Origin of the sequence: Variovorax sp. IB41 (assembly GCF_016405905.1) — a bacterium.
In the GTDB taxonomy this organism is placed as follows: Bacteria; Pseudomonadota; Gammaproteobacteria; order Burkholderiales; family Burkholderiaceae_C; genus Variovorax.
On sequence record NZ_JAEFCB010000011.1, the window covers coordinates 1 to 56,232 of the forward strand.

49 protein-coding genes and 1 riboswitch (1 of these 50 only partly in view) are annotated in these 56,232 nt (G+C 68.1%); of the genes, 17 read left to right on the forward strand and 32 right to left on the reverse strand.

The window, feature by feature from the left end; all coding sequences use genetic code 11:
• From JC881_RS19630 to JC881_RS19640, 3 genes are all read right to left on the reverse strand, one after another.
• Positions 1 to 595 (reverse strand): bile acid:sodium symporter family protein (locus JC881_RS19630; protein WP_198787387.1); only part of this gene is annotated, 595 nt, incomplete at its 3' end.
• A 95-nt stretch (positions 596 to 690) separates the two neighbouring features.
• On the reverse strand, positions 691 to 1,458 hold the full coding sequence (locus tag JC881_RS19635) for a class II aldolase/adducin family protein (RefSeq protein ID WP_093433400.1): 768 nt from the start codon (positions 1,456 to 1,458) through the stop codon (positions 691 to 693).
• Between the two features lie 28 nt (positions 1,459 to 1,486).
• Complete coding sequence (locus tag JC881_RS19640) at positions 1,487 to 2,077, reverse strand: HD domain-containing protein (RefSeq protein WP_198787388.1); 591 nt, start codon at positions 2,075 to 2,077, stop codon at positions 1,487 to 1,489.
• Positions 2,078 to 2,224: 147 nt separating this feature from the next.
• On the opposite strand from JC881_RS19640, the gene JC881_RS19645 reads away from it, so the two are divergent.
• Positions 2,225 to 2,947 (forward strand): Crp/Fnr family transcriptional regulator, encoded by a 723-nt coding sequence (locus tag JC881_RS19645; protein WP_198787389.1) that lies wholly within the window; start codon positions 2,225 to 2,227, stop codon positions 2,945 to 2,947.
• Between the two features lie 123 nt (positions 2,948 to 3,070).
• Here the strand turns inward: JC881_RS19645 and JC881_RS19650 are convergent, their stop codons facing one another.
• Positions 3,071 to 4,240 (reverse strand): ABC transporter substrate-binding protein, encoded by a 1,170-nt coding sequence (locus tag JC881_RS19650; protein WP_198787390.1) that lies wholly within the window; start codon positions 4,238 to 4,240, stop codon positions 3,071 to 3,073.
• An 83-nt stretch (positions 4,241 to 4,323) separates the two neighbouring features.
• On the opposite strand from JC881_RS19650, the gene JC881_RS19655 reads away from it, so the two are divergent.
• On the forward strand, positions 4,324 to 4,785 hold the full coding sequence (locus JC881_RS19655; RefSeq protein WP_198787391.1) for an energy transducer TonB: 462 nt from the start codon (positions 4,324 to 4,326) through the stop codon (positions 4,783 to 4,785).
• Positions 4,786 to 4,807: 22 nt separating this feature from the next.
• Here the strand turns inward: JC881_RS19655 and trmB are convergent, their stop codons facing one another.
• From trmB to JC881_RS19675, 4 genes are all read right to left on the reverse strand, one after another.
• On the reverse strand, positions 4,808 to 5,566 hold the full coding sequence (gene trmB / locus JC881_RS19660) for a tRNA (guanosine(46)-N7)-methyltransferase TrmB (RefSeq protein ID WP_198787392.1): 759 nt from the start codon (positions 5,564 to 5,566) through the stop codon (positions 4,808 to 4,810).
• The gene (gluQRS, locus tag JC881_RS19665) at positions 5,563 to 6,477 is read right to left on the reverse strand and encodes a tRNA glutamyl-Q(34) synthetase GluQRS (protein ID WP_198787393.1); all 915 of its coding nucleotides are present in this window, start codon (positions 6,475 to 6,477) and stop codon (positions 5,563 to 5,565) included. Before gluQRS ends, trmB begins: the two co-directional genes overlap by 4 nt.
• Positions 6,478 to 6,489: 12 nt before the next feature.
• Complete coding sequence (locus JC881_RS19670) at positions 6,490 to 7,584, reverse strand: NAD(P)/FAD-dependent oxidoreductase (protein ID WP_198787394.1); 1,095 nt, start codon at positions 7,582 to 7,584, stop codon at positions 6,490 to 6,492.
• A 96-nt stretch (positions 7,585 to 7,680) separates the two neighbouring features.
• Positions 7,681 to 8,634, reverse strand: a complete 954-nt coding sequence (locus JC881_RS19675) for a LysR family transcriptional regulator (RefSeq protein ID WP_198787395.1) — start codon at positions 8,632 to 8,634, stop codon at positions 7,681 to 7,683.
• 160 nt (positions 8,635 to 8,794) lie between these two features.
• Here JC881_RS19675 and JC881_RS19680 point away from each other — a divergent pair, with 160 nt between their 5' ends.
• The 5 genes from JC881_RS19680 (at position 8,795) to JC881_RS19700 (ending at position 12,054) form a co-directional block, all read left to right on the forward strand.
• Entirely contained in the window at positions 8,795 to 9,496 is a 702-nt protein-coding gene (locus JC881_RS19680) for a pirin family protein (protein ID WP_198787396.1), read from the forward strand.
• 41 nt (positions 9,497 to 9,537) lie between these two features.
• The gene (locus JC881_RS19685; RefSeq protein WP_269823196.1) at positions 9,538 to 9,978 is read left to right on the forward strand and encodes a DoxX family protein; all 441 of its coding nucleotides are present in this window, start codon (positions 9,538 to 9,540) and stop codon (positions 9,976 to 9,978) included.
• Between the two features lie 30 nt (positions 9,979 to 10,008).
• Complete coding sequence (locus JC881_RS19690) at positions 10,009 to 10,560, forward strand: flavodoxin family protein (protein ID WP_198787398.1); 552 nt, start codon at positions 10,009 to 10,011, stop codon at positions 10,558 to 10,560.
• A gap of 24 nt (positions 10,561 to 10,584) precedes the next feature.
• Complete coding sequence (locus tag JC881_RS19695) at positions 10,585 to 11,508, forward strand: pirin family protein (RefSeq protein ID WP_198787399.1); 924 nt, start codon at positions 10,585 to 10,587, stop codon at positions 11,506 to 11,508.
• Between the two features lie 129 nt (positions 11,509 to 11,637).
• Positions 11,638 to 12,054, forward strand: coding sequence for a hypothetical protein (locus JC881_RS19700; protein ID WP_198787400.1), 417 nt, complete (start codon positions 11,638 to 11,640; stop codon positions 12,052 to 12,054).
• A gap of 64 nt (positions 12,055 to 12,118) precedes the next feature.
• Here the strand turns inward: JC881_RS19700 and JC881_RS19705 are convergent, their stop codons facing one another.
• The 5 genes from JC881_RS19705 to JC881_RS19725 all read right to left on the reverse strand — a co-directional run bounded on the left by JC881_RS19705 (position 12,119) and on the right by JC881_RS19725 (position 17,381).
• Positions 12,119 to 13,687 carry a tripartite tricarboxylate transporter permease gene (locus JC881_RS19705; RefSeq protein ID WP_198787401.1) on the reverse strand — a complete coding sequence of 523 codons (1,569 nt, stop codon included), beginning with the start codon at positions 13,685 to 13,687 and terminating at the stop codon, positions 12,119 to 12,121.
• Positions 13,688 to 13,691: 4 nt separating this feature from the next.
• Positions 13,692 to 14,210 (reverse strand): tripartite tricarboxylate transporter TctB family protein, encoded by a 519-nt coding sequence (locus JC881_RS19710; RefSeq protein WP_198787402.1) that lies wholly within the window; start codon positions 14,208 to 14,210, stop codon positions 13,692 to 13,694.
• A gap of 115 nt (positions 14,211 to 14,325) precedes the next feature.
• Entirely contained in the window at positions 14,326 to 15,909 is a 1,584-nt protein-coding gene (locus JC881_RS19715; protein ID WP_198787403.1) for a sensor histidine kinase, read from the reverse strand.
• Complete coding sequence (locus tag JC881_RS19720; protein WP_198787404.1) at positions 15,875 to 16,576, reverse strand: response regulator; 702 nt, start codon at positions 16,574 to 16,576, stop codon at positions 15,875 to 15,877. The genes JC881_RS19715 and JC881_RS19720 overlap by 35 nt, the downstream gene beginning before the upstream one ends.
• Before the next feature lie 13 nt (positions 16,577 to 16,589).
• On the reverse strand, positions 16,590 to 17,381 hold the full coding sequence (locus tag JC881_RS19725) for a sulfurtransferase (RefSeq protein WP_198787405.1): 792 nt from the start codon (positions 17,379 to 17,381) through the stop codon (positions 16,590 to 16,592).
• Between the two features lie 61 nt (positions 17,382 to 17,442).
• Between JC881_RS19725 and dnaE the strand changes: the two genes are divergently transcribed.
• The gene (gene dnaE, locus JC881_RS19730) at positions 17,443 to 20,961 is read left to right on the forward strand and encodes a DNA polymerase III subunit alpha (RefSeq protein ID WP_198787406.1); all 3,519 of its coding nucleotides are present in this window, start codon (positions 17,443 to 17,445) and stop codon (positions 20,959 to 20,961) included.
• Positions 20,962 to 21,056: 95 nt separating this feature from the next.
• Complete coding sequence (locus tag JC881_RS19735) at positions 21,057 to 21,428, forward strand: YgiW/YdeI family stress tolerance OB fold protein (protein ID WP_198787407.1); 372 nt, start codon at positions 21,057 to 21,059, stop codon at positions 21,426 to 21,428.
• Here JC881_RS19735 and JC881_RS19740 read toward each other — a convergent pair.
• The 13 genes from JC881_RS19740 to ribD all read right to left on the reverse strand — a co-directional run bounded on the left by JC881_RS19740 (position 21,403) and on the right by ribD (position 37,550).
• Complete coding sequence (locus JC881_RS19740) at positions 21,403 to 26,637, reverse strand: AAA domain-containing protein (RefSeq protein ID WP_233101916.1); 5,235 nt, start codon at positions 26,635 to 26,637, stop codon at positions 21,403 to 21,405. The two genes, JC881_RS19735 and JC881_RS19740, sit on opposite strands and share 26 nt — an antisense overlap.
• The gene (locus JC881_RS19745) at positions 26,634 to 27,863 is read right to left on the reverse strand and encodes a SprT-like domain-containing protein (protein WP_198787408.1); all 1,230 of its coding nucleotides are present in this window, start codon (positions 27,861 to 27,863) and stop codon (positions 26,634 to 26,636) included. The genes JC881_RS19740 and JC881_RS19745 overlap by 4 nt, the downstream gene beginning before the upstream one ends.
• Before the next feature lie 75 nt (positions 27,864 to 27,938).
• Complete coding sequence (locus tag JC881_RS19750; protein ID WP_198787409.1) at positions 27,939 to 29,669, reverse strand: peptidoglycan D,D-transpeptidase FtsI family protein; 1,731 nt, start codon at positions 29,667 to 29,669, stop codon at positions 27,939 to 27,941.
• Between the two features lie 91 nt (positions 29,670 to 29,760).
• The gene (tolA, locus tag JC881_RS19755) at positions 29,761 to 30,672 is read right to left on the reverse strand and encodes a cell envelope integrity protein TolA (RefSeq protein ID WP_198787410.1); all 912 of its coding nucleotides are present in this window, start codon (positions 30,670 to 30,672) and stop codon (positions 29,761 to 29,763) included.
• A gap of 3 nt (positions 30,673 to 30,675) precedes the next feature.
• Complete coding sequence (locus JC881_RS19760) at positions 30,676 to 31,113, reverse strand: ExbD/TolR family protein (RefSeq protein WP_093433361.1); 438 nt, start codon at positions 31,111 to 31,113, stop codon at positions 30,676 to 30,678.
• A gap of 14 nt (positions 31,114 to 31,127) precedes the next feature.
• Complete coding sequence (gene tolQ / locus JC881_RS19765) at positions 31,128 to 31,850, reverse strand: protein TolQ (protein ID WP_093433360.1); 723 nt, start codon at positions 31,848 to 31,850, stop codon at positions 31,128 to 31,130.
• Positions 31,847 to 32,305: a YbgC/FadM family acyl-CoA thioesterase gene (locus tag JC881_RS19770; protein ID WP_198787411.1), complete on the reverse strand. Its 459-nt coding sequence runs from the start codon at positions 32,303 to 32,305 to the stop codon at positions 31,847 to 31,849. Before JC881_RS19770 ends, tolQ begins: the two co-directional genes overlap by 4 nt.
• Before the next feature lie 61 nt (positions 32,306 to 32,366).
• Complete coding sequence (locus tag JC881_RS19775) at positions 32,367 to 33,563, reverse strand: pyridoxal phosphate-dependent aminotransferase (RefSeq protein WP_198787412.1); 1,197 nt, start codon at positions 33,561 to 33,563, stop codon at positions 32,367 to 32,369.
• Positions 33,560 to 34,096, reverse strand: a complete 537-nt coding sequence (gene nusB / locus JC881_RS19780) for a transcription antitermination factor NusB (protein ID WP_042580121.1) — start codon at positions 34,094 to 34,096, stop codon at positions 33,560 to 33,562. The genes JC881_RS19775 and nusB overlap by 4 nt, the downstream gene beginning before the upstream one ends.
• Positions 34,093 to 34,554, reverse strand: coding sequence for a 6,7-dimethyl-8-ribityllumazine synthase (ribH, locus tag JC881_RS19785; protein WP_198787413.1), 462 nt, complete (start codon positions 34,552 to 34,554; stop codon positions 34,093 to 34,095). The genes nusB and ribH overlap by 4 nt, the downstream gene beginning before the upstream one ends.
• A 5-nt stretch (positions 34,555 to 34,559) precedes the next feature.
• Positions 34,560 to 35,717, reverse strand: coding sequence for a bifunctional 3,4-dihydroxy-2-butanone-4-phosphate synthase/GTP cyclohydrolase II (gene ribBA / locus JC881_RS19790; RefSeq protein WP_198787414.1), 1,158 nt, complete (start codon positions 35,715 to 35,717; stop codon positions 34,560 to 34,562).
• Positions 35,714 to 36,379, reverse strand: coding sequence for a riboflavin synthase (locus JC881_RS19795; RefSeq protein ID WP_198787415.1), 666 nt, complete (start codon positions 36,377 to 36,379; stop codon positions 35,714 to 35,716). The genes ribBA and JC881_RS19795 overlap by 4 nt, the downstream gene beginning before the upstream one ends.
• A gap of 43 nt (positions 36,380 to 36,422) precedes the next feature.
• Positions 36,423 to 37,550, reverse strand: a complete 1,128-nt coding sequence (gene ribD, locus JC881_RS19800; protein WP_198787416.1) for a bifunctional diaminohydroxyphosphoribosylaminopyrimidine deaminase/5-amino-6-(5-phosphoribosylamino)uracil reductase RibD — start codon at positions 37,548 to 37,550, stop codon at positions 36,423 to 36,425.
• A 170-nt stretch (positions 37,551 to 37,720) separates the two neighbouring features.
• Here ribD and pilV point away from each other — a divergent pair, with 170 nt between their 5' ends.
• The 6 genes from pilV (at position 37,721) to JC881_RS19830 (ending at position 44,762) form a co-directional block, all read left to right on the forward strand.
• Positions 37,721 to 38,323, forward strand: a complete 603-nt coding sequence (gene pilV, locus JC881_RS19805; protein ID WP_198787417.1) for a type IV pilus modification protein PilV — start codon at positions 37,721 to 37,723, stop codon at positions 38,321 to 38,323.
• 4 nt (positions 38,324 to 38,327) lie between these two features.
• Positions 38,328 to 39,284, forward strand: a complete 957-nt coding sequence (locus JC881_RS19810; RefSeq protein WP_198787418.1) for a PilW family protein — start codon at positions 38,328 to 38,330, stop codon at positions 39,282 to 39,284.
• Positions 39,281 to 39,940, forward strand: coding sequence for a pilus assembly PilX family protein (locus JC881_RS19815; protein WP_198787419.1), 660 nt, complete (start codon positions 39,281 to 39,283; stop codon positions 39,938 to 39,940). The genes JC881_RS19810 and JC881_RS19815 overlap by 4 nt, the downstream gene beginning before the upstream one ends.
• 108 nt (positions 39,941 to 40,048) lie before the next feature.
• Positions 40,049 to 43,792 carry a pilus assembly protein gene (locus JC881_RS19820; protein ID WP_198787420.1) on the forward strand — a complete coding sequence of 1,248 codons (3,744 nt, stop codon included), beginning with the start codon at positions 40,049 to 40,051 and terminating at the stop codon, positions 43,790 to 43,792.
• A complete protein-coding gene (locus JC881_RS19825) occupies positions 43,789 to 44,208 on the forward strand; it encodes a type IV pilin protein (RefSeq protein ID WP_198787421.1) in 420 nt (139 codons plus the stop codon). The genes JC881_RS19820 and JC881_RS19825 overlap by 4 nt, the downstream gene beginning before the upstream one ends.
• A complete protein-coding gene (locus tag JC881_RS19830; RefSeq protein WP_198787422.1) occupies positions 44,205 to 44,762 on the forward strand; it encodes a GspH/FimT family pseudopilin in 558 nt (185 codons plus the stop codon). Before JC881_RS19825 ends, JC881_RS19830 begins: the two co-directional genes overlap by 4 nt.
• 28 nt (positions 44,763 to 44,790) lie before the next feature.
• On the opposite strand, the gene nrdR is transcribed toward JC881_RS19830, so the two are convergent.
• From nrdR to JC881_RS19850, 4 genes are all read right to left on the reverse strand, one after another.
• Positions 44,791 to 45,234: a transcriptional regulator NrdR gene (gene nrdR, locus JC881_RS19835; RefSeq protein WP_042580112.1), complete on the reverse strand. Its 444-nt coding sequence runs from the start codon at positions 45,232 to 45,234 to the stop codon at positions 44,791 to 44,793.
• Positions 45,235 to 45,255: 21 nt separating this feature from the next.
• Positions 45,256 to 46,500 (reverse strand): serine hydroxymethyltransferase, encoded by a 1,245-nt coding sequence (gene glyA, locus JC881_RS19840; protein WP_198787423.1) that lies wholly within the window; start codon positions 46,498 to 46,500, stop codon positions 45,256 to 45,258.
• A gap of 41 nt (positions 46,501 to 46,541) precedes the next feature.
• Positions 46,542 to 46,667: riboswitch (ZMP/ZTP riboswitch) on the reverse strand.
• A 30-nt stretch (positions 46,668 to 46,697) separates the two neighbouring features.
• Positions 46,698 to 47,549 (reverse strand): lytic transglycosylase domain-containing protein, encoded by an 852-nt coding sequence (locus JC881_RS19845; protein ID WP_198787424.1) that lies wholly within the window; start codon positions 47,547 to 47,549, stop codon positions 46,698 to 46,700.
• Positions 47,550 to 47,917: 368 nt separating this feature from the next.
• Positions 47,918 to 48,232 carry a hypothetical protein gene (locus JC881_RS19850; protein WP_198787587.1) on the reverse strand — a complete coding sequence of 105 codons (315 nt, stop codon included), beginning with the start codon at positions 48,230 to 48,232 and terminating at the stop codon, positions 47,918 to 47,920.
• Here JC881_RS19850 and JC881_RS19855 point away from each other — a divergent pair.
• Together JC881_RS19855 and JC881_RS19860 are read left to right on the forward strand one after the other, a co-directional pair.
• Positions 48,150 to 51,968, forward strand: a complete 3,819-nt coding sequence (locus tag JC881_RS19855) for a DUF748 domain-containing protein (protein WP_198787425.1) — start codon at positions 48,150 to 48,152, stop codon at positions 51,966 to 51,968. The genes JC881_RS19850 and JC881_RS19855 overlap by 83 nt on opposite strands.
• A gap of 190 nt (positions 51,969 to 52,158) precedes the next feature.
• Positions 52,159 to 55,044: a DUF349 domain-containing protein gene (locus JC881_RS19860; protein WP_198787426.1), complete on the forward strand. Its 2,886-nt coding sequence runs from the start codon at positions 52,159 to 52,161 to the stop codon at positions 55,042 to 55,044.
• A 101-nt stretch (positions 55,045 to 55,145) separates the two neighbouring features.
• On the opposite strand, the gene JC881_RS19865 is transcribed toward JC881_RS19860, so the two are convergent.
• Positions 55,146 to 55,937, reverse strand: a complete 792-nt coding sequence (locus JC881_RS19865) for a zinc-dependent peptidase (protein ID WP_198787427.1) — start codon at positions 55,935 to 55,937, stop codon at positions 55,146 to 55,148.
• 8 nt (positions 55,938 to 55,945) lie between these two features.
• Positions 55,946 to 56,232 carry the 3' end of a UDP-2,3-diacylglucosamine diphosphatase gene (locus tag JC881_RS19870; RefSeq protein ID WP_198787428.1) on the reverse strand. Its footprint extends 490 nt past the window's final position, so only the last 287 of its 777 coding nucleotides appear in the window; the start codon falls outside the window, past its right edge; it ends in the stop codon at positions 55,946 to 55,948.

Consider the following 56,232-nt stretch of genomic DNA (forward strand, 5'->3'; position numbering starts at 1 on the left):
CGAAGGTGGCGGTGAGGGTCTTCCACTCGTTCGCGATTGCGAGCGTCGTGACCACGGCGAGTACCACGCCGCTGAAGATCTTGGTGGGCTTTTCCATGCGCGCGGCGAACGCCGGCTTGCGCGAGGCCACGAACATGCCGATGGCCACCGGCACCATCACGATCGCGATCACTTCCACGAGCTTGCGCGTCTGCAGCGGCACCACCTGGCCGCCGTGCGCAAAATGGTTGATGGCCCAGTTGGCGATGAGCGGCAGCGTGACGATCGACAGCAGCGTGTTCACGGCGGTGAGCGAGATGTTCATCGCCACGTTGCCGCCGAAGAGGTGCGAGAACAGGTTGGCCGAAATGCCGCCCGGCGAAGCCGCCAGCAGCATGAGCCCGATGGCGAACACCGGCGAGAGCCCGAAGCCCACGATGATCGCGTAGCAGGCGAGTGGCAGGCCAATGACCTGCAGCAGGAGCGCGATGGTCACCGCCTTGGGGTGCTTGAAGAGCCGCCGGAAGTCGGCCAGCGAGAGCGACAGCCCCAGCCCGAACATCACCAGCGCGAGCGCGCCGAACAGGAACCGGGTCACGATGAGCGTGGTGTCCATGGATTGTGTCTCCTCTTTGGTTCTTCTAAAAAAATGGCTGCCCGCACCCGTCGCGCGGGCGCTGGCAGCCGTGGAAAACCGGGGATCGACGCGTCTTATTGTTTGTAGCTGTCGTCGATGCGGTCGAGTTTGCGGATCAGCGAAGGCCAGACGAACATGCCGCCCAGGCCGCCGCTTTGCACCTTCATCGCCTGGCCCACGCCATCGATGATCTTCGGGTTCACATGCGTGAGTTCGCTGCCGCCCGATTGCGCCGCGATCTGGATCTGGCAGGTGTTCTCGAAGGTGTACATCGAAAGGAACGCATCGGCAATGGTCTTGCCGCAGGTCAGCAGGCCGTGGTTGCGCAGCATGAGGAAATTCGCATGGCCCATGTCGGCCTGCAGGCGCGGCTTCTCGTCGTCGCGGAAGGCCACGCCTTCGTAGTCGTGGTAGGCGAGCGAGGCCAGCACGAAGGTCGACTGCTGGCTGATGGGCAGCACGCCGTTCTTCTGCGCGCTCACCGCGATGCCGGCCTTGGTGTGGGTGTGCAGCACGCACTGGATGTCTTCGCGCGCGGCATGCACCGCGCTGTGGATCACGAAGCCGGCCGGGTTGACCGGGTAGGGCGACTCGATGATCTTGTTGCACTGCTGGTCGACTTTCACGAGGCTGGACGCGGTGATCTCGTCGAACATCAGCCCGTAGGGGTTGATGAGAAAGTGATGCTCGGGGCCGGGCACGCGCGCGCTGATGTGCGTGAACACGAGGTCGCTCCAGCCGTAGAGCGCGACGAGCCGGTAGCAGGCGGCGAGGTCCACGCGCAGCTGCCACTCTTCGGCGGAGACGAGCTTCTGGATTTCGGATTGGGAGTTGGCGTTCATGGTGTGGGTGTCCTTTGTCTGGGGTCTGTCAGGCCGCGGCCGGCTCTTTGAGCACGGTCTTGTAGATGCTTTGCTTGGGCTGGGCCATCAACCGGCGCAGCATGGGCTCGAATTCGCCGATCGGCAAGGTCTCGGCCTTCGGGTCGAAGGCGGGGTTGTCGTAGAGCGCGCAGAACTCGGCCGTGCGCTCGTAGTGCGGGTGGTCCTTGAAGTTCTCGCGCATGTCGCGGTCCAGGCCAATGTGATGGAAGAAGTAATGGCCCTGGAAGATCCCGTGGTGCTGCACCATCCAGTGGTTGGCCTCGCTCACGAAGGGCTTGAGGATCGCGGCGGCGATGTCGGGGTGGTTGAAGCTGCCGAGCGTGTCGCCGATGTCGTGCAAGAGCGCGCACACCACGTACTCCTCGTCGCGGCCGTCGCGCAGGGCGCGCGTGGCGGTCTGCAGCGAGTGGGTGTAGCGGTCGACCGGAAAGCCGCCGTAGTCGCCCTCCAGGATCTGCAGGTGCTTGATCACGCGCGCGGGCAGGCCGCCCGCGAACTGCATGAACTCGCCGCCGATCAGTTGCCAGTCTTCGCGCGTGCTCTCCTGCATGCTCTTGAAACTTGCCCTTGCGCTCATCGTGTCGTCTCCATTGTTCGTGCGTTGTTCGTCCGTGGGGTGGCGGTCACTGTAGACCTGCACTTGACGCTCAACTGTCAAGAATTTGACAATGTAGGGTGGTGGTAAACCCCTGTCCCCGGGGGGACCCGCCGATCCTTTCTCCCGATGCCCCCTTCCACCAAGCCGCGTCTCTCCGCCCCGCACCGCGCCGCGCTGGAGGGCAACCCGTGGTTCACCAGCATGCCGCGCGCGCAGCGCGAGGCGCTGGTGGGCGCGGCCGAGCTCATCCACGTGCGGCGCGGCACGATGGTGTTCCGCCAGGGCGATCCGATTCATGCGTCGGGCGGCGGTTTCTACGGGCTGGTGGCGGGCACGATCAAGATCTCGTCGCTGCGGCAGGACGGCCGCGAGGCCATCCTCGCGGTGCTGGAGCCGGGCAACTGGTTCGGCGAGATCACGCTGATCGACGGCTCGCCCCGCACGCACGACGCGACCGCGCTCGAGGCGCTCGACCTCCTGGTGGTGTCGCCCGAAGCCTTCACGCGGCAGATGCGCGACGTGGTGTTTTCCAACGCGATTGCCGCGATGCTGGCCGCGCGGGTGCGCATGCTCTACGGCCTCGCGGAAGACGCGACGCTGCGCAGCCTGCGCGCGCGCGTGGCGCACCGGCTGCTGGTGCTCGCGCGCGGCGACGCGACGCAGTCGGTGCACCTGCGGCACCAGCTCATGCTGCCGCAGGAGGCGCTCGCGATGATGCTCGGCGTGACGCGCCAGACGCTCTCGAAAGAACTCAACGCGCTGGCGGGCGAGGGCGTGGTGGCGCTGGGCTACGGGCGCATCGAGCTGCTGTCGCTCGATGCGCTGCAGCGGCTGGTCAGTACGGGATAGCTTCTGCGGTCACTCACGACTCTTTCGTGAAACACCGCGGAACCGGCTTTGCCGGGCCGCAGGTGTTGCCCCCGGTAGGGGGTAGGAGAAGCGACACGAAGTGCGCGCAGCCTGGGGGCGAGCCTATCTGAGCACGCGCCCGTCGGCCGAGATGCTGATCAGGTCGATGCTGCGCACGTTGTCGCGCAGGCCCGGGCGCAGGTTGATGCGAAAGCCCCCCACGTCGTAGTCGGTCATCGCGGTCATCGTGCGCTGCAGCGTCGCCGTGTTGAAGCCGCGGCCCGCGCGGCGCACCGCCTCACCCACTGTCTTGGCGGCGATGAAGCCCTCCAGCCCTTCGTAGGACGCGGTCTGGTCGGAGTTGTCGACCGCCGCGAGGTACTCCTTGACGATCGGAATGGCCGAGGGCCGCGGCGAGGGCACCACCTGCGAGATCACGATGCCGCCGATGTCCTTGCCCAGCTCCGCGTAGAGCGGATCGATCCCCACGATCGAGAAGGCCATGAAGTTGCCCGTGTAGCCGCTCTTGCGGAGCTTGCGGATGGCGCTGGCGGTGGTGCCCGAGAGCGACACCAGCACGATGGCCTGGGGCGACTGCTTCTGCACGTCTTTCAGCGCGGCGTCGAGCTTGTCGCCGCCCGCGGGCACCAGCGCGCTCGCGACCAGCGGGGTGAGCTTGAGTTCGGTGATGGCCTGCTGCACGGCGGCCAGGCCCGCGCGGCCCATGGCGTCGTCGTCGCCCAGGAACGCCACGCGCGTCTGCCCCACGGTGGCGCACTGGCGCACGATCTTGAGGGCCTCGTCGATCATGCCGGGCCGCACGTGGAACACGTTCGGGTGCTCGGCGCCGCGCAGGTTGTCCGATGCGGCGAAGGGTGCGAAGAGCAGGCTCCCCTGCTGGGTGGCGACGTTCGCGCCGGCCTCGCTGCTGGCGGTGCCGACGAAGCCGAAGAGCAGGTCCGCCTTCTGCGCGCCGAGCAGGGTGCGCGCGTTGGCGCTGGCGCGGGCGGCTTCGTAGCCGTCGTCCAACTGCACCAGCTTCAGCTGCAGGCCGGTGGTAGCGTTGCGCGTGTTGAAGTCGCTCACCGCGAGCCGGCTGCCCGCCGCGAAGGCGCTGCCGATGTCAGCGGCGCCGCCGGTCAGCGGCACCGATTGCCCGAGCAGCACGACGCGGGGCGCGCCGGCGGTGCGGGTCTGCGCCAATGCACCTTGAGTGATGCCCAAACCCATGCCGCCGCCCCACAGCAGCGCGCCGCATGCCTTCTCCAACCATTCCCTGCGTGACCTGTTCATTGCGCACCTTTTGTGAGAAGTAGTAAAAAAGTGTAGCAATATTGAGGCCAGGGCGATAGCAGCGGCTGCTACAGAATTGCCCTATGAAAACTGCTTTTCTCTGGGGTGGATTCGGGTTGTGCGTGGCGCTCGCGGGATGCACCGTGCTGCCGCGCGATGTGGTGGAAATCGCGCAGCCCGTTCCTGCACCGTCGCCGGACGTTGCGCAGGAGCCGCCGCCCATGGTCATCGGTGCGCCGCCGACCGCAGCCACGCGGCCCCAGGCGCCCGCGATCGAGAAGGATGCGGTGATCCGCCAGCGGCGCCTGCCCGACTATCCGACCGCGCTGGCGAACGAGGGCGTGGAAGGCCAGGTGATCGCCGTCTTCTACGTGGGTGAAACAGGCGTGCCCGAAGACGTGCGCATCGAACGATCGCCGCATCCGCTGCTGTCGAAGGCGGTGACCGATGCACTCAAGGGATGGCGCTTCGACCCCGCGCGCTCGGCGGACGGGCGCGCGGTGCGCACCCGGATGCGGCTGCCGTTCCGCTTCCAGGCCGAGTAGCGGGTTGTAGCGGACTTTTTCTTCAGGCGCGCTCGAACACCAGGTCCCACACGCCGTGGCCGAGCTTGATGCCGCGGTTCTCGAACTTGGTGAGCGGGCGGTATTCCGGCTTCGCGGCGTAGCCTTCGGCTGTGTTGCGCAGCAGCGGCTCGGCGGCCAGCACCTCGAGCATCTGCTCGGCGTAGGGCTGCCAGTCGGTCGCGCAATGGATGTAGCCGCCGGGGCGCAGGTGCTGCGCGAGCTTGGTCACGAATTCGGGCTGGATCAGCCGGCGCTTGTTGTGGCGCTTCTTGTGCCACGGGTCCGGAAAGAACACATGCACGCCGGCCAGCGTGCCGGGCTGCAGCATGTGGTCGAGCACGTCGACCGCGTCGTGCGCGCAGATGCGGATGTTCGAGATCGACTGCTCGCCGATGCGCTTGAGCAGCGCGCCCACGCCGGGCTCGTGCACCTCGCAGCAGAAAAAGTTGGTCTCGGGCAGCACCGTGGCGATGTGCGCGGTGGCCTCGCCCATGCCGAAGCCGATCTCCAGCACCGTCGGGGCGGCGCGGCCGCCGAAGGCCGCCGTCAAGTCGAGCGGCTCGGGGGTGTAGGGGATGAGAAACAGCGGACCCAGTTCAGAAAAGGCCCGCGCCTGGCCGTCGGTGGTGCGGCCGGCGCGCTTGACGAAGCTCTTGAGGCGGCGGTGCAGCGGGTGCGGCTTGTTGCTGTCGCCCGCGCTGTCGTCTGTGGTTTCGTCGCTGGGCGGGAGGTCGTGGGGCACGGTGTCGGGAAAGTTCATGGCGGCCGCGAATTGTAGAGAGCGCGCCATTCGGGCACCCAGCCGGCCAGTGCGGCCGCGCAGGATGCGGCCGTGGCGGGGCCCAGGCCGAGCACGCGCGCGGCCGCATCGAGCGCGGCCAGCGCGGCCTCGGGCGTAGACGTGTCGATGGCCGTGGCGCCGTTCTGCTTGGAGAGCTTGTCGCCATCGGCACCGCGCACCAGCGGCGTGTGCAGGTAGCTGGGCGTCGGAAGGCCCAGCGCGCGCTGCAGCAGGATCTGGCGCGCGGTGTTGTCTGCCAGGTCCTCGCCGCGGACCACGTCGGTCACGCCTTGCTCCGCGTCGTCGACCACCACGGCGAGTTGATAGGCCCACGGGCCATCGGCGCGGCGCAGCACGAAGTCGCCGACCTCGCGGCTGACGTCCTGGTGCTGCTCGCCCAGGCGCCGGTCGGTCCAGCGGAGTTCACCGGGCTGATTCGATTCGAACTTCTCGGTGGCGAAGCGCCAGGCCCGCGCGGGCTTGCCGTGCAGGCCATCCCGGCAGGTGCCGGGATACACGCGCTCGCCATGCCGCTCGTGCCGTTGGCCGAGGCGGGCGAGCGCCATGTCGATGTCCTTGCGCGAACACCCGCACGGGTACGCGAGGCCGAGTGCCTGCAGCTTCTGCAGCGCCGCCTCGTAGTGCGCCGTGCGCTGCGTCTGCCACACGGGCGTTTCGTCGGGCAGCAGATGGCAATCGGCCAGCTGCCGCAGCATGTGCTCGCCCATGCGGGGCAGGCACCGTTCGGTGTCGGCGTCCTCGATGCGGATCAGCCAGCGCGCCTCGGGGCCGCGGGCGCGCACGTCGAGCCAGCTCGCGAGTGCCGCCACCAGCGAGCCGGCGTGCAGCGGCCCGGTGGGCGAGGGCGCGAAACGGCCGGTCTCACGCATCCTAAAAATCGATCAGATCACCGCGAGTGCCAGCGAAAGGCCCGAGAGGAACGCGTCTTCCACGCGGTGCCCCGTGCACCAGTCGCCCGCCACGCCGATGCGGGCCTTGGCGTCCCACAGGTGCGTCTTGCCCACGGGCACCTGCGTCTGCGCTTCGGTCCAGCAGCGCGTCTGCGCATGCGAGGGCACCGCGTGGATGCCGGTGATCTCGGCGAAGGCGCGCAGCAGCTTGGCTTCGACGCGCGGCGCGTCGTCGCGCAGATGTTCCTGCGACCAGGTGGCGCTCGCCTGCAGCGTCCAGCGCTCGATGCGTTCGCGGCCGGGCTTGGACGATTCGCGCGCGAGCCATGCCACGCGGTGGTGGGTGCTGCGCGCCGCGTTCCACTGCGGGCCGAGGTGCGACATGTTGGGCTGGTTGGCCTGCGGGAACGCGATCATCAGCGTCCAGCACGGCGCGATGCGCACCGGCTCGATCTTCTGGCTGATCGATGCGGAGAGCTTGCCGTCGCCGAGCAGCACGCGGGTGCGCGCGGGCGGCACGGCGAGCAGCACGGCGTCGAAGCCGGAGTACACATGCTGCGAATCGTCTTCGCCCGCGGTGCGCAGTTGCCAGCGCTTGGCATCGAGCGCGTCGGGCTCGATCTGCGTGACCTGCGTGTTGGTGATGAGGTTGCCGGCCAGCGGCGCGGCCCAGTGGGCCACCAGCGCGTCCATGCCGGGCTGCGCGACCCAGTGCGATTCGCGGCCGGGCAATGCCGCTTCGGCCACGCGGCCGTGGGCGTCGAGCACGCGCACGAGGTTGGCGCTCCAGGGGCGGCAGAGGCTGGGCGTGGCTTCGAGCGCCAGCGCGAATCGCGGATCGCGCACGGTGAAGTACTGCGCGCCGCTGTCGAAGCGGCCGAACGCCGTGTCGATGCTCGCCATGCGGCCGCCGGGCGCGGCCTCGCGTTCGAACAGCGTGACCTTGTGACCGGCCTGCACCAGCGTGCGCGCGCAGGCCACCCCGGCGATGCCGGCGCCGACGACGGCGTAGTGGCGGGGAGTGGGGGAGGACGCGGAGGATGTTCGGTGACGGTCGGCTTGTTTTGCAGTTGCGCGGGTGCTCATGGCGGACTCTTTTCTTTTGACAGGGAGACAATGAATGTGTCCGCACTCTACATCGGTCTGCGAGGGCCGCTGGGAGACCAGGCCTCAGGGCTTTCCTCAGCGTCCCCGATGGCGCTCGAGCAGCGCGCGCCGCGTGGCCTCGTGCTCGAACTGCGCGAGCCACCATTCGAGCGCGCGCCCCGGCCCGCCCGCGCTGCGCACGCGCCACGCGCAATGCATGGTGCCCAGCGGCGGCGTGCGCTCGGTCTTGCGTTCGATGAGATGGCCCGCCTCGATGTACGGCCGCGCCATCGGCTCGGGCAAAAAGCCGCCGCCCAGGCCGTGCAATTGCGCCGCGAGCTTGAACTGCATGCTCGGCACGGTGAGCACGTCCTGCCCGCCGACGAGGTTCACGGTCATGCTCGGCCCACTGCGCACCGAGTCGGCCGCGGCGACCGCGCGGTACTGCCGCAGCACTTCGTCGGTCAGCGGCTCGGGCAGGCGCGCGAGCGGATGGTGCGGTGCCACCGCGTACACGAAGCGCAGCTCGCCGATCGGCCGGCTGCGGATGCCGGTGGCCGTGAACGCGAGGCTCGCGGCATCGAGCACCGCGCCGATCGCCAGGTCGGCCTCGCCGCTGGTCAGCGCCTCGATGGTGCCCAGCAGCGTCTCGTCGCGCAGCTTGAGCCGCGTGGGCGGATCGAGCGCGAAGAAGGCGGTGGCCAGGTCCAGCAGCGGGTCGCGCGCGATCACGCTGTCCACCGCGATGGTGAGCATCGGCTCCCAGCCCGTGGCCACGCGCTTGACGCGGTTGGCCACCGCGTCGATTTCGTTCAGCAGGCGCGCCGATTCGCGCAGCAGCTCGGCGCCCGCCTCGGTAATGCGCGCCTGGCGCGCGCTGCGGTCGAACAGCAGCACGTCCAGCGCATCTTCGATCTGGCGCACCCGGTAGCTCAGCGCGCTGGGCACGAGGTTGAGCGCGCGCGCCGCGCCCGCGAAGCTGCCGGTGTTGGCCACCGTCTGCAGCATGGCGAGCGCGTCGGGGGTCAGTACGTCTCTGGCGCTGGGCATGGCAATTCCATTGATCAAAAAATTTGAATGATGCCATCAAAACCGGGCGCTTTTACCTCGGGGGTGCGGGCCTAAAGTTCTTCACATCCGCTGCGCATCCGGCGCGGCATACGAAGAAGGCCAGAACATCCCCCCGGGGAACGGCCAAAGGAGTTCGACGATGTTGCAAGTCCGTAAATCACAGGAACGCGGTTATGCCGACCATGGCTGGCTGCGCTCGTTCCACAGCTTTTCCTTCGCCGGTTACTACGACGCGGCCCACATGGGCTTCGGCAACCTGCGGGTGATCAACGAAGACCGCGTGGCCGCGGGCGCCGGCTTCGGCACCCATGGCCACAAGGACATGGAGATCATCAGCTACGTGCTCTCGGGCGAACTGGCGCACAAGGACAGCATGGGGAACATCGAATCCATTCCGCCGGGCGACGTGCAGCGCATGAGCGCGGGCCGCGGCGTGATGCACAGCGAGTTCAACCACAAGAAGGACGAGACCACGCACTTCCTGCAGATCTGGATCGAGCCCAACGTGCGCGGCATCGCGCCGGGCTACGAGCAAAAGCAGTTCGGCGACGCCGAGAAGCGCGGCAAGCTGCGCCTGGTGGCCTCGCCCGACGGCAGCGACGGCTCGGTGAAGGTGAATGCCGATGCGCGCCTCTTCGCCGGGCTGCTTGATGGCGAAGAGAACGCCAGCCTGGCGCTCGACCCGGCGCGCAAGAGCTACGTGCACCTGATTCGCGGCGAGCTCGAAGTCAATGGCCAGAAGCTCTCGGGCGGCGACGCCGCGATGCTCGAAGGCGAATCGCAGTTGACGCTGGGCGCCGGCAAGGATGCCGAAGTGCTGGTGTTCGACCTGACCGCTTGATCCACCGCCGGGCGCTTGTCGTCCGGCTTTTTTTCTGTCCCCTGTATTTCAATCAACAACCCGAGGAGTTTTCAACCATGGCAACCACCACCACCCCCAACGCAGCCCAGGACACCCTGGCGCTGATCGGCCGCATCCTGATCGCCACGCTGTTCATCCCCGCCGGCTTCGGCAAGCTCATGGGCTTTGCGGGCACCGTCGGCTACATCACCAAGGTGGCGGGCCTGCCGCTGCCCGAGGTGGCGGCCGCGATCGCGATCGTCATCGAACTCGGCTTCGGCATCGCGCTGCTGGTCGGCTTCAAGACGCGCTGGGTGGCGCTCGTCATGGCCATCTTCACGGTCGCGACCGGCCTGTTCTTCCACAAGTTCTGGATCGATGCGACGCAGAACACGCAGTTCTTCAAGAACCTGGCGATCGCCGGCGGCATGCTTGCTTTCTCGGCCTTCGGCGCCGGCCGCTTCAGCATCGACAAGCGCTGATCCACCTTTCAACCCAAGGAGCACCTGAACATGGCAAACATCGTTGTCGTCTTCCATTCCGGCTACGGCCACACCCAACGCATCGCGCAAGCCGTGGCCGAATCGGCCGGCGCGCAGCTGCTCGCCATCGACGCCGACGGCAACCTGCCCGAAGGCGGCTGGGAAACATTGGCCGCGGCAGATGCCATCGTCTTCGGCTCGCCCACCTACATGGGCGGCGTGAGCTGGCAGTTCAAGAAGTTCGCCGATGCGTCGTCCAAGGTCTGGTACACGCAGGGCTGGAAGGACAAGCTCTTCGCCGGCTTCACCAACAGCGCCACCATGAACGGCGACAAGGTCACGACCATGGCGTACCTGTGGACGCTCGCGATGCAGCACAGCGGCATCTGGGTCAGCATGGGCATCCTGCCGACCAACAACAAGGCAGCGACACGCGACTCGATGAACTACGTGGGCGGCTACGGCGGCCTCTTGACGCAATCGCCGTCGGACGCGAGCCCGGCCGAGATGTTCAAGGGCGACTTCGATACGGCACGTGCATTCGGCGAACGTATTGCCGCAGTGGCAAGATCGCGCGGATAAACCCAGCCACCCACGGAGCCCCCGATGACCGACACCACTGCCCACGCCCAATTGCTTCAACCGCACGACAAGGACCTGGGTGGTGGCTTCAACGTGAGGCGCCTCTTGCCCGCGGCGCAGCGCCGCTCGGTCGGGCCCTTCGTGTTCTTCGACCATTTCGGGCCGGCCACCGAGAAGCCCGGCACCGAGCACGATGTGCGGCCGCATCCGCACATCGGCCTGGCGACGGTCACCTATCTTTTCGAGGGCGCGATGATGCATCGCGACAGCCTCGGAAGCGTGCAGGAGATCCTCCCCGGCGCGATCAACTGGATGACCTCGGGGCGCGGCATCGTGCACTCCGAGCGCAAGCCCGATCGCCTGAAGGCCGACACCTATGTGAACCACGGACTGCAGCTCTGGGCCGCATTGCCGCAGGCGCATGAGGAGGTCGAGCCGAGCTTCGAGCACACGCCGGCCAGCGCCATTCCCGAACTGGTGGAGCAGGGCGCCAACGTGCGCGTGCTGGTGGGCGAGGCCTTCGGCCAGCGCTCTCCGGTGAAGACATTGGCGCAGACCGTGTACGTCGACATCGCGCTGCCCGCGGGCGGCCGCTTCGAGCTGCCCGCACTGGCGCCCGAGCTGGCCATCTACGCCGTCGATGCCGATGCGCGCGTCAACGGCGAGGCGATCCCCGCGCACACGATGGCGGTGCTGCCCGACGGGCAGGGCGCTGTGCTGACTTCTGAGGCGGCCGTGCGCCTGATGGTGATCGGCGGTGAGCCGCTGGACGGTCCGCGCTACATCACCTGGAACTTCGTCTCGAGCCGGCGCGAGCGCATCCTCGAGGCCGGCGCCGACTGGGCCGCGCAACGCATGGGCCACGTGCCCGGCGAGACCGAATTCATTCCGCTGCCGGGCAAGCCCTTCGGCGTGCGCGAGCCGGACACCGGGACCACGCCCGTCTGACCCTGTTCGTACGTTGGCGGGAGAGATTTCGCGAGATTTCCGGACATCTCGAGGTAGTAAGCTGCGCCCCGCAAACGGCGATCGAGGGGATCGCCGTCCCAACGACATCCCAGAAAGGGAGCAAGGCACATGGCAGTTTTTCGGACCCCCGAGGTTGCGCCGGGCGAATACGGCGATCTTTTCGAATTCCTCATGAAGGAGCTCAAGCTCTTCAAGCGCAAGCTGGTCCTCATGCTCAAGCATGTGCAGACCGGCGAGTCGATGGTCTATGAACAGGCCTGGTACGACTTCCACCTGAAGGACCGCATCACGCACCTGCTCAAGACCGACGACTACGCCGCCGTCGCGCAGTTGCCGATCAACAAGAAGGGCCAGACCGGCATCTACATCGAGACCCGCTACGTCAAGAGCGGCAAGCTCGTCGGCCTGCAGCTCGTGGAGGCCCGGCCGCACGAGGGCGGGCGCTACGTGGGCCTCACGCCCGCGGTGGTGTTCACCGACGCCGACGGCGAGCGCATGCTGGCGTTCGCACAGAAGCTCAAGTAGAAAGAAGCGCAAACGAAAAAAAGGGTCCGACTGGTCGGACCCTTTTTCTTTTCTCGCCTGAGGCTTACTTGCCGCCGATCGAGACGGCCTCCGCAGGCGGTGCGCCATCGGGCGCCTTCGGCAGTTCGATCATCGCCTTGCGGCCCGCGCGACCGCGCCATGCCGAGAAGCCCACGCCGGCCAGCAGCAGCACGCACAACCCGATGAAGGTGCCGCTGATCGGCCGCGTGACGAACACCGACATGTCGCCGCGCGAGAGCAGCAGGGCGCGGCGGAAGTTCTCCTCCACCATCGGCCCGAGCACGAAGCCCAGCAGGATCGGCGCGACCGAGAACTCCAGCGTCATCAGCACCGCGCCGACGATGCCGAACACCAGCACTTCCCAGATCTGGAACAGGCTGTTCTGCGTGCTGTACACGCCCGTCGCAATGAAGAACATCGCGGCCGGGAACAGGTACTTGTAGGGCACCTTCAGGAGCTTGACCCACACGCCGATCATCGGCACGTTCAGCACCACCAGGATCACGTTGCCGATCCAGAACGAGGCGATCAGGCCCCAGAAGATGTCCGGATGCTCGGTGATGAGCTGCGGGCCGGGCTGGATGCCCTGGATCAGCAGCGCGCCCAGGATCAGCGCCATCACCGCGTCGCCCGGAATCCCCAGGCTCATCGTCGGGATGAAGTCGACCTGCGTCTTGGAGTGGGCCGAGGCCTCGGGGCCGGCCACGCCTTCGATCATGCCGGTGCCGAACTTGTCGGGCGTCTTGGAGACCTTGCGCTCCAGCGCGTAGGCGATGAAGGTGGTGATGGTCGGGCCGGTGCCGGGCATCGCGCCGAAGATCGTGCCGACGATGGTGCCGCGGATCATGGCGGGGAAGGCGCGCTTCAATTCTTCCTTGCTCGGGCGCATGTCGCTCAGCTTGAGCGTGCCCGTGTCGCCGATGGCCTTCATGCGGTTCACGTTGAGCAGGAAGTCGGCCACGCCGAAGAGGCCCATCGAGATGGCCACCAGTTCGAGGCCGTCGCTCAACTCGGGCAGGTTGAACGCGAAGCGGAAGCTGCCGCTGTTCACGTCGGTGCCGACCACGCCGCACAGGAGGCCGAAGATCGTCATCGCCACGCCCTTGAGCGGCGAGCCGCGCGACATGGTGGAACCGGCAAGAAGGCCCAGCAGCATGATCGAGAAGATCTCGGTCGGGCCGAACTTGAACGCGATCTGCACCAGCAGGGGCGAGGCGAAGATCATCACGATGATGCCGACCGACGCCGCGAAGAACGAGGCGATCATCGTCACCCCGAGCGCGACGCCGCCCTTGCCCTGCTTGGTCATCGGGTAGCCGTCCAGGCACGTCACCGCATGCGGCGGGTGCGAGGGCATGTTCATCAGGATGGCGCCGATGGCACCGCCGTACTGCGAGCCGTAGAAGATGCCCGCCAGCATCAGGATCGCGGGCACCGGGTGCATCGCGTAGGTGAGCGGCAGAAGGATCGAGATGGCCTGCAGTGCGCCCATGCCCGGCAGCACGCCGATCAGGTTGCCCACCAGCACGCCGAAGAACGACCACAGGAGATTGGAGCCCTGGAACGCGACACCGAAGCCGAACCAGAGGTCGTGGAGCGATTGACCGATCATGGCTTCAGCCTCCCCATTGGAACAACGGCAGCTGCAGCTTCAGCGCCCACCAGAACACCACCACCGCGATGAAGCACATCGCGAGCGCCAAGAGCAGCGCCTCGGTCAGCGTGTTGTCGCGGTCGCCCAGCGCCGAGATGAACACGATGGCGAAGGTCGCCGGCAGCAGGCCGCCGTATTCGCCCAGCAGCAGGAACGACAGGATGCCCGCGATGATGCAGATGCCGCCGCGCATGTCGGGCATGCCGCCCGGATGGCCGTGCGACACGGCCTCGGTGCTCGCGGGTTTCTCACCGCGCGCGGAGATGGCGATGAGCAGGCCCGTGAGCGCCAGGAGACCGCCGAGCGCGACCGGGAAGAAGCCCGGTCCCATGTGCGCGAGCTCGCCGACGCGGTAGCCGATGCCGGCATAGACGGCTGCCAGGCCGATGACCACGAGCAACGCGCCGCCGTAGTAATCCTTCTTGAATTGGGGTGCGGGCCGAAGCGCGTGCGAGGCCGGATCTTCACCGTGCGGGTGCATTGAGTCTCCTTCGATTTGGAAGGAGCGCAGTCTAGAAATCGAGGCTTTCAATCGCCTTTCGATACGAGTGCGAAAGGCCTCTGGAGCTTCAAAATACGTGTAATTGCGTACCGCGCTACCCCGCAGAAACCCTAGGTAAAACGGCCAATGGGAGCTTGAGGATCGCGCGGAGGCCGCCGCCGTTCGGGCGCTCGGGCATGTCGGCGCTGTCCAGTTCGATCTCGCCGCCGTTGCGCCGCGCATAGCCGCGCGCGATGGCCAGGCCGAGGCCCGCGCCTTGCGTGGCGGCGTTGGCGGCGGGGTCGCGGTGAAAGCGCTCGAACACGCTGTCGCGCCGCTCGGGCGCGATGCCCGGGCCGCTGTCGCACACCTCGGCCAGCGCGTGCGAGGCCTCGCGCCGCACGGTCACCGTGATGTTGCCGCCGCGCGGCGTGTACTTGATGGCGTTGTGCACGAGGTTGGCGAGCACCTCGTGCAGCTCGGCGCCGTTGGCCTCGACGGGCAGCACGGGGGGCGCGTTGTCGTCGTCGCTGTCGCCGTCCAGCTTGTCCTGCGCCTCCGGTTCGCCGCGTGCATCGACCCAGCCCAGGTCCTGGTCGTGCTCGCGCGCGAGCGGCAGGTACTGCAGCACCACGGCGCGCGCGATGTCGCTGAGGTCGACCACCGCGGGCTCGGTGCCGCCCGTGATTTCCTCTTCGGTCGTGGCATGCGCCAGCGCCAGCAATTGCTCGCTCAGGCGCCGCGTGCGCGCCAGCTGCGCGACGATCGCGTGCAGCGATTCGCGCATGCGCGCCGGGTCGGTCTCGCGCACCGCGTAGCCCGCCTGGATCGACAGGATGCTCAGCGGCGTGCGCAGCTGGTGCGAGGCATCGGCCAGGAACTGCGACTGCTCGGCCACCATGCGCCGGTGGTCCGCGATGTGGTGGTTGACCGCGTCCACCAGCGGCACCACCTCCTGCGGCACGCCGCTCGCGTCGAGCGGCTTCAGGTCATCGCGCCGGCGCTCGCGCAGCGACCGGCGCAGGCGCTCCAGCGGACGCAGCGTCCAGGCCACGCCCAGCCACACCAGCACGGCCATCACCAGCACCATGCGCGCGTCGCGCAGCAGCTCCTGCTCGAGCGATTCGTTCTGCGCCTGCAGGCGCGGGCCGGTGCCCTCTGCGGCCTGGATGAGCACGCTGTACGCGGTGCCGGCGTGGGTGTTGTCGTAGACCGTCTGGCGCAGCGCGGCCACGCGCACCGGGTGCTGCTCGTGCACCGCGTCGTAGAACACGGGCGTGCCGTCGGGCGGGCGCTCTGCGGGGCGGGGCAGGCCGGGCACGCCCATGAGCGTGGTCTCGGGCGCGTTGGTGTCGAGCGTCTCGCCCTTGGGAATGCGCTGCACGCCGACGTGCAGGTACTTGTAGCGCAGGTGCGTGGACTCGAACATCGCCTGCACCGAGAAGGCCTCCTGCACCCGCACGCTGCCGTCGCTCGCGACCACGATGCCGTTGGCCAGCGCCTGCACGGGCTCCAGCAGGCTCTGGTCGTAGGCGAGCACCAGCGAATCGGTGAGCGTGCGGTAGTCGTTCCAGCTGTCCAGCGCCAGCAGCGCGACGATGCCCGGCAGCAGCAGCGCGAGCAGGCGCGCGCGGATGCCGAAGCGCCGCGGTTCGGTCCGCAATTCAGGCCGCTGCGGGCGGGGCGCCTGGGGGTCCATCGGCAATGCCCTCGAGCATGTAGCCCAGCCCGCGCACGGTGACGATGCGCACGTCGCTGTCCGCGAGCTTGCGCCGCAGGCGATGCAGCACGACCTCGATGGCGTCGGGCCCCGCGGTGCTGTCGTTGGTGAACACCTTGGCAAAGAGCTGCGACTTGCCCACCGGCGCGCCGCTGCGCATCAAGAGCGCGGTGAGCGCGGCCTGCTCACGCGGCGTGAGCGACAGCAGCGTGCCGCGCAGCGTGAAGGCGTGGCTCTCGCTGTCGTACGAGAGCGAGGCGCACTGCAGCCGCGGATGCTGCTTGCCGCGGCTGCGCCGCACCAGCGCCGCCAGGCGCGCCTCCAGCTCGACCAGCTCGAAAGGCTTGGTGAGGAAATCGTCCGCGCCCAGGTTCAGGCCACGCACGCGGTCCTGCAGCGCGCCCTGCGCGGTGAGGATGAGCACGGGGGTGCGGTCGTCGGCATCGCGCATGTCGGCCAGCACGCTCAGGCCGTGCTTGTCGGGCAGGCGCAGGTCCAGGACGATGGCGTCGTATTCGGTGCCGGCCATGAAGGCCTCGGCGGTGCGCGCATCGGGCGCGTGGTCGGCGACGAAGCCGCTCTGGGTCAACGCCCGGACGAGCCACGAGGCCATGTCCAGTTCGTCTTCCACCAGGAGGATGCGCATGAGGGATTGCCGGTTATTTCTTCAGGCCGCGGCCCAGGTCGATGTCTTCCGAGGCGCGTGCGCTGGCATCGGCCGCGCGCGCGCTCAGGTCGGGCGCCAGGGCGCGCCGGCCGTCGAACACGAAGCAGTCGCCGTGGTAGTGCGCGCCGCCCACGTCCTCGAAGTATTTGAGGATGCCTCCTTCGAGCTGCAGCACGTGCTCGATGCCTTCCTCGCGCATGAGGATCGCGGCCTTCTCGCAGCGGATGCCGCCGGTGCAGAAGCTCACCACGGTCTTGCCCGCGAAATCGGCGCGGTGTGCTTTCAGCGCGGGCGGGAATTCGGTGAACTTGGTGATGCGCCAGTCGATCGCGCCGTCGAATGTGCCTTCATCGACCTCGAAGTCGTTGCGCGTATCGAGGAGGGCGATCTCGCGGCCTTCGTCGTCGTGGCCCTGGTCGAGCCAGCGCTTGAGGGTGGGCGCATCGACGCCGGGGGCGCGGCCTGCGGCCGGCTGGATGGCCGGGTGGTCCATGCGGATGATCTCGCGCTTCTGCTTCACCAGCATGCGCCGGAAGGGCTGCGCGGCGGACCAGCTTTCCTTGGTCTCGAGGTCGGCGAAGCGCGCATCGGCGCGCAGTTCGGCCAGGAAGGTATGGATGGCGTCCGGCGGCCCGGCCAGAAACAGGTTGATACCCTCGGGCGCCAGCAGGATGGTGCCCATGAGGCCCAGGGCCTGGGTGCGGGCACGCAGGTCTTCGCGCAGCACGGGGCTGTCGTCTATGGCCACGAATTTGTAGGCCGCGATATTCAGAATCTCTTGCACGGGGCGCGATTGTAGGGATTGCCAACCCACATCGTGGGGTGGCGGTTTCTACAATGGCGGGATGTTTGTTCACCTGCGCCTGCACACCGAATTTTCCGTCGTCGACGGCACCAACCGGATCGACGAAGTCATCAAGGCCGCCGCTGCCGACAAGCAGCCCGCACTGGCCATCACCGACCTGAACAACCTGTTCGGGGCGGTCAAGTTCTACAAGCAGGGGCGGGGCAAGGGCGTGAAGCCCGTCATCGGCGCTGAAATCTTCATCGAAGGGCTGGGCAAGGAGCCCGGCGTGCTCACCCGGATCGTGCTGCTGGTGCAGAACACCGAGGGCTACCTGCACCTGTCCGAGCTGCTCGCGCGCGCGTGGACGCAGAACGTGGGCCGCGGCCAGTCGCAGGCGGCCTGCAAGCTCGAATGGCTCGAAGAACTTTCGGGCGGGTTGATCGTGCTCTCGGGCGCGCAGGCGGGGCCGCTCGGCGTGCCGCTGCTGCAGGGGCAGGAAGAGCGCGCCGCCGAGCTGGCGCTGAAGTTGGCGGGCATGTTCCCGCACCGTTTCTACATCGAGCTGCAGCGCGCAGGCCGCCCGGAAGACGAGCCGCACGTGGTCGCCGCGGTGAAGCTCGCGGCGCGGCTCAAGCTGCCGGTGGTCGCCACGCACCCGGTGCAGTTCGCCGAACGGCAGGACTACGAGGCGCATGAGGCGCGCGTGTGCATCTCCGAAGGCGAGATCCTCGGCAACCCGCGCCGCGTGCGCAAGTTCACCGAAGAGCAGTACTTCAAGTCGACCGCCCAGATGCAGGCCCTGTTCGCCGATGTGCCCAGCGCGCTGGCCAACACGGTGGAGATCGCCAAACGCTGCAACCTGACGCTGGTGCTGGGCAAGCCGCAGCTGCCCGACTTTCCCACGCCCTTCGTGAGCGAAGGCGTGCGCATGCCGATCGACGACTTCTTCCGCCAGGAATCGTTCGAGGGGCTCGAAGTGCGCCTCGCGCACCTCTATCCCGATGCGGCCAAGCGCGATGCCGAACGGCCGCGCTATGTGGAGCGCCTGGAGTTCGAGATCAACACGATCCTGAACATGGGCTTCCCCGGCTACTTCCTGATCGTGGGCGACTTCATCAAGTGGGCCAAGGAAAACGGCTGCCCCGTGGGCCCGGGCCGGGGCTCGGGCGCGGGCTCGCTGGTGGCCTATGCGCTCAAGATCACCGACCTCGACCCGCTCGAATACAAGCTGCTGTTCGAACGGTTCCTGAACCCCGAGCGCGTCTCGATGCCCGACTTCGACATCGACTTCTGCCAGGGCAACCGCGACCGCGTGATCGACTACGTGAAGGACAAGTACGGCCGCAACGCCGTGAGCCAGATCGCCACCTTCGGCACGATGGCCGCGCGCGCCGCCATCCGCGACGTGGGCCGCGTGCTGGACATGAGCTACATGTTCTGCGACGGCATCAGCAAGCTGATTCCGAACAAGCCGGGCATGTCGGTCACGCTGCAGTACCCGCCCGAGAAAAAGATCGAGGGCGACAAGAACAACTACGCCATCGAGATGGAGCCGCAGCTCGCGCAGCGCATCGAGAAGGAAGAAGAAGTGCGCATGCTGGTCGAGCTCGCGCAGAAGCTCGAAGGCATGACGCGCAACATCGGCATGCACGCCGGCGGCGTGCTCATTGCGCCCGGCAAGCTCACCGATTTCTGTCCGCTCTACCAGCAGCCGGGCAGCGACTCGGCCGTGAGCCAGTACGACAAGGACGACGTCGAGGCCATCGGCCTGGTGAAGTTCGACTTCCTGGGGCTCGCCACGCTCACCATCCTGGAGATCGCGAAAGAGTTCATCGTCGCGCGCCACAAGGGCCAGGAGGACTTCGCGTTCGAGAACATTCCGCTCAAGGACGCGGCCACCTACCGGCTCTTCTCCGAAGGCAAGACGGAAGCGGTGTTCCAGTTCGAATCGCGCGGCATGCAGGGCATGCTGAAGGACGCGCGGCCCACGCGTCTGGAAGACCTGATCGCGCTCAACGCGCTGTACCGTCCGGGCCCGATGGACCTGATCCCCAGTTTCGTCGCGCGCAAGCACGGCCGCGAAGAGGTGGAGTACCCGCACCCGGCCGTCGCCGAGATGCTCTCGGAGACCTACGGGATCATGGTCTACCAGGAGCAGGTGATGCAGACCGCGCAGATCCTGGGCGGCTACTCGCTCGGCGGCGCCGACCTGCTGCGCCGCGCGATGGGCAAGAAAAAGCTCGAGGAGATGGCCGAGCACCGCGAGAAATTCCGCGCGGGCGCACTCGCCACGCACGGCATTCCGCAAGACAAGGCCGACGAGATCTTCGACTTGATGGAGAAGTTCGCGGGCTACGGCTTCAACAAGTCGCACGCCGCCGCCTACTCGCTGCTCGCGTACCACACGGGCTGGCTCAAGGTCCACTACACGGCCGAATTCTTCTGCGCCAACATGACCGTGGAAATGGACGACACGGACAAGCTCAAGCTGCTGTTCGAAGACGCCCAGAAGAACTTCGGCATCACCTTCGAGCCGCCGGACGTGAACCGCGGCAACTACCGCTTCGAGCCGGTCACCGACCGGGTGATCCGCTACGGCCTGGGCGCCGTCAAGGGCACGGGCCAGCTCGCGGTCGAGGCCGTGGTGCGGGCGCGCGAAGAGGGCGGGCCGTTCAAGAGCCTGTTCGATTTCTGCGTGCGCATCGACCGCCAGCGCATCAACAAACGCACGGTCGAGGCGCTGATCAAGGCCGGCGCGTTCGATGCGATCCAGCAGAACCGCGCGGCGCTGATCGCCTCGCTGGACCGCGCCTTCGATTTCGCCAGCGCGACCGCGGCCAACGCCTCGCAGGTCGACATCTTCGGCGACTGCGAGCACGGCTCGGCCACCGCCGAACCCGACCTGGTCGATGCCACGCCGTGGGGCGTGAAGGAGCGCCTCACGCTGGAGAAAACCGCCGTCGGCTTCTACCTCTCGGGCCATCTGTTCGACGAGGTCTCGCACGAGGTGCGGCGCTTCTGCAAGCGCGAGATCGGCGACCTGCTCGACAGCCGCGACCAGCAGGTCATCGCGGGCATCGTGAGCGACTTCCGCGTGATCAACGGACAGCGCGGGCGGCTCGCGATCTTCAAGCTGGACGACAAGTCCGAGTCCATCGACGCGACGGCCGACGAGGCGCTCATCAACGCCAACCGCAACACCTTGAAAGATGACGAGCTCGTCATCGTGAGCGGCCGGCTGCAGCCGGCGCGCGGCGGCTTCGAGGCGCGTTTTCAGGTGCAGCAGGTGTGGGACCTGGCGACGGCGCGCTGCCGCTTCGGCAAGTTCCTGCGCGTGGCGGTGAACGGCAAGGCGCCGGACATCGCGCGGCTGGTGAAGGACTTTCCGCCGCGCACCGAGCAGACCGAGGTCGGCGATCTGGTTCAGGGTTTGCCGGTGCGCCTGTCGATGGCGCGCGGCGGCGCGCAGGTCGAGCTGCAGCTGGGCGAGCGCGCCAAGTTCTTCCCGACCGATGCCGCGCTCGCGAGTTGGACGGCACAGGCGGAGGCGGGCAAGGCGCTGATCGTCTACGAGTGAATGGCCCCTGGCTTTTTGGGGTCGTGGAACGTTTGGGCGTACTGCGCGTCCATCTGTTTCTTCACAACCAGGCTGTTCGAGGAGGAACGATTGCCATGACCCATCAAAAGACCAAGACCCTGAAGACCGCCGCGCTCGCACTCGGCATGTCGCTGGCGATGTCCGCCGCCTTCGCCCAGTATGCCGGCCCGAGCAGCGTGCCGACGATGACGGTCAAGCAGCTGCTGGACACCGGCAAGGACGACCAGCACGCCACGCTGCGCGGCTTCATCGTCTCGCACGACGGCGGCGAGCACTACACCTTCGCCGACGACACCGGCCGCATGAAGGTGGAGATCGATGCCAAGCACTTCCCGCCCGGCGTGAAGATCGACGACAAGGTGCGCGTCGAGATCTCGGGCGAGTTCGACAAGGACCTCGTCGGCAAGGCCGAACTGGACGTCAAGCGGCTGAGCCTGGCGCGCTGACCGCCACGGCGGCGGGGGCTTCTTCCACCGCCGCCTTCTTGCCCTTCTTCCGCAGCGCCAGCTCGATCTGCTCGAGCACGGCCTCCGGCGCGTGCAGCCAGTCCTTGGCCAGCACCTGCACCACCTGCCAGCCGAACGCATCGAGCACGCGCGGACGCGAGACGTAGCGCTCCAGCACGTTGCGGTTCTCGTAGTGCGTCGCGGTGTCCACGAGGATGCCCAGCGCATAGTGCCCGGCCTCCGGCGCACGCAGCGCGAGGTCGCAGCGAAAACGCGACTGGCCCACCTGTTCATCGACCGCATGGCCGCGCGCACGCAGCGCGGCCGCGAGCTGCGCCGTCACTTCGTCGGCGCGCGCATGCGGCGCGCTGCTGCCGCGCGTGAGCGGATTCATGCCCTCGAGCACGCGCCGCGCGGTCGCCGAATCGCCGCGCGACAGGCACTCCGCATAGCGCAGGAACTGCTTGAGCGCCGCGGCGCCTTCGTTGTGGTCGTTGGTGATCGCCTCGTGGCGGATCGTGGAGACCACGGCCATGTGGTGCCGCGCGCGGCTGAAGATCACGTTGAGCCGCTTCTCGCCGCCGCGCTGGTTGATCGGGCCGAAGTTCATCAGCATGCGGCCCTCGGGGTTCGGGCCGTAGCAGATGCTCAGGATGATGATGTCGCGCTCGTCGCCCTGCACGTTCTCCAGGTTCTTGATGAAGAGGCCGCAGAACTGGTCGTCTTCCTCGCGCACGTACTCGGCTTCCAGCCGCGCGGCGAAGTCGCTGTCGATGGCGCCCAGCGCGTCGAGCTCGGCCTCGATCTCGGTCTGCTGCGCTTCCGAGAACGCCACGATGCCCAGGCTGCGCCCGGTCTCGCGCTTGAGCAGCTCGCGCACCAGCTGCGCGATGTGGCGCGCCTCGCCGTCGTTGATGCGGTTCTCGTACACCGCATCGGTCACGCGGTGGAAGCTGATGGCGCGCGAGAGCAGGGCGTCGACGTTCGCGGCCACCGAGGCATCGGTCGGGTTGCGCGATTGCACCAAGATCTCCTCGCGCGCATCCGAAGGCAGGCTCCGGTCCGGAATGGTGAAGAGGTTGCCCGCATAGAAGGCCGCGTTCGAAAAGCCGATCAGCGACTCGTAGCGGCTTCGGTAGTGCCAGGCGAGCAGCGTGGCCGGCAGGTTGCGCGCGCCCTGGTTCAGGAGGCTGTCGGCATCGAGCACCACGGCGATGCGGTCGCCTTCGTCTTCGACGGAGACGGTGTCGTCCTCGGGGTCGCGGCCCGAGGAGAAGAAGCTCGTCGGCGGCAGCTGCATCTCGTCGCCCACCACGATGATCTGCGGCGCGCGGTAGAGCGCGGGCACGGCTTCTTCCACCGGGATCTGGCTCGCCTCGTCGAAGATCACCACGTCGAAGAGGTCGGCCGCGAGCGGCAGCGTGTCGGACACCGAGAGCGGGCTCATGAGCCAGATCGGCTTCATGTCGCGCACCACCTGCCCGGTCTCGCCTGAGGCGAGTTCGCGGATCGCCTTGTAACGCATGGTCTTGCCGAACTCGTGCTCGAGCTCGCGCCGGCCCGCGTTGTAGCTCTTCTTGAAGAGCTTGCCGCCGGCATCGAGCTGGCTCGCGGGGAGGGCGCTGGTGCGCACGTGCGCCCGAAAGCGCTCGCGCACCGCGGCGGCGAGCGTGCGGGCATTGCGGTCGAGCAGCTTGCGCTCTCCCTCGGCCAGGCGCTGCGCATGGCGCGCGAGCGCGGCACTGTCGAAGCGCGGCAGCCAGCGCTCGGTGCGGTAGACGCGCTCCAGGCCTTCGCGCGCGACGGCGTATTCGATGGCGTCGGGTGCGAGCGGCAACGTGCGCAGCGCCTTGGCCAGGGCCGGGTCGGCATCGGCCAGTTCCTGCAGGTGGGGCAGCACGCTCGGCAGGGAGTCGGCCTGCTCGCGCAGCGTGCGGGCCAGCGCTTCGAGCGCGGCCAGCGGCTGCGCGGCGGGGTCGTCCAGCAGGTCGCGCCACAGGGCATCGAGCGCGTCGGTGCGCTCGCCGAGCGCCGCGAGCCGTTCGACGTTGCGGCTCGCGCCGGACTCGGTGCGCAGGTGCGCGTGGAAGGCCGCGCGCACACCGTTGCCGGCGGCATCGCCGCGGCGCAATGCATCGAGCTGCTGCACGAAATCGTCGGGGTCGGTGCAGCCGTAGGTGGCCTCGATCTGCGCCGCCTGCTTGCCGACGGCCGCGCGGGCCGTGTGCTCGGCCAGCAGTTCTTCGAGCACCTGGCTGGGCTGCGGGCGGACGGCGTGCTTGGCGAAGTTATAGCGGCGCTTGAGTTCGCCCGACAGGCGCCACCACGAAGGCTGCAGCCACCGCAGCAGCGAGCCCTGCTGCGCCTTGGCTTGGGCGAGGCCGGCTTCGGTATCGCCCGGCGAGAACCTGTCGCACCAGTGGTTCGTGCGCTCGAGGGCCTCCTTGAGCACCTGCTGCAGCGCGCGCCGCTGCGTCATCGCCTCGCCGAACGCGAGGCTGGTGGGGTGCGCGGTGTCGAGCAGCGTGAGATGCCCGCGCGCGGCCAGTGCGGCCACGCGGCGCGCATCGGCCACCACGGCCAGTGCGTCGCCCCACAGCGTGGGCGCGTCGCCCAGCGGCGGCCAGGCGTCGGTCAATGCATCGCGGTGCGGGCCGGTCTGTTCCGCCGCGCGGTCGCCGAGTTCGACCAGCCGCGCCAACGGCCGCTCCTGCCGCAGCAACGCGGGCGCGAGTTGGGCGAACGCATGCGCCGAGAGGTACGGCACGTCGAGGCTTTCGGTGACGGCGAGGTGCAGGCGCGCGACCAGGTCTTCATGCCGGCGCCATGCCGCGAAGGCCGGCAATGCTTCGGATTGCAGCGGCGTGAGTGCCGGGTCGTGCGGCTTGAGCGCGATCAGCCGCGCCATCAGCGTGCGCACCGCCACGGCCAGGTGCTCGGGCGCCTCGCGCATCGCGGCGTCGAAGCGTTCGAGCGCCTTCAGGTCCGCGTCCATCGTGTCGACGAGCTGCGTGCGCTCGCGGGTCTCGGCCTCCAGCTCCTCGGGCGCCGCGAGCCAGTGCTCGTAGGTCTTCTTGAGGTTCTGCACGAAGGCTTTCTTGTCGCCCTGCGAGTCGTGGATCATGCAGCACAGCTCGTCCAGCCCCTGCTGCCGCAGGCGATGGAACACCACGTCGATGGCGGCGCGCTTCTCGCAGACGAACAGCACGCGCTGCCCGCGCCCCACGTAGTCGGCGATGAGGTTGGTGATGGTCTGCGACTTCCCCGTGCCGGGCGGGCCCTGGATGATGTAGCTGGTGCCGGTGCGCGCGAGCGCGACGGCGGCGGTCTGCGTGGCATCGGCCTGCACCACGGGCCACTGGTCGGCCAGCGGCAGCGCGGCGGGCGTCTGGGCATCGACCTGGCGCGGCTGCAGCGAGAACACGCGGTCGAAGGCGTCGCTCGCGATCTCGGTCTCGCTCAACGCCGAGTAGTCGCGCACCAGCGACATCTTGCGGTGGTTGAAGTTGCCGAGCGTGACCGAGGTGAGGTCCACGTCCCACTGGTAGGGGTTGCCGCTGCTCTCGTGCAGCGAGTAGGTCTTCTGTTCGGTCTGCGCGGCCGTGGACGCCATCTGCGGCGCGCGCGGCAAGGGGCGCGCGCCAACCGCATCGCGCAGCGACAGCGGAACCGGCCGCACCTTGGCGTGAAAGAGCTGCAGCCCGAGCGGGCGGAAGTCGTCCTTCGCATAGCTGAAGTCCTGCGCCGCCACCGGCTGCGCGCCGGGGTGGCGCACGCGGGCGCGCCGCTTGAACTGTTCGAGCCGCTGGCGCGCTCGCTGGTGGATCAGCTCGATCTCGGGCTGCTTCACCAGCCGCAGCTGCACGCCGGGCTCGGTCGTCGCGATCTGCGCGGCCAGCTGGGCGTGGAACTGCTCGATGGTGGTTTCGCGCAGGTCGATGCTCTCGGGCAGCACGATGCCGTAGAGCTGGCGCAGGTGGTGCCGGAGCGTCGGGTTGACCTGCGCCTCGCTCGAAGCGGCTTCGAGCAGGTACTGGTCCTTCACGCCCTTCTTGCGCGTGAGCTCGACGGGCAGCATCAGGAGCGGTGAGGCGATGCGCTCGGCCCGCTCGGCCTCTCCCTCTTTCAGGTTGTGCCAGCGCAGGAACGCGATCACCAGCGACAGCTGCGAGAAGCCGTATTCGGAGCGGTCGCGCCGCGCCTCCTGCAGGATGCGGTCGAGCGCACCGGGCAGGTAAGGCTGGTCCTCGAAGCGCAGCCAGCGCGCGAGCGGCACGGGGTCGCAGGTGGCGATGTCGCTGGCGAAGCGGCCGTCCCAAATGCACAGCTGGTCGACGCGGATGTTCTTGATGTCGACCACCAGCGGCACGCTCGCCACCGTGAGGTTCACATGCGTCTGGCTCGGCTTGAAATGCAGCAGGCGGTTGCGGCGCGAGAGGTCGAAGAGCCGGTCGCGCAGGTGCACGCGGATCGCCTGGCGGCGCTGGCCCGCGCCGTCTTTCGCGGGCGCGATGCGGTCCAGGCCCAGGTCCAGCGGCTGGTCGCGGTAGGTTTCCAGGCGCCGGATCACCGAGGGCAGGTCGCGCGCGCGCTCGTGGCGGTCGAGCGCGGTCATCTCGCCGATCACCGCGCCCACCACGGGGTGCAGGCGGCGGTTGAGCGCGAAGAGATTGCCGCGGTTCGCGACGAAGCGGCCGAGCTCCTCGCTGTCGGTGAAGTCCAGGCCGCACGAGAGGCTGGCGAGCACCTGGCCGAGGCAGAGGATGTCGGTCAGCGCATCGTGGTGCGCGAATCGCAGTTCCCACGCGGTGTAGCCGGGCAGGTAGACGGGGCGCGTCGGCAGCGCGTCGGGCGCGGCGTCGGCCATGAGCGCGAGGTTCTCGACCGAGACGCCTTCGTCGGCATCGAGCGTCACGCGGTGCTCGCCGACCACGCGCAGCACGGAGGCGGCGGGTGCTTCGAGCGGCGCGATGGCTTCGCGGTTCTGGCGCGGGTCGGCGCCTTCGGGCTGGGCCAGCACGAGGGCGGGCGTGTCGTCGACGCGGTAGGCGAAGGCGGTGCCGAGCGCGGCGACCTTGCCTTGCTCGTGCAGGGCGGACACTTCGCGCAGCAGCGGCAGCACGAGGCTGAGCACATCGTCGGTCTGCAGGCCGCCGTGGGCGTCGGCGGTGTCCAGCAGTTGCAGAAGAGGGGCGACGGTGGCGTTCATGCGGAGGCGCCTTGCAGGTGTTGGGCGGCCGCCTTTTCGAGCAGCGTGGCGGCGTCGCGCTTCACGCGGGTGAGGCTACGCTTGGGAAAGCGCATGTCCTTGACCACGCGCTCTTCGAGTTGCGTGGTGCAGCCCATCGCTTCGGCGAGACCGAGCGCGGCGGCGAGGGTGACGTCGTCCAGGTCGGGATCGGCCGCGACGAAATCGACCAGCACGCTGGCCAGGTAGTCGTGCACGCCGGCCGGCACCGGCGCAGGTGGCGGCATGGGCGCCGAGGGCGGCGCGAAGTTCGGGAAGAAGCGGCGTGCGTGGGCCAGCAGCGGTTCGGACTGAAGGAACGGGCGCTGCAGCAACTGGGCGATGGTCTCGTGCGTCAGGGCGTCGGCGCGCTGCTGGCCGAGCAGGTCGAGCGTGGCGATGTCCAGCGGGCCTTCGAGCGCGCCGGCCAGCCATTCGTCGGCCTCGGGCTGGCGCTCGGTCCACAGGCGCAGCGCCCGCGCCCGCACGAACACCTCGGGGTGGCTGGTGCCGCGCGTCTGGAGTTCGGGCGCGGCGCAGATCTCGTCGGCCTGCCGCAGATAGCTCGCCGCGTTGACCTGGGCGAGGCCCGTCTGTACCTTGACCAGCGCGGTCACTGCGGGTTCGAGCGCCTCGCAGGCGATGCAGGCGCCGCGGTCGGCGAAGGCCTCGGTGTAGAGGCCGTAGCGCCGCGCCGCATGCAGGTGGCTCGCATCGGCGCGCGAATCGGCCGCCGCGGCCTGCAGGATGCGGTCGACCACGTGATACTTGCCGCCGTCGCGCTCCCACAGCAGGTAATGCGCCAGTTCATGGCCGAGCACGGCCTGCAGCTCGGCGCCCTGCAGCCGCTCCATGAGCGGGCCCGAGAGCACGATGTGCGCTTCGCCGGGCAGGAAGAAGAGCGTGGCGTTCATCGTGCCGTCGCCCGCCTGGTAGAGCGTGACGCGCGCCGTGATGCCCATGCGCCCGATCACCGCGTTGCAATGCCCGTGCAGCTCGGGGTGGGCGTCGGCATCGAGCCGGTACGAATTGCGCAGCAGGTCGGCGCGCACGGCCGCGGCATGCTCTTCGCGCGCCTCGGCGGAGGAGGCCCAGCGCCAGACTTCGGGCTCGTTCGCCTGCAGATGGGCGGCCAGGGCCTGCTGGTAGGGGAGCGGGGTCAGGTCGTCGAGGCGAACGGCGGGAGCGGCAGGAGGGGTTGCGACCATGTCAGGAGCGCCAGGCAATGAATTGCTGACGATCCTAAACGAGCGGGATGGCCCCCATAAGCCATCAATGCCCCATCAGTGCGCCATCGACGCCACCGGCAGGTCGGGCAGCACGTTCAGGATGCGCAGCGTCTGCTGCACCACCTGGCTGAACACGGGCGCCGCGACCAGGCCGCCGAAGTACTTGCCCGCGCCGGGCTCGTCGATCATCACCGCGACGATGATGCGGGGCTTGTCGATCGGCGACATGCCGGTGTACCAGGCGCGGTACTTGTTGCTCGCATAGCCCTTGCCGACCTGCTTGTGCGCGGTGCCGGTCTTGCCGCCCACCGAGTAGCCCTCGGTCTGCGCGAGCGGCGCGGTGCCGCCGGGCGCGGCGGCCATGTGCATCATCTTGCGCACTTCGCTCGCGACCTGCGGCGAGAACACCTGCACGCCGGGCGGATCGGTGTCGGTGCTTTTGAGCAGGCCCACCGGAATGACCTCTCCGTTGTGCGCGAAGGCCGTGTAGGCGTGCGCGATCTGGAACAGCGACGCCGACAGGCCGTAGCCGTACGACATGGTGGCCTGCTCGATCGGCCGCCACGACTTCCAGGGCCGAAGGCGCCCGGTCACCGCGCCGGGGAAGGGCGTCTGCGGCTTCTGGCCGAGGCCCAGCGAGGTGAACGAGTTCCACATCTCCTGCGCCGTCATGCGCTGCGAGATCTTGGTGGCGCCCACGTTGCTCGATTTCTGGATCACGCCCTGCACGGTGAGCACGCCGAAGTTCTCGTCGTCGTGGATGGTGGCGCCGGTCACGGTGATGCGGCCCGGGTTGGTGTCGATGATGGTCTGCGGCGTCACGCGGCCCAACTGCAGCGCGGTGGCGATGGTGATCGGCTTCATCGTGGAGCCCGGCTCGAACACGTCCGTCATCGCGCGGTTGCGCAGCTGCTCGCCGGTGAGATTGCGGCGGTCGTTCGGGTCGTAGCTCGGGTAGTTGGCCATGGCGAGCAGCTCGCCCGTCTGGGCATCGACCACCACCACGCTGCCCGCCCGCGCCTTGTTGGCAACCACCGCGTCGCGGATCTTCTCGTACGCGGTGAACTGCACGCGGTCGTCGATGCTCAGCTGGATGTCGTGGCCGTCGGTCGGCGGCACCTGGTCTTCGGTGTCCTCCACGATGTGGCCCAGGCGATCCTTGATGACGTGGCGCGAGCCCGCCTTGCCGGCCAGTTCGCTGTTGAAGGCGAGCTCCACGCCTTCCTGCCCGATGTCCTCGACGTTGGTGAAGCCGGCCAGGTGCGCGGCGGCCTCGCCCTCGGGGTACTGGCGCCGGTAGTCGCGGCGCAGGTACAGCCCCTTGATGCCGAGATCGGTGATCTGCTTGCCGACCGCGGTGTCGACCTGGCGCTTGATCCAGACGAAGCTCTTGTCCTCGTCCTCGAGCTTCTTGTCGAACTCCTTCTGCGGCATGCTGAGCAGCTTGGCGGCCTGCTTCAATTTGGCCTGCACGGCGGGGTCGTCGCGCTCGATGTCCTCGGGAATGGCCCAGATGCTGGGCGCCGGGATGTCGGAGGCGAGGATCAGCCCGTTGCGGTCGAGGATGCGCCCGCGGTTCGCGGGCAGCTCCAGCGTGCGCTGGTAGCGCACCTCACCCTGGTGCTGGAAGAAGTCGTGGTTGAAGACCTGTACGTAGGCGGCCCGGCCGGCCAGCAGCACGAAGCCGAAGGCGATGCTGGCCACGATGAACTTGCTGCGCCAGACGGGGGTGGGACTTGCGAGGAGCGGACTGCTGCCGTAGCGGATTCGGCCATTGGGATTCATGCGTCCCGATTATCGAGTTCCGGGTGACGTGTCCGTCACCCGGAAGGCCCTCGTTTTCTTAGCTGCGCGTTAGATGCGCGCTGAACCGAATCTACTTGGGACGCAGCGTCACGATGAGCGACGGAAAAATGCGCCCGTCGATGTCGCGCGGCACTTTTTCGGTCTTGTGCAGGCCGCGTTCGGCGGCTTCGTCCCAGGCCGGCAAGCCGCTCGATCGGGTGAGCTTCACGCCGACGATGGTGCCGTCGGGTGCGAGATTCACTGCGAACTCGGCGGCGGGGTTGCCGTCCACGGTGCTGTTGTCGAAGGTGATGTTGGGCCTGACCGCCGCGGCGATGCGCCCGGCATAGCCGCTCGATGGGCCCGAGGAGCGCAGCGCATTGCCCTTGGCGTCGTCGGCACCGCTCGCGCCCGCAAGACCTTGCATGCGCTTGAGCGTCGCCGCGCGATCGGCCGCGGCCTGCTTGGCGGCAGCTTCGGCCTTCTTGGCTTCGACCTGCTTGGCGTCGGCTTCCTGCTGCTTCTTCTGCTCGGCGAGCTTCTGTTGCTGTTCCTTCTTGCGCTGGGCTTCGTCCTCGGCGCGCTGCTTGGCTTCGAGCTCTTTCTTCTTTTGCTGTTGCTGCTGCTCGAGCTCGCGCTCCTTCTGTTCCTTCTGCTCCTTGAGCTTCTTCTCGCGCTCCAGGGCGATGTCGGGGGCCTTGGGTGCGGGCGCAGGCTCGGGGGCCTTGGCGGCGGGAGGAGGCGGCGGCGTGGGCGCAGGCGGGGGCGGCGCGGGAGCGGGCGTCGGCGCCTCCGGTGCGGACAGGCGCGGCGCGGCCTGTTGCACCGTGGACGACCACAGCTCCGCATCGACGGCGCCTTCGTCGGCGTCGCTGCGCCAGCGCACGCCCCACGTCAGCGCCGCGATGAGCAACGCATGCGCGATGAGGGCGAGCACCACGGCGCGCGGCGTGCCGCGCTGCGGCGGGGGCGCGAACTCGGGGCGATCCAGTGCGAGCGACATGCCTTATTTGCCGCCCGTGGTCGTGACCGACAGCCCCACGCGCTCGATGCCGCTGCGCTTGAGCTGGTTCATCGCCTTCACGACGGTTTCGTACTTCACCGTCTTGTCGGCGCTGATGACCACGGGGCGCTCGGCGTCGCCGCCCTGGGCCTGCTTGGCGGCCGCGCCGATCTGCGTCATGGGGATCGACGTGCCGCCGGTGCCGGTGGACGGGTCCTTCTTGATCTGCACCTCGTCGTCGCTCTTGATGACGATCTCGATCGGCTTGTCGGGCTGCTTGTTGGCGCGGTCGACCGAAGGCAGGTTGATCACGCTGGGCGTGATGAGCGGCGCGGTGACCATGAAGATGATCAGGAGCACCAGCATCACGTCGATGAACGGGACCATGTTGATCTCGTTGATCGTGCGGCGTCCTCGGCCCCGGGATGAAACGGCGGGCATGCGCTGCTATCCGTTCAACGGTTGGCCGGAGCCACCGTGGTGGCTGCGGCGGCGGCGCCCGGGTTGGCCGAGAGGTTGCGCTGCAGGATGTTGGAGAACTCCTCGATGTAGGTCTCCAGGGCGATGGCGATCTTGTCGATCTCGCGGGCGAAGCGGTTGTAGCCGACCACCGCGGGAATCGCTGCGAAAAGGCCGATGGCCGTGGCCACCAGCGCTTCGGCGATGCCGGGCGCCACGGTGGCGAGCGTCACCTGCGCCAAGGCGGCCAGGCCCGTGAACGCATGCATGATCCCCCAGACCGTGCCGAAGAGGCCCACGTAGGGCGAGACCGAACCGACGGTGGCCAGGAACGAGAGGTTCTGCTCGGCCGCGTCCAGCTCGCGCTGGAAGCTCGCGCGCATCGCGCGGCGGGCGCCGTCCAGCAGCGTGGCGGGATCGCTCACGTGGCGCTCGCGCAGCTTCTGGTATTCGCGCATGCCGGAGGCGAAGATGCGTTCCATGGGGCCCGCGAACTTGGCGTTCTGGGCGGCCGAGGCGAACAGCTCGTTCAGGCTGGTGCCCGACCAGAACTCGCGCTCGAAGTCGTCGTTCAGGGCGCGCATGCGCCGCAGCGCGAAGTACTTGCGGATGATCGCGGCCCAGCTGGCGATCGAGACGATCACGAGCAGCAGCACGACCAGTTGCACCACGAAACTGGCGTGGAGCAGGAGGTTGATGATGGAAAGATCTTGGTTCATGGCTTGAAAGGTTGAGTCATGGAGCCGCCGTAGTGCTCGAGGGTTCCCGAAACCTGGGGCGGTATGCGTATGGGGCGCAATGTGGCGGCATCCACCCACCCGATGCGGATCGTGCCTTCGCACAGCAAGACCGGTTCCGGGGCACCGGTTCGCTCTTGCTCTGTTTTTGATAGCACTTGCTGTCTGATTATCAATGACGCGGTGCCCAATTGTTGGACATCGGCGGTCACCAGCAGTTCGTCGTCCAGGCGCGAGGGCCGATGGTATTTGAGCTGCGTTTCGCTCACCACGAACTGGCCGCCGGTTTCGTCGCGCAGCTTGCGCTGCGCGATGCCCAGGGAGCGCAGCCACTCGGTGCGCCCGCGCTCCATGAACTTCAGGTAGTTGGCGTAGAACACGATGCCGCCGGCATCGGTGTCTTCCCAATAGACGCGGATCGGGAACGCGTAGCTCACCGCCATGCTCCCGTGCGCTGCCCTCTGGCGCGAGCTGGCTTGGGGCGGCGCGGCGCGGCGCTCATGAAGCCCGGTTCTCGGCCATCGCCCGCAGGCGCTCGACCGATTCCTTCAGGTGTTCCATCGAGCTCGCGGTGGAAAAGCGCACGAACTTCGCCGTCTCGGCCGTGCCGAAGTCGCGCCCGGGCGTGACGGCGACGTGGGCGCGCTTCATGGTCTCGAAGGCGAAGTCCCAGCTGCCCGAGATGCCGAGCTTTTCGGCAAAGCTCGTGCAATCGGCCCAGGCGTAGAAGGCGCCGTCGGGCACCACGGGCACGTTCAGGCCCAGGGCGTTGAGTTGCGGAATGAACCAGTCGCGGCGCGCCTTGAATTCGGCGCGGCGGCGTTCGTACTCGGCGATGCTCTCGGCCTCGAAACAGGCGAGCGCGGCGTACTGCGACACCGTGCTCGCGCAAATGAAGAGGTTTTGCGCCAGCCGCTCGACCACCGGCACCAGCACCTCGGGCACCACCAGCCAGCCCAGGCGCCAGCCGGTCATGTTGAAGTACTTGCTGAAGCTGTTGATGCTGATGACCTTGTCGTCGATCGCCAGCGCCGTCTGCCCGAAGGCGTCGTCGTAAGAGAGGCCCAGGTAGATCTCGTCGATCAGCGTGATGCCGCCGCGCTGCGAGACCACCTCGTGGATGCGGCGCAGTTCGTCGGGCGCGATCGAGGTGCCGGTCGGGTTGGATGGCGAGGCGAGCAGCACGCCGCGGGTCTTGTCGGTCCAGGCGGCCTCGACCTTGGCGGCGGTGAGCTGGAAGCGCTCCTCGGCCGTCGTCGGGATGAGCACCGCCTTGCCGTCCGCAGCGCTCACGAAGTGGCGGTTGCAGGGGTAGCTCGGGTCGGGCAGCAGGATCTCGTCACCCGATTCGATCAGCGCGAGGCAGGCCAGCTGCAACGCGGCCGAGGCGCCGGCCGTCACCACGATGCGGCGGGCCGGCACGTCGACGTCGAAGCGCTCGCGGTACCAGCCGCTGATGCGTTCGCGCAGATGGTCCAGGCCCGTGGCCTGCGTGTACTGCGTGGCGCCGGCGCGCACGGCGCGAAGGGCGGCTTCCTGCACCAGCGGGGGCGCGGTGAAATCGGGCTCGCCGATGTTCAGGAAGATCATCGGCCGGTCGGTGTGCGCCACTTCGCGCGCCAATGCACCCGCAGCCTTCGCCACCTCCATCACATAGAAGGGCTCGATGCGCTCCGCGCGCGTCGAGATCCTCATGCCTTCGCCTTGCCGGAAGCGCGGTCGGCTTCCACCTCGAGCGGCCGGAACTGCGGCGCCAGGCCGTTGAGCACGGCGTTCACGTACTTGTGGCCGTCGGTGCCGCCGAATTCCTTGGCGAGCTCGATGCACTCGTTGAGCACCACGCGCCACGGCACGTCGGGGCAGTTCTGGAATTCGTACACGCCGATCCACATCACGGCGTGCTCGATGGGCGAGATCTCCTCGAACTTGCGGTCCAGCAGCGGACGGATCAGCGCGTCGAGCTGCTCGGCGTTGTCGATGGAGCCGTGCAGCAGCGCGTCGTAGTGCGCGGCGTCGGCCTTGTGAAAGCCCGCCAGGTCGCGCGTGAAGTGGTCGATGTCCGTCGGATCGTTGCGGCCCACCAGGTGCTGGTAGAGCGCCTGCAGCGCGAACTCGCGCGCGCGGCTGCGGTTGGACTTGGCCGAAGCCTTGCGTGCGCCGGTGCTGGTGAGGCCCGTGCGCGACTGGCGGGGCTTGGCGCCGCCTGCCTTGGTGGTGTCTTCGGTCATGAAAGGGTGGCCAGCAGTTGCGCCATCTCGACGGCGACCTGGGCTGCATCGCGGCCCTTGTCGGTCTGCCGCGCGACGGCCTGCTCGAGGTTTTCGGTGGTGAGGATCGCGTTGGCGATGGGAAGGCGGTAATCGAGCGCGATGCGGCTCACGCTCGCGCCCGATTCGTTGGCCACCAGTTCGAAGTGGTAGGTCTCGCCGCGGATGATGCAGCCCAGCGCGACCAGCGCGTGGTAGCCGCCGCGCTCGGCCAGCGCCTGCAGCGCCACGGGCACTTCGAGGGCGCCCGGCACCTTCACATGATGGATGTCGGCCGCGGCCACGCCGAGCGATTCGAGCTCGGCCAGGCAGGCCGATGCCAGCGCGTCGGTGATGTCGGCGTTGAAGCGCGCCTGCACGATGCCGATGCGCAGGCCCTTGCCGTTGAGCGCCGTCTGGCCCTTGTTTGAACCTTGCATGGTCTTCAGTCTTTCGTGAGGTAGCCGGCGATTTCCAGGCCGTAGCCCGCTGCCATGCTCGGCATGCGACGCGGCGTGCCCAGCAGGTTCATCTTGTGCACGCCGCATTCGCGCAGGATCTGCGCGCCGATGCCGTAGCTGCGCAGGTCCATGCGGCCGCGCTCGGGCGCTTGTGCGGGGCGCGCGGTGCCGTCGAATTGCGCGAGCAGCTCGCCCGCGGTCTCGCCGCAGTTCAGCAGCACGGCCACGCCCTTGCCCTCGGTCGCGATGTGCGAGAGGCTGGCGTCCAGGCTCCACGAATGCAGCGAGCGGTTGATCTCCAGCGCGTCGAGCACCGAGAGCGGCTCGTGCACGCGCACCGAGACCGTGTCCTCCGGCGTCCACGTGCCGCGCACCAGTGCCAGGTGCACGCCGCGGCTGGGCTTGTCGGTGAAGGCGTGGGCGGTGAAGGCGCCCCAGGCGGTTTGAATCTCGCGGCAGCCGACCTTCTCGACCAGCGATTCGGTGCGGCTTCGGTGCTCGATGAGCGCGGCGATGGTGCCGATCTTGATGCCGTGCTCGGCCGCGAAGATCTGCAGGTCTGGCAGGCGCGCCATCGTGCCGTCTTCGTTCATCACCTCGCAGATCACCGAGGCGGGCGAGCAGCCGGCCATGGCGGCCAGGTCGCAGCCGGCTTCGGTATGGCCGGCGCGCATCAGCACGCCGCCATCCACCGCCTGCAGCGGGAAGATGTGGCCGGGCTGCACCAGGTCGGCCGCTACGGCGTTGGGCGCGACGGCCGCCTGCACGGTGCGGGCGCGGTCGGCCGCCGAGATGCCGGTGGTGACGCCTTCGGCCGCTTCGATGGAGACGGTGAAGGCGGTCGAATGCTTGGCGCCGTTGCGCTGGACCATCGGCGGCAGTTGCAGCCGCTCGCACATCTCGCGCGAGAGCGTCAGGCAGATGAGGCCGCGTGCATGGCGCGCCATGAAATTGATGGATTCGGCCGTGATGTGGTCGGCCGCGATGACGATGTCGCCTTCGTTCTCGCGGTCTTCCTCGTCGACCAGGATCACCATGCGGCCCGCGGCCAGCTCGGCCACGATTTCTTCGACCGAGGCGATGGGGGCGGGGGCGCGTGCGGCGCTGGGGGCGGCGCCGATGGGCGTGACGGAGGCATTCATTCGGCGGTGTCCTTGGAATACGTGGCGGTCTGCGGGACCAGGACGCCGGCCTGGAGCATCCGCTCCACGTAGCGCGCCACGGTATCGATTTCGAGATTGACCTTCGAGCCGGCCGAAAGGCCGCCGAGGGAGGTGTTGTCCACGGTGTGCGGGATCAGGTTGATGCTGACCTCGGCGCCGTCTTCGATGTCCTTCACGCTGTTGACCGTGAGGCTCACGCCGTTGATGGTGATCGAGCCTTTGTAGGCCAGGAAGCGGGCCAGCGCCGGCGGTGCGACCACGCGCAGCTCCCAGCTCTCGCCGACCGGCTCGAAGAAGCTCACCGTGCCGATGCCGTCCACATGGCCCGAGACGATGTGGCCGCCCAGGCGGTCGCTTGCGCGGAGGGCCTTCTCGAGATTGATGCGGCTGCCCTCGTCGGTCAGGCCCGCGGTCTTGTCGAGAGATTCGGCGGAGATATCGATGGTGAACAACTGCTGCTCGGGGGCGAGCGTGGTGACGGTCATGCAGGCGCCGTTCAGCGCGATGCTGTCGCCCAGCCCGACGTCGTCGAGATAGCCGTCAGGCACCGCAATGCTGAGTCTTTTGCCGTAGGAGGAGGAGGTGCCGAGGTCGTGGATGGCGGCGATGCGCCCCACGCCGGTGATGATTCCGGTGAACATTCGCACATTTTCGCAGAGAACGGGGGGCCGTTCGGGGCAAACGCTAGAACCCGTCCCTTCCCGCCACCCGGGCCACGATGCGCAGGTCGGGGCCGAGCATGTCCACGGACTTGAATTCCAGGGGCAGAACGCCCGCCAGCGAGGTGAGCGGGCCGCCTGCGTGGAGCTGGCTCGCGATGTCCAGGCCGGTGCCGATCAGCTTGGGGGCCATGTACACCAGCAGCTCGTCGACGCAGCCTTCGCGCAGCAGCGAGCCATTGAGCTTGTGGCCCGACTCGACATGCAATTCGTTGACGCCGCGCGCCGCCAGGTCCTTCAGCATCGCGCCCAGATCGACCTTGCCGTCGGCGTTCGCCAGGCAGGTGACGGTGGCGCCGAGGGCCTCGAGCGCGGCGGCCTTGGCTTCGTTCCGCGCGGCCGCATAGATCCAGACGGGACGACCTGCTATGAATATGTGAGCGTCGGGCGGCGTCTGGAGGCGGCTGTCGACCACCACGAGGTGCGGCTGGCGCGGCGTCTCGACCAGGCGCACATCCAGGCGCGGGTTGTCTTCGAGCACGGTGCCGACGCCCGTGAGCACGGCGCTCGCGCGGGCGCGCCAGGCATGACCGTCGGTGCGCGCGGCCTCGGCGGTGATCCACTGGCTCACGCCGTTTTCGAGGCCCGTCTTGCCGTCGAGCGAAGCCGCCACCTTGAGTCGCACCCACGGCGTCTGGCGCACCATGCGGCTGAAGAAGCCGATGTTGAGTTCGCGCGATGCGGCGGCGCCGGGGCCGATTTCGACCTCGACACCCGCCGCGCGCAACCGCTCGAAGCCCTGGCCCGCGACCAGCGGGTTCGGATCGGCCAACGAGGCCACGACCCGCCCGATGCCGGCTGCGATCAACGCATCGCAGCAAGGGCCCGTGCGGCCATGGTGCGAGCAGGGCTCCAGCGTGACGTAGGCCGTCGCGCCTTCGACCGAATGGCCCTGCGCCGCCGCATCGCGCAGCGCCATCACCTCCGCATGCGGACCACCGGCCTTCTGCGTGTGCCCCTGGCCCAGCACGCGCCCTTCGGCATCGCACAGCACGCAGCCGACGCGCGGGTTCGGATCGGTCAGCAGCAGCGCATCGGCAGCGAGGCGCAATGCCGTCGCGATGTGCTGCGCGTCTTGTTCGTGTGAGGGCATGGGATGAGATGAACGGAAAAATTTAACACCGGTGCGTTTCGATCATACGAGCGGCATCCCGATGCGGATGAACGGTGCGCGTGCCGTCGCAAGCGGCCTCTACGCTCGAAGTTCGATGGCGGGAATAAAGAAGCAACACAAGTTGCAGCAGATCAGGGAGGACATCGAACATGGCTTCAAAGAAGCATCGGGCCGCGGGCTTTTCGCTCGTGGAGGTATTGGTTTCCATCGTCGTGCTGAGCGTGGGACTGCTCGGCATGGTCGGCATGCTGCTGGCGTCGGTGCGCACCGGCAATGAGACGGCGACGTTCACGGCGGCGCTCAACCTGGCGCGCGAGTTGTCGGAGAAGGCGCGCATGAACAAGGGCGTGGCCGCGCGCAACGATGCGGTCAATGCGTACCTTGTCGATGACTGGCGGGAAGGTGCTGCACCGGATGCCGCTTCTGGCGCTTTCACTGGCAGTGCCTGCGTGGGGTCCGGCGCGTCCTGCAGCACGGCCGACCTTGCGACGTGGGACATGGGCGAGTGGAAGCGCCGCATCGCCAAGGACCTGCCCGATGCGCGCCTGAGCGTGTGCTTCGACGAGGCGCCCTGGAATGCGGCGGCGGACGCGTACACATGGGCGTGCAGCGAGACGGGGCACACCCTGGTCGTGAAGCTCGGCTGGACGCCTCGCACGTTGCGAAGCGCAAAGGTGCAGCCGTCGGCGGCGCCGCGCCTGGTGATGCAACTGGTCGCGGGGCAGGCACACGATGGCCAGGCCGGTTCCTGATTCCATGGGCCACGCACGTCAGCGCGGCGTGACGCTGGTCGAGCTGCTGGTCGCCATGGCCATCGCGCTGGTCGTCGTGCTCGCGGCCACGGCGGCGTTCATCGGCAGCCAGCGGTTGTTCACGGTCGACGCCGACGCGCAGGCCGTGGAAGAGTCGCTGAGGTTCGCGGGCTTCGTCGTGCGGACCGTCGCGCGGCAGGCCGGCTATTCCGACTACGCGCCCGACTACCAGAGCCCCGATGGTGCGGCAACGGTCACAAGCGGCACGAACATGCCGGCACCGTCGAACGACCCGATGGACCTCGACATCGTGGGCGCGAGCGATACGCGCGTCAGCGGCGTCGGCGACAGCTACGGTGCGCACGGCACCCGCGGCGTCAACGCGAGCGATTCCCTGCGGGTCCGCTTTTTCGGCCGCAGCCGTCCGGGCGGCGATGGCACCGATCCCGACGGCGCCATGATCGATTGTATGGGTTTCGCGCAGCCCGGGCCCTCGGCGGACAAACCGGTCTCCGCCGACCGCGCCTGGAGCTTCTTCTACGTCGCCGAAGCCGCGGACAAGGAACCCGAGCTCTATTGCAAATACCGCGCTTCGAAGAACGGCCCGTTCCAGGCGCAGCCCTTGGCGCGCGGCATCGAGGTGTTCAAGGTGGTCTATGGCCACGACGCCGATGGCGACGGCGTTCCCGAGCAGTGGCTGGACGCCGCCCAGCTCGAGGCCATGGCCGCGTCGGAAGACAAGGTCGCCGACGAATGGCGCAAGGTCGTCGGGCTGCGCATCGGCATGGTGGCGCGCAGCGCGCGCGCACGAGGTGCTGCCCAGGAGGCGGAGGAGGTGCTCTATCCGCTGGGCACCGATTTCTCCGAGCTGAGTTTCAGGCCCCCAGCGGACGGCAGGCTGCGTCGCGTTTCGACCTTCACGGTCATGCTGCGCAATCCGATGAAGGGACGCGCGTCATGAGCCCGCGCTGTCGCTCACCGCAGCGGGGCTTCTCGCTGATTGTCGTGCTGCTGATCCTGGTCGTGGCCACCGTGCTGGGCGTCGGTGCGGCACAGGTTTCGCTGGTCAACGAACGCAGCGCCCGCAACGACCGCGACACCGAGGTGGCGTTCCAGGCCGCCGAAGCCGCCCTCATCGACGCCGAAACCGATGTGCTCGGCCCCAACGACGATACGCGGCAGCGGCTCTGTCTTTTCAATCGCCAGGACGTGACCGGCTTCGTCGACGGATGCGGCGGTGCCGGCAAGCAGCAGGGGCTGTGTGCACCCGCCGAACCGGGCACCGATCCGGTGTGGATGTCCGTCGACCTTTCAACCGACAGCGGACGGTCCGTTGCTTACGGCACCTTCACCGGGCAGACCTACTTCAGCGGCGACGCCGCCACGGGAATGCGAGCGGGCGCGCTGCCGGCCCGCGCACCGCGCTACATCGTGGAAGCCGTTCGCAGCCGCGGCGGTTGGCAGGCCAACGCGCTGCAGAGCGCGAGCGCCAAGGACGCCAGCTACCTCTTTCGCGTCACCGCCATCGGCTACGGCATGCGCGACGAGACGCAGGTCGTGCTGCAAACCAATTTGTACAAACCGGCGGCCAGTCCTGGTTGCCTTCCTCAAGACTGACCCTGCATGCGCTCCCTTCGATTTTGCGCGGCGCTGGCCTGTGCCGCCTCTTGCGCCCACGCCGCGACGACAGTCCTTCCACCTGACGCGGTGCTTCCGAGCGAGCCGATGTTTTCGCTGGCATCGCGCGTCGATCCCGGAGTGGTGATCGATCTTTCGCTGAAGCGCGCGAACGCGGGCGCGGCGTATCACGACAACTTCGACGCGAAGAAGACCTACAGCGGCTACTGGGACCCGATGGGTTGCTACAGCTACGCGGCGGGCGACGGTTATTTCAAGCGCTCGGCCACGGCAACGAAGCCGGATGGCGGCGCCATTGCCTGCGTCAACCAATGGAGCGGCAATCTGTTGAACTGGGCGGTGTCATCGTCCCTCGACGGAGTGCGCATTGCATTGACCGGTGGCGATCGCGTGATCGACGAGCCGGGCCGCACGGTGCTGCAACGCGCGGTGCTGCCGGATGACTTTTATCGCAGCGGCTCTTTCCCCGACAAGACTGTGATTGGCAATCTCGACAAACTGACGCCATTGGTCACCGCCGCCCGCGATGGCGTGCTCGCGACGGGCACGCTGCATTTCGGCAACTGCCTGGACCGCTTTGCCGTCGGGCCGACCGGTGGCGGCACTTGCGCGGAGCCGGGCGGCACGACTTTCCTGGCGCGCGTCGAGGTATGCACGCCGGCCGACGCGTCGGCGCGCCCGTCGTTGTGCGCTCCGTATCCGGACGGCAACTCCAAGCCAGTAGGCAGCATCCAGCGATACGCCGGGCGGATGAGGTTCTCGGTCTTTGGCTATCTGCCGGACGACGATCCCGCGCGCTACGGCGGCGTCCTGCGCGCGCCGATGAAGCACGCCGGGCCGAAGAAGGTCGACGCGACGTTCGACAGCGTGGACAACGCACAGGCGGAGTGGGATCCGGTGACGGGCGTGTTCAAGGCCGACGGGTCCGAAGGCACCGGTGTCGTCGGTGCCATCAACCGTTTCGGGCGCAACGGCGGCAAGCAAGGCGCCTACCGATTGTTCGACCCGGCGGGCGAGCTCTACTACGAGTCGCTGCGCTACCTGCAAGGCAAGGCGCCGACGCCCGACGTCGTGGCCGGTACGCAGAGCGCTCGCAGTCACGCGGACCCTATCGCCGCCAGTTGCCAGAGAAACGACATCCTCGTGATCGGCGACTCCGAGACCCACTACGACCGTTCGTTGCCAGGCCTCTCGAAGGGCGACTCCGTCGGCGACTTCGACCGGAGTTTCAACAATGCGGCCTACGAGCCCGACACGGCCTATTGGACGAGCCTCGTCGGTGGCTTCGAGAATAAGGAGTCGCTCTCTTTCACGCACCCTTCAGGAAAGGCGGGCCTCACCACGGCCGGCAACGAGGGGCCCAGGGCGCTCAACTACAAAGGCGGAACACCGCTGACCTCCGCCAATATCGCAGCCATCGAGACAGGCGCAGAGAAGGGTTCGTTCGGCATGGCGGGCCTTGCGTACTGGGCTCGCACGCAAAAGATCCGCAGCGACCATCCCGACCTGCGGGTGCAGACCTTCGCCATCGACATGGGACAGGGCAGCGAGAGCGCCATAGGGCAGAAGCAACGCGGCAGCGCTTTCTATCTGGCAGCGAAGTACGGCGGCTTTGCCGACAGCAACGACGACGGCAATCCATTTCGTGCGTCGGGCGGCGGTTCCGAATGGGCCGAGGGCCTCGATGCCGACAACCAGCCCAAGCCCGCCAACTATTTCCTGGCTGGCGAGCCGTCGCAGTTGACCACAGCCATTCGACGGGTCTTCCTGCGCGCCGACGTGCCGCAGGGCGGCATCACGGCAGGCAGCGCCATGTCGTCGGGAACGATCACGGACGCCGGTGTCAGCCTCTACGTGCCGCGGTTCGATGGCCGCCGCTGGTCGGGCACGCTGCTGTCGTATCCGTTCGGCGCCGATGTGGCGAACGGCGCTGCGCACAAGCTCGAGAAACCCGATTGGGATGCCGGTGAATTGCTGACCGGCAATCCGAACGCCATCCCGCCCGTGGTCGCGCGGGACATTGCGGGCAGGCGCATCTTCACGCTCTCGACGGCGGGCGTCGGCACGCCGTTCGAATGGGCGTCGCTCGATGACGGGCTGCGCAGATGGCTGAGCGCGACGCCGTATCTCATGCCCGAAGCCCTGGACGGTCTTGGCGCCGATCGCTTGGCCTATCTCCGCGGCGATCGCAGCAAGGAGCAGTCCGCGCCGCAAGGCATCTTCCGCGTGCGCGATTCGGTCATGGGGGATGTGACCAATTCCAATCCGGTCTACGTGGGCGCGCCGAGCCTTGCGATCCACGAGACCGGCTACGACAAGTTCCTGGCCGCCCATCGCGGCCGGCCGCACGCGGTGTACGTCGGCGCCAATGACGGCATGCTGCACGCCTTCGAGGCCCGCACCGGTAAGGAACTCTTCGCCTACGTGCCGCGGATCATGTTCGCCAGACTGGCTGCTTACGCCTCTCCGGACTACGTGCACCGGAGCTACGTCGATGGAACGCCCGTCATTGGCGAAGCCCGGATGGCGAACGGCGCGTGGAAGAGCGTGCTGGTCGCCGGCAATGGTGGCGGCGGCACGGGCGTCTTCGCGCTCGACGTGACCGAACCCGCGGACTTCTCCGCCGACAAGGTGCTGTGGGAGTTCAATGGCGCGTACGACCCCGACATGGGGTACGTGACCCAGGCGCCGCGCATCATGAAGTTCCGCACGGCCGCAGCCACGAAGTCCGAGGCTGCGACTTACGGCTGGTTCGCTGTCGTTCCTTCGGGTTTCAACAACGCCAACAAGGACGGGCGCGCCGCGTTGTTCCTGCTCTCGCTCGACAAGCCCGCAAGCGAAGCTTGGAAGGAGAACCTCAACTACTACAAGATCGTCCTGACCGCGCCGAAGGACAAGACCATCGTGAATGCGCTGAGCACACCAGGCGATTACGCGGCAGCGGACGGGGCCACGCGCTTCCTCTACGCCGGCGATACGCAGGGCAACCTGTGGAAATTCGACTTTACGAGCGGCACACCATGGGGCAACGGCAACGCGCTGGGAGTGAAGGGCTCGCTCGTGATGGTCGCTACGTCGGGCAGCGGCGCTGATGCGAAGCGCCAGCCCATCACCGTCGCGCCGGAGGTCGGCGGGGGGCCGGATGGCGGTGCGATCGTGCTCTTCGGCACGGGCAAGTTCGCGAGCCCCGAAGACCTCGGCCGATCGAGCCGCGGCGTGCAGACGATGTATGGCGTGTACGACAACGGCGTGGCGATTCCTGCGGGCGAAGCGCGCACGCAGCTTCAGCCTCGAAAGGCCACGCCCGTCGCTGGGCAGGCATTCCCGCCCGTCACGGGCGATCCCTTCGTCTACGGCGCATTCGATCGCAAGACGAACGCCCGGCGCGGCTGGTATTTCGACCTGCCGGCGGGGCTCGAGCAGGGCGAGCGGCTGGTCTTCCAGCCGGTGCTCAGCGATGGACAGCTGTTTTTCAACACGCTGATCCCCAACGCCGACGCCTGCAGCGCCGATGGCGGCGGCCGCAGTTGCGCGGTGAACGCGATGACGGGGCTCTCGCAGGGCGGCACCTGCATGCCCTCGAGCGTCGGCATGCTGGGCACGCCGCATCTGGTGCAACTGGGCATGGCTGGCTTCGGCGCGACCGATGCCTTCGGGCGCCGGTCGGAAACCAAGCGCCTGGGCATCGTCAGCATCGGCGCGCGAGATGCGCCGGGAGGTCGGGGCGGCGGCATCTCGACCGCCCAGCCTGCCGGCGACGGCAAGGTGGTCCAGACCGGCGGGCGCCTGAACTGGCGAGAGGTCGTCGACTACCGGGGAGCGAAAAAATGAAGCATTCGGCGTTTCGCGGATTCACATTGATAGAGATGCTGATCGTGGTGGCCATCGCCGCGATCCTGGCGGCCATCTCCTATCCGTCGTACATGGATTTCGTGCGCAAGGGCTGGCGCAGCGAGGGGCGCTCCGCGCTGATGCAGCAGATGCAGGAGCAGGAGCGCCTCTATACGCAGGTCGGGCGGTACCGGCGCTACGCGGGCGATTCGGGAGACTCTGGAAACGGCGGCGCAGGCGGCAAGTACACCGTCGAGAGCGGCAATTGCGAAGGGAAGGGGAGCATCGACAGCTGCATCCGGCTGACGGCCACGCTGAAGGCCGGTTTCTCCGATCCGCAGGTCGGCAACCTCTGGGTGGACAGCACGGGCGGCAAGGGCTGCGATGGGACGGACGCGGGAAGGTGCTGGCAATGAAGGGCGGCGAAGGCGCGTCGTCGCCCGGCTTCACCTTGATCGAGCTGATGGTGGTTGTGGCCATCGTGGCAGTGCTGGCCGCGGTCGGCGCGCCGAGCTTTCGCGACATGCTGCTCAACCAGCGTCTAGCGAGCGCCGCGCAAGGCTTCAATTCTGCGTTGAGCCTGGCACGCATGGAGGCCATCCAGCGCGCGAGGCCCGTGGAGGTGGCTGCGCTCGCGGGCAGCGACTGGTCCGGCGGCTGGATCGTCCGGACCGGGGACGATGAATCGCTCCAGACGTTGCGGCGCTTCGAGCGGTTGCCGCAGGGCGTGAGCGTCGACACGACGCTCGGGGGCGGCTTCGCGCAGGGCCTGCGCTACGACGGCAACGGCTTCTCGCGCCAGACAAGCCGCTCCGGTTTCAGCGCAGGCTGCTTGACGCTGAAGGCCGAGACCGGGCGCAGGGCGTCGATCATCGTCTCGGCCTCGGGCCGGGCGAAGGTCTGCAATCCGGATGTGAGCGGCGATTGCGGCTCGGGCGCGTGCGCCAGGGGAGGAGAAAGCGGCGATTGAGGAGGCGCGCCCGCCCGGACGTGGGGGATCAGATGTCCCGCAGCAACTGCCTGAACTCGTCCACGTCCTCGAAGCTGCGGTACACCGAGGCAAAGCGCACGTAGGCCACCTTGTCCAGGCGCTTGAGTTCGCGCATCACGAGTTCGCCGACCTTGGTCGAATCGATTTCGCGCAGGCCGCTGGCCAGGAGCTTCTGCTCGATGCGCAAGAGGGCGGTGTCGATCTGCTCGATGCTCACCGGGCGCTTGCGCAGCGCCAGCATCATCGAGGCGCGCACCTTGGTCGAGTCGAAGTCGGCGCGGCTGCCGTCCTTCTTCACGACCACAGGGAAATTGACGTCGGGGCGCTCGTAGGTGGTGAAGCGCTTGTCGCAGGCGCTGCACTGGCGGCGCCTGCGCACGAAATCGGCGTCTTCCGAAACGCGGGTCTCCACGACCTGCGTTTCAAGATGACCGCAAAAAGGGCATTTCATGCGGTCGTCTCGTCAGTCGGATCAGCGATAGACGGGGAAGCGGCTCGTCAGCGCGTGCACCTTGGCGCGCACCGCGTCGATGTTCGCCGCGTCGCGCGGGTTCTCGAGCACGTCGGCGACCAGGTTCGCGGTGATGCGGGCCTCTTCGTCCTTGAAGCCGCGCGTGGTCATGGCGGGGGTGCCGATGCGCACGCCGCTGGTGACCATCGGCTTTTCCGGGTCGTTCGGAATCGCGTTCTTGTTGATCGTCATGTGGGCGCTGCCCAGCACGGCTTCGGCTTCCTTGCCGGTGATGCCCTTGGCGCGCAGGTCGACCAGCATGACGTGGCTCTCGGTGCGTCCGCTCACGATCCGGAGGCCCCGCTCGGTGAGGGTGTCGGCCACGATCTGGGCGTTCTTGACCACCTGTTGCTGGTAGGTCTTGAACTCGGGCGTCATGGCTTCCTTGAACGCGACGGCCTTGGCGGCGATCACGTGCATCAGCGGGCCGCCTTGCAGGCCCGGGAAGATGGCGCTGTTGATGGCTTTTTCGTGCTGCGCCTTCATCAGGATGATGCCGCCGCGCGGGCCGCGAAGGCTCTTGTGCGTGGTGGAGGTCACGATGTCGGCGTGCGGCACCGGGTTGGGGTACACGCCCGCGGCCACGAGGCCGGCGTAGTGGGCGATGTCGACCATGAAGATCGCGCCCACGTCCTTGGCCACCTTGGCGAAGCGCTCGAAGTCGATGCGCAGCGAGTAGGCCGAGGCGCCCGCGATGATCAGCTTGGGCATGTGCTCGTGCGCCTTGCGTTCCATCGCGTCGTAGTCGATGGCTTCATTGGCGTCCAGGCCGTAGCTCACCACGTTGAACCACTTGCCGCTCATGTTCAGCGGCATGCCGTGGGTCAGGTGGCCGCCTTCGGCCAGGCTCATGCCCATGATGGTGTCGCCGGGCTTCAAGAAGGCGAGCATCACGGCTTCGTTGGCCGAGGCGCCGCAATGCGGCTGCACGTTGGCGGCATCGGCGCCGAAGATCTGCTTGACGCGGTCGATGGCCAGTTGCTCGGCCACGTCGACGTGCTCGCAGCCGCCGTAGTAGCGCTTGCCCGGGTAGCCTTCGGCGTATTTGTTGGTGAGCTGGGAGCCCTGGGCGGCCATGACGGCCGGCGAGGCGTAGTTCTCGCTCGCGATCAGCTCGATGTGGTGTTCCTGGCGCGCGTTTTCGGCTTGAATCGCGGCCCAGATCTCGGGATCGGTCTGTTCGACCAGGATATTGCGTTGGTACATGGCAGTCCTTTGAAGACGAGGTCCTTGTTCTTCAACCAAACAAGGGCTGCCCAGGCGAACGGCTGAACGCCTGTTGTGGTCAGGCGGCACGCTTCCCAGTGGTATTCCACGTCAGCGCGTGGCACCTTGTTCGGGTGCTGCGCCTATCGCCAGTCGCGTACGGGGCCGAGTGTAGCTCACCCCCGGCCAGGCGAGCTTCAGGACACGCCGGAAAGCAGGGCGACCTTTGCGGGTTCCGAGCCTTCTTCGGCCTTGATCGGCGCGGGCGTCGGCGTCACGATGGGAATCGGCTGCGCGCGAATGGCCGGCCGGGGCGGCAGCACCGACGGCGCGCGGCCGTTGGCGACCTGCAGCAGGCGCTCGTGCTCGGCCATGACCTTGCTGGCGTAGCCGCCGTCGTCCTCGAGGTTGGCCGCGCCCACGTAGTAGCGCAGGCCCCCCTCGAGCGAGCCGGCACGGGCGATGCATTCCTGCAGCACCTTCACGCCCACGCGCATGTTGGTCACCGGGTCGAAGGCGGTGAGCGTGCCGCCCGCGCTTTCGTACTTGTCGCCGTGCACGCGGGTCATGACCTGCATCAGGCCCTGGGCGCCGACGTGGCTCTGGGCGAAGGGATTGAAACTGGATTCCACGGCCATGATGGCCAGGATCAGCGTCGGGTCGAGCTTGGTGCGCTTGCCGATCGAATAGGCCTCGGACACCAGCACGCTCAGCGGCTCTGCAGCCACGCTGTATTTCTTGCTCAGCCAGTAAGCCACGGCGGCCTGCTGCTTGGGCAGGTCGCCGGGGCTCGCTGCCGTGGTGCGCTCGATGGCGGTCGGCTCCAGGTCGGAGACTTCAGGCGCGGGCTTGCGCGACTGCAGCCAGCCCATGAGTTGTTCCTCGCCGGTCTGGCGCAGATCGGGCCGTGCCACGAGGGCGAGGGCCGCGAACACGATGGCCAAACCGACCAACGCAAACCCGTTGTGGGTGATTTCAAAAAAGCCGTCTGCCACATCGGACACGAAGGTCCGTAGCCCGCGGGCTGTGGCATCAAACGCCTTGTTCATCGCTCTTCCTTTCTGTGCGGCACCTGCTCGCAGCGCCTGGAGAGGCGATGGATGAAGGCAACGGCGCTTGGATTGGTACGAATCAGGCTCCGCGCATGGAGGGGTGTGGGGTAAGGAGCGCGGTGACCTGATCAAGCCGGGGGAGTTCTCGGCAGCGGATTCAGGGTGGCCCTGCTGCGTCTGGCAGCTGGAGCAGGGCGGATTCTAACGTCGCTTAATAGCCGGTCAAGCATAAGGAAATCGTTTCATATGCTAATAGATGTTTAAAAATCCGACCCGCACAGAGGCATTTGGCTTACGGGAAATCCCTTGGAAGATTGAATTTGCAATGCGAGGGTGCGGCACCTAATCTGGACGGGCCTGGGTTTTCAGGCGTTTTCCAAAGTCAGGCAGTCCGAGGTGCAAGTCAAGGGCTCGATCGACGGCGGATCCACGGCGGCAATCTCTTGCTGCCAGCACGGCAGGAACCATTGACTTCCGGTCGCGCGAATCGATGGCTTGGGTGTTAGGCCCGCCATCAAGCCCGGCAACGAGGCATTCAGTCGCGTTGCCGGGCTTTCTTGTTTCTGCTTTGCCGCATGTTTGCGGCACACTCCCGCGATGGATTTAGCTTCGCTCAAACAAAACAAATGGGTGCGACGTGGGATCGTCGCGGTGCTGGTTCTTCTGGCCTTCTGGGTCATTGCATGGTTGATCGTGCCGCCGATCGCCAAGAGCCAGCTTCAAAAGATCGCGAGCGAGAAACTGGGCCGGCAGGTCACGGTGGGCAAGATCGACTTCAAGCCCTGGACCCTCGAACTCGCGCTGCACGACCTGCGCATCGCCACGGCCGACGGCAAGCAGCCGCAACTGGCCATCAAGCGCATCTACGCCGATGCCGAACTGCAGTCGCTCTTTCGCCTGGCGCCCGTGATCGACGCGGTGTCGATCGAGGCGCCCGCGGTGCTGCTCACGCACCAGGCCGACGGCAAGTACGACATCGACGACATCCTGGCCAAGCTCGCCGCGGGCCCGCCGCCCGACCCCAAGGCCGAGCCGGCGCGCTTTGCCATCTACAACATCTCGATCAAGGACGGCGCGGTCGACTTCGACGACCAAACGGTCAAGCGCAGGCACGAGCTGCGCAACTTCGTCCTCGACGTGCCTTTCCTGAGCAACCTGGCGTCGCAGCGCGAGGTCAAGACCGAGCCCAAGCTGGCCTTCGTGCTCAACGGCAGCAGCTTCGATTCGGCCGCTTTCACCACGCCCTTCTCGGCAAGCCGCAAGACCGACGCGCACGTGCAGTTCAAGGGGCTCGATCTGGCGCCTTACCTGGGCTACATCCCTGGCGGCCTGCCGGTGAAGCTGCAGGCCGGCAGCCTCGATGCCGACCTGAAGATCGATTTCCAGCAGGCGGCGACCACGGGCCTGAAGATCTACGGCACGGTGGAAGCGCACGGCGCCAAGCTGAGCGACGCCCGGGGCCGCGACCTCCTGGGCTTCGATTCGCTCAAGCTCGCGCTGGCGGACGTTCGCCCGCTCGAATCGGTGTTCCATTTGAGCGAAGTGGCCCTGGCCAATCCGCAGCTCGTGGTGGCGCGCGATGCCTCGGGCCAGTTGAACCTGATGGCCACCGACCCGGCCACCGGCGCCGCGGAAAAAGTAGCCCCGCTTCCCGCCGCCGCAGCCAGCGCGCCGGCCGGCAAGCCGGCCGAAAAACCCAAGCTGAAGGTGCAGGTCGACAAGGTGGCGCTGAGCGGCGGGCGCATCGGCTGGCGTGACGAAACCGTCAAGCCCGCGGCCGCCGTCGACGTGACCGACCTGGGGCTCGACGTCACCGCCATCACCTGGCCGATGGAAAAGCCGGCCCAGTTCAAAGGCAGCACCGCCATCGCCGGCGCCTCGCTCAAGTTCAAGGGCAGCGCCACCGACAAGGTGGCGGACGTGCAGACCGAGGTCGACGCGCTGCCGCTCTCGCTTGCCGCGCCCTATCTGGCGCAGAGCCTGGAGCCCACGCTCGACGGCAAGCTCAGCGGGCAGATCGACATCGCTTGGGACCAGCCCAATCTCAAGTTCAAGGCCCGCCGCCTGGCCGCCGACGGCCTCGCGCTGACCCAGACCAAGACCGCGCTCGCCAGCGTCGGCCGCTTCGAGCTGGTCGACGCCGAGGTCGACATGACCCAGCACACGCTGAACATCGCCTCCTTCACCGCCACCAACCCCAAGGTTCGCGTGGAGCGCGACAGCGAAAAGCGCTGGATGTTCGAGCGGTGGCTGCGCACCCCGGCCGGCAGCGGCGGCGCGGCCGAAGCGAAGGTGGCGGCGCCCAAGCCCGCCGGCGCCGGATCGGCCAAGGCCGACGCCAACACCAAGCCCTGGGCGCTGACCATCGCCACCATGGCGGTCGACAACGGCAGCCTCTCTTATTCAGACAAGGCCGGCGCGCTGCCGGTGACGGTGGAGGTCACGGCGTTCAAGCTGAACGCGCAGAAGATCGCGCCCGAGACAAACACCGTCTCGCCGCTGCAGGTGTCGGGCCGCATCGGCTCCGGGCGCTCCGATCCGAGCAAGTTCGACTACAAGGGCAACGTGGTGCTCAAGCCGCTGGCCGCCGAAGGCCGGCTCGAGGTGATCTCGTTCCCCGCGCACGCCTTCAAGGCCTACTACGCGGACGCGCTCAACGTCGACATCCGCCGCGCCTTCGCAAGCTACCGCGGCACCGTCAGCTACGCAACCGCGCCGGCGGGCATGAGCGTGAAGCTGGCCGGCGACACCGCGCTGGACGATTTCCGCGCCAACAGCGTCTCGCTGACGCAATCGCCCGGTTTCGACCGCAACACGAACCAGCTGCTGAGCTGGAAGACGCTGAGCCTGCGCGGCCTGCAGGTCAGCATGGCGCCCAACGCGCCGCCGAACGTGAACGTGCGCGAGACGACGCTCACCGACTTCTTCGCCCGCGTGATCGTCGATCCGACCGGTCGGCTCAATCTGCTGAACCTGACGAAGAAGGGCGAGGCCGAAGGCGCGGCCGCCGCCACGGCGACCGCCGAGGCCAAGACCCAGAAGGGCCCGGGCGGCACGACCACCACGACCCGCGGCGCGCCGCCGGCGCCGCGCTCGGGGGGCGCGCCCGTATCGGCCGAAGCCATGGTCGGCGGCACCCCCGAGCCGGCCGCGCCGGCGGCGGCACCCGTCGCCACGGCGCAGGCCCCCGCGGACACCGGCCCCAAGCCGGTCATCAACTTCGGTCCGATGAGCCTGGTCAACGGCAAGATCGATTTCACCGACCTGTTCGTCAAGCCCAACTACTCGGCCGACCTGAGCGAGCTGACCGGCAAGCTCAGCTCCTTCTCGTCGAACCCGCCCAACGGGCAGGGCGGCCGGCCGGCGCTGGCCGACCTGGAGCTGCGCGGCAAGGCGCAGCAGACCGCCGCGCTGGAGATCACCGGCAAGCTCAACCCGCTGGCCAAGCCGCTCGAGCTGGACATCACCGCCAAGATGCGCGACCTTGATCTCGCGCCGCTGTCGCCGTACTCGGTGCGCTACGCGGGCCACGGCATCGAGCGCGGCAAGATGAGCATGGACGTCAACTACAAGGTCGCGCCCGACGGCCAGCTCACCGCCACCAACAAGCTGGTGCTCAACCAGCTGCAGTTCGGCGAGGAAGTCGCCGGCGCGCCCAACAGCCTGCCGGTGAAACTGGCCGTGGCCCTCTTGGCCGACCGCAACGGCGTGATCGACGTCGACCTGCCGCTCAGCGGCTCGCTCAACGATCCGCAGTTCAGCGTCGGGCCGCTGATCTGGAAGGCCGTGGTCAACCTGATCGTCAAGGCCGTGACGGCGCCGTTCAGCCTGCTCACGGGCGGGCTGGGGGGCGGCGGCAGCGGCGAATCGAGCGCCATCACCTTCGAGGCGGGCAGCTCGGTGCTCAGCGCCGCGGCCAAGGAAAGCCTGGACAAGGTCGCCAAGGCGCTGACCGAGCGGCCGACGCTGGAGATGACGGTCGTGGGCACCTCCAGCCTCGAGAAGGAGCGCGACGCCTACCAGCGTCAGCGGGTGCGCCAGCTGACGCAGGCCGAGAAGCGCCGCGTCGCGGTGCGCGGCGGCCAGACCGGCACCGACGTGGCGCCGGTCACCGACGCCGAGTACCCCGAGCTGCTGACCGCGGTCTACAAGCGCGCCGACATCACCAAGCCGCGCAACCTCGTCGGCTTGGCCAAGGACCTGCCCGTCACCGAAATGGAAAAGCTGCTGTTCGCGAGCGTGCCGGTCGACGAGGAGTCGATGCGGCAACTGGCCGTGGAACGCGGCGCCGCGGTGCGCGACTACCTCTTGGCGCAGAAGCTCACGAGCGAGCGGCTGTTCCTGGGCGCGGTGCGCACCACGGCCAGCGGTGCCGACTGGAAGCCGGGCGCCGAGCTCAAACTGACCATGAAGTGAGAGCGGCCACTTGGTTTTTTGCATCGGCTTGCTATATGTGTAGTCACCTTTAATCTCCCAGCCCGCAACCTGCATTGGCCGCCGTTCCGCAACGGAATTGGGCGGTCCACCGCAAGTGGGTGAAAATGTCGATGTGCGCCGGCCTTTGCCGGCGCCTTCGCTTTCCATACCAAGACAACGATTTCGCGCAGTGACCTCTACTTCTTCCAAGCCACACGACCTTCAGGCCCTCGACACGCTCACCGGCGGCGCCTTCACCGCGCCGACCTCGGGAGAACGCGCCGCGCGCATCCGCGACTGGCTCGCGGGCAACCCCGCGTCCGAGCAAATGCAGGAAGTCTTCAAGGAGCTGAGCGGCCGCGACAAGGGCGCCGCGCGCCTCTTGCGCGAGAAGCTCGACGAGCTCAAGCGCGCCAAGGGCCAGGAGGCCATTGCCGCCGAATGGGCGCAGAAGGCCGAGGCGCTGCTGGGCCAGTCCAAGCTCAACATCGCCGACGCGCTCGCCTGGCAGCGCGATGCCGCCAAGGCCGGTGCGCCGCTCTCGCGCGAACCGCTTGCAAGCCTGAAGGCCAAGCTGGCTGAACGCGTCAAGGGCATCGAAGACCTGCAACACCGCGCCCAGGTGCACCGCGAAGCCGCCGTGCTGCTGGCGCAGCGTTTCGAAGTGCTCTCCACCAAGGGCTGGCAGGACGCCCAGGCCGCCGAGGAGTCGCTGCGCAACGACGTCACGCATTGGCAGCAGCAGGCCGGCGACATCACCGCCGACATCAACTGGAACAGCCTGGACGCCAAGTTCGCGCCGCAGCTCGAAGCATCGAAGTCGCAGCTGCTGGTCGTGTCCGATGCATTCCACAGCGCGCTGGCGCAGGCCATCGCCGCCGCGGCCGACGCAGCCGCGCCGCTGCCGCCGGTGCCGGTGTGGGCCGACGAGCTGCGCAGCGCGCGCGGCGAGGTGCTCGCCCCCAAGGCAGCAGCGCCCGCGCGGCCTGCCGCACCCAAGATCGATCCGGCCGTGCGCGCTGCCGCGCAAGACGCGGTGCAGGCCGCGCTTGCCAAGCTCGAGCAGGAAACCGCCGAAGGCCACGGCAAGGCCAGTGCCGGCGCGGCGGCCGCGCTGCGCGCGGTGCTCAAGGAGCACGGCAAGTTGGTCGAGGCGCCGCTCGAAGCGCGCGTGCATGCCGCGCTGGTCGCGGCCGGCGAGCTCGAAGGCTGGCAGCGCTGGAGCGCCGACAAGGTCCGTGAAGACCTTGTCGCCAAGGCCGAGGGCCTCCTCAAGCGCCCCGAAGGCCAGGCCCTCGGCGGCCGCAAGATGCAGGAAACGCTGCGCGCGCTGCGCGACCAGTGGAAGCAGGCCGACCAGGGCGGGGTGCCCAACCATGCGCTGTGGAAGCGCTTCGACGAAGCCTGCAACGAAGCCCACAAGGTGGTCGAGGCCTGGCTCGAGAAGGTGCGCGCCGATGCGGCCGAGCACCGCGCGCACCGCGTGGCGCTGATCGAAGAGGTCAAGGCCTGGGCCGCCGAGCATGCCGGCGCCACCGACCTGAAGGCGCACAACCGCGCGCTGCACCAGTTCGCCGACCGCTGGCGCGATGCCGGCCACGTGGGCGAGAAGGTGTTCGCCGAGCTGCAGCCGCAGTGGAACGAAGCCTTCGGCGCCGCGCGCGCACCGTTCGAGACGGCGCAAAAAGCCAGCGTCGAACGCCGCCAGGCCATGATCGCGGAGGCCGCCGAGCTCGGTGCCCAGCCGATGCTGCGCATCGACGCCGTCAAGGCGTTGCAGCAGCGCTGGCAGCACGAGGCGCAGAGCGTGCCGCTCGACCGCCGCCACGAACAGAAACTGTGGGACGCCTTCCGCGCCCCCATTGACGAAGCCTTCAACCGCAAGACGGCCGAGCGCGAAAAGGCATCGGCGGCCATGAGCGAGCACGACCGCTATGTGCTCGACGCCTCCAAGGCGCTGGACGCCGCCAATGCCGGCGGCGACGTGCAGAAGATCCGCGCGGCCATCGCCCGCCTGGAAGGCGCGCTGCGCGGCGAAGCACCGCCGCCCGCGCCGAAGGCCGAACAGGCCGTTGCCCCGAACGTGGCCAGCGGTGGCCCGTCGGTGGGTGCGACCGACATCGTGGCGCCCGGACAGGCCGCCGCTGAATTCGCCGAAAGCGCCGAGCAGGCGCCGAGCCCGAGCGATGCGGAAGCGTCGCCGGCCGCACCGGTCGAAGCCGCGCAGGCCGATGCGCCCGACCTCGTGGCGCCCGCCGACGGCGCCGACGCCTCCGCACGCGCCGATGGCGCAGCGCACGACGCCGGCGAAGCCGCCGCTGTCGAAAGCCCGGCACCGGCCGCCGCGCCGAAGCCGGCCCCCAAGCCGGTCGTGGCCATGCGCGGGGACGACCGTCCCAGCAGCAAGAAGACGGACGCGGCGCCCGCAGGCCGTGCCGGTGGCAAGTTCGGCGACCGCCGCGACGGTGGCCGGCCCGGCCCCGGTGGCCCGGGGCGTCCCGGCGACCGTGGCGGTCCGCGCCCCGATGCGCGCGGTGATCGCGGCGGTGATCGCGGCGCACCGGCCGGTCGTTTCGGCGACCGTCCCCCGCGTTTCGAAGACCGTGGCCCGCGCCTGGGCGATGCGGCTTTCCGCGCCCAGCGCGAAGCGCTCGAACGTGCGGACATGGCACTGCGCAAGCTCGCGGCGCAAGCCCACGGCGAAGCGCTGACGCAGGTGCTCGGCGCCTGGGAACAGCGCGATGCCGCGCGCCTGCCGAGCGTGCAGGAACTGGGTCGCGCGGTCTCGCCGGCCGTGCGCACGAACTGGTCGCAAGCCATCGGCAGCGCGCCGACGGCCGCCGCCAACGATGCCGCCGAAGCACTGCTGCGCCTGGAAATGGCCGCCGAAGTGCCGACGCCGGCCGAGCAACTCGACGCGCGCCGTGCCTTGCAGCTCAAGCTGCTGACCAAGCGTGGCGACCCGGCGCCGGTGCAGACCTGGGGTCAGGACGCCGGCAAGGTGCTGGCCGCGGCGCACGATGCTGCCAGCGCACGCCGCCTGCAGAACGCGTTGAAGGCGCTGCTGCGCAAGTAAGCGCGCGCCGGACGGCCATGAAAAAAGGCGCCCCGCGGGGCGCCTTTTTCTTTGGCGTAATGCACGGCCGCACGCCCCGCATCCCGCACGTCCCGCAGGAATCAGACCTGTTTGCGCAGGAAGAATTCGTCGAAGAGCGCCACCACGCGGGCGAAATCCCGCGCGAAGTTCGGGCGGTTCACGAAGTAGGCCTCGCAGGCCACCGCGAAGAACTCGCTGAGCGAGGTCGCGCCGTAGTCGTCCAGCCACGGCGGCTCGGCGCCGAAGCGCTCGGCCATGATGGTTTTTTCGCGGAAGTCGTCGTAGGCGGGCTGCAGCACGGCGAGCCACGCGGCGCGCGACTCGCGGGCGCTGCGCTGGCCCGCGAAGCCGGCCGGCAGGGGCGGGCAGCCGTCGGCATCGCCGCCGCGCATGTCGATCTTGTGGGCGAACTCGTGGATCACGACGTTGTAGCCGCCTTCGCGGGTGACGCTGCTGGCGAGCACGTCTTGCCAGCTGAGCATCACGGGGCCGCGGTCCATGGCTTCGCCGGCCACCACCTCGTCGTACTCATGCACGACCTGTGCCTCGTCGACGACCTTGCGCCGCGCCACCACTTCGGACGGGTGCACCACGATGCCGACGAAATCGTCGTACCAGTCGAGGTGGCCCTTCAGGTGCAGCACCGGCAGCACCGCCTGCGCCGCGATGGCCAGCGCGACCTCGTCGGTGATGACGAAACCCTGGGTGCCGTGGAATTCCTTGTCGCGCAGGAACTCGGCCGTCAGCACGCGCAGCCGCTCCAGGTCCGCGGCGGGGCGGTCGGCCAGGAAGCTGTAGCGCGCCAGCGTGGCGTGCCAGGCGGCTTCGGGAATCGGGGGCAGGGCACGCAGGCGGCGCAGCCACTTGAACATCGGCGGTGCTAGCGCAGGTCGACGCGTTGCGCGCCGGCGGTGGACAGACACAGCAACTGCGCACGCGGCGGATGCGCCGCGGCGTCCCAGTCGCTCAGCACGATGCGGCGCAGGCCATCGCCCAGGTCGTGGTCGGCGGGGCGATGCGTGTGGCCGTGCACCATCGTTTTCGCCCCGGCCTGCTGCAGCCATTGGCGTGCGGCGCCGGTGTCCACGTCGGCCCAGATCGTCGAGGGATTGCGCTTGCGGTCTTCGCTCTGGGTGCGCATCGAGCGCGCGAGCGCGCGGCGCTCGG

What these genes read in the sequence shown, in the direction of transcription:
- JC881_RS19635 (WP_093433400.1), bottom strand. Translation starts at nt 1,458, where the DNA reads ATGAACGCCAACTCCCAATCCGAAATCCAGAAGCTCGTCTCCGCCGAA.
- JC881_RS19640 (WP_198787388.1), bottom strand. Translation starts at nt 2,077, where the DNA reads ATGAGCGCAAGGGCAAGTTTCAAGAGCATGCAGGAGAGCACGCGCGAA.
- JC881_RS19645 (WP_198787389.1), top strand. Translation starts at nt 2,225, where the DNA reads ATGCCCCCTTCCACCAAGCCGCGTCTCTCCGCCCCGCACCGCGCCGCG.
- JC881_RS19650 (WP_198787390.1), bottom strand. Translation starts at nt 4,240, where the DNA reads ATGAACAGGTCACGCAGGGAATGGTTGGAGAAGGCATGCGGCGCGCTG.
- JC881_RS19655 (WP_198787391.1), top strand. Translation starts at nt 4,324, where the DNA reads ATGAAAACTGCTTTTCTCTGGGGTGGATTCGGGTTGTGCGTGGCGCTC.
- trmB (WP_198787392.1), bottom strand. Translation starts at nt 5,566, where the DNA reads ATGAACTTTCCCGACACCGTGCCCCACGACCTCCCGCCCAGCGACGAA.
- gluQRS (WP_198787393.1), bottom strand. Translation starts at nt 6,477, where the DNA reads ATGCGTGAGACCGGCCGTTTCGCGCCCTCGCCCACCGGGCCGCTGCAC.
- JC881_RS19670 (WP_198787394.1), bottom strand. Translation starts at nt 7,584, where the DNA reads ATGAGCACCCGCGCAACTGCAAAACAAGCCGACCGTCACCGAACATCC.
- JC881_RS19675 (WP_198787395.1), bottom strand. Translation starts at nt 8,634, where the DNA reads ATGCCCAGCGCCAGAGACGTACTGACCCCCGACGCGCTCGCCATGCTG.
- JC881_RS19680 (WP_198787396.1), top strand. Translation starts at nt 8,795, where the DNA reads ATGTTGCAAGTCCGTAAATCACAGGAACGCGGTTATGCCGACCATGGC.
- JC881_RS19690 (WP_198787398.1), top strand. Translation starts at nt 10,009, where the DNA reads ATGGCAAACATCGTTGTCGTCTTCCATTCCGGCTACGGCCACACCCAA.
- JC881_RS19695 (WP_198787399.1), top strand. Translation starts at nt 10,585, where the DNA reads ATGACCGACACCACTGCCCACGCCCAATTGCTTCAACCGCACGACAAG.
- JC881_RS19700 (WP_198787400.1), top strand. Translation starts at nt 11,638, where the DNA reads ATGGCAGTTTTTCGGACCCCCGAGGTTGCGCCGGGCGAATACGGCGAT.
- JC881_RS19705 (WP_198787401.1), bottom strand. Translation starts at nt 13,687, where the DNA reads ATGATCGGTCAATCGCTCCACGACCTCTGGTTCGGCTTCGGTGTCGCG.
- JC881_RS19710 (WP_198787402.1), bottom strand. Translation starts at nt 14,210, where the DNA reads ATGCACCCGCACGGTGAAGATCCGGCCTCGCACGCGCTTCGGCCCGCA.
- JC881_RS19715 (WP_198787403.1), bottom strand. Translation starts at nt 15,909, where the DNA reads ATGGACCCCCAGGCGCCCCGCCCGCAGCGGCCTGAATTGCGGACCGAA.
- JC881_RS19720 (WP_198787404.1), bottom strand. Translation starts at nt 16,576, where the DNA reads ATGCGCATCCTCCTGGTGGAAGACGAACTGGACATGGCCTCGTGGCTC.
- dnaE (WP_198787406.1), top strand. Translation starts at nt 17,443, where the DNA reads ATGTTTGTTCACCTGCGCCTGCACACCGAATTTTCCGTCGTCGACGGC.
- JC881_RS19735 (WP_198787407.1), top strand. Translation starts at nt 21,057, where the DNA reads ATGACCCATCAAAAGACCAAGACCCTGAAGACCGCCGCGCTCGCACTC.
- JC881_RS19740 (WP_233101916.1), bottom strand. Translation starts at nt 26,637, where the DNA reads ATGAACGCCACCGTCGCCCCTCTTCTGCAACTGCTGGACACCGCCGAC.
- JC881_RS19745 (WP_198787408.1), bottom strand. Translation starts at nt 27,863, where the DNA reads ATGGTCGCAACCCCTCCTGCCGCTCCCGCCGTTCGCCTCGACGACCTG.
- JC881_RS19750 (WP_198787409.1), bottom strand. Translation starts at nt 29,669, where the DNA reads ATGAATCCCAATGGCCGAATCCGCTACGGCAGCAGTCCGCTCCTCGCA.
- tolA (WP_198787410.1), bottom strand. Translation starts at nt 30,672, where the DNA reads ATGTCGCTCGCACTGGATCGCCCCGAGTTCGCGCCCCCGCCGCAGCGC.
- JC881_RS19760 (WP_093433361.1), bottom strand. Translation starts at nt 31,113, where the DNA reads ATGCCCGCCGTTTCATCCCGGGGCCGAGGACGCCGCACGATCAACGAG.
- tolQ (WP_093433360.1), bottom strand. Translation starts at nt 31,850, where the DNA reads ATGAACCAAGATCTTTCCATCATCAACCTCCTGCTCCACGCCAGTTTC.
- JC881_RS19775 (WP_198787412.1), bottom strand. Translation starts at nt 33,563, where the DNA reads ATGAGGATCTCGACGCGCGCGGAGCGCATCGAGCCCTTCTATGTGATG.
- nusB (WP_042580121.1), bottom strand. Translation starts at nt 34,096, where the DNA reads ATGACCGAAGACACCACCAAGGCAGGCGGCGCCAAGCCCCGCCAGTCG.
- ribH (WP_198787413.1), bottom strand. Translation starts at nt 34,554, where the DNA reads ATGCAAGGTTCAAACAAGGGCCAGACGGCGCTCAACGGCAAGGGCCTG.
- ribBA (WP_198787414.1), bottom strand. Translation starts at nt 35,717, where the DNA reads ATGAATGCCTCCGTCACGCCCATCGGCGCCGCCCCCAGCGCCGCACGC.
- JC881_RS19795 (WP_198787415.1), bottom strand. Translation starts at nt 36,379, where the DNA reads ATGTTCACCGGAATCATCACCGGCGTGGGGCGCATCGCCGCCATCCAC.
- ribD (WP_198787416.1), bottom strand. Translation starts at nt 37,550, where the DNA reads ATGCCCTCACACGAACAAGACGCGCAGCACATCGCGACGGCATTGCGC.
- pilV (WP_198787417.1), top strand. Translation starts at nt 37,721, where the DNA reads ATGGCTTCAAAGAAGCATCGGGCCGCGGGCTTTTCGCTCGTGGAGGTA.
- JC881_RS19810 (WP_198787418.1), top strand. Translation starts at nt 38,328, where the DNA reads ATGGGCCACGCACGTCAGCGCGGCGTGACGCTGGTCGAGCTGCTGGTC.
- JC881_RS19815 (WP_198787419.1), top strand. Translation starts at nt 39,281, where the DNA reads ATGAGCCCGCGCTGTCGCTCACCGCAGCGGGGCTTCTCGCTGATTGTC.
- JC881_RS19820 (WP_198787420.1), top strand. Translation starts at nt 40,049, where the DNA reads ATGTTTTCGCTGGCATCGCGCGTCGATCCCGGAGTGGTGATCGATCTT.
- JC881_RS19825 (WP_198787421.1), top strand. Translation starts at nt 43,789, where the DNA reads ATGAAGCATTCGGCGTTTCGCGGATTCACATTGATAGAGATGCTGATC.
- JC881_RS19830 (WP_198787422.1), top strand. Translation starts at nt 44,205, where the DNA reads ATGAAGGGCGGCGAAGGCGCGTCGTCGCCCGGCTTCACCTTGATCGAG.
- nrdR (WP_042580112.1), bottom strand. Translation starts at nt 45,234, where the DNA reads ATGAAATGCCCTTTTTGCGGTCATCTTGAAACGCAGGTCGTGGAGACC.
- glyA (WP_198787423.1), bottom strand. Translation starts at nt 46,500, where the DNA reads ATGTACCAACGCAATATCCTGGTCGAACAGACCGATCCCGAGATCTGG.
- JC881_RS19845 (WP_198787424.1), bottom strand. Translation starts at nt 47,549, where the DNA reads ATGAACAAGGCGTTTGATGCCACAGCCCGCGGGCTACGGACCTTCGTG.
- JC881_RS19855 (WP_198787425.1), top strand. Translation starts at nt 48,150, where the DNA reads ATGGATTTAGCTTCGCTCAAACAAAACAAATGGGTGCGACGTGGGATC.
- JC881_RS19850 (WP_198787587.1), bottom strand. Translation starts at nt 48,232, where the DNA reads ATGACCCAGAAGGCCAGAAGAACCAGCACCGCGACGATCCCACGTCGC.
- JC881_RS19865 (WP_198787427.1), bottom strand. Translation starts at nt 55,937, where the DNA reads ATGTTCAAGTGGCTGCGCCGCCTGCGTGCCCTGCCCCCGATTCCCGAA.